Annotated in this window: 44 protein-coding genes and 7 tRNA genes; 26 read left to right on the forward strand and 25 right to left on the reverse strand. The window is 24.4% G+C overall.

The window, feature by feature from the left end; all coding sequences use genetic code 11:
- Positions 1-127: 127 nt before the first annotated feature.
- Positions 128-2020: a tRNA uridine-5-carboxymethylaminomethyl(34) synthesis enzyme MnmG gene (mnmG, locus tag BUCISPPA3004_RS00005; RefSeq protein WP_154048711.1), complete on the forward strand. Its 1893-nt coding sequence runs from the start codon at positions 128-130 to the stop codon at positions 2018-2020.
- 140 nt (positions 2021-2160) lie between these two features.
- On the opposite strand, the gene gyrB is transcribed toward mnmG, so the two are convergent.
- Genes gyrB through BUCISPPA3004_RS00020 form a run of 3 tightly spaced genes read right to left on the reverse strand, consistent with a single transcriptional unit; the run spans position 2161 to position 6773 of the window.
- On the reverse strand, positions 2161-4572 hold the full coding sequence (gene gyrB, locus BUCISPPA3004_RS00010) for a DNA topoisomerase (ATP-hydrolyzing) subunit B (protein WP_154048712.1): 2412 nt from the start codon (positions 4570-4572) through the stop codon (positions 2161-2163).
- A gap of 47 nt (positions 4573-4619) precedes the next feature.
- On the reverse strand, positions 4620-5726 hold the full coding sequence (gene dnaN, locus BUCISPPA3004_RS00015; RefSeq protein WP_154048713.1) for a DNA polymerase III subunit beta: 1107 nt from the start codon (positions 5724-5726) through the stop codon (positions 4620-4622).
- 3 nt (positions 5727-5729) lie between these two features.
- Positions 5730-6773, reverse strand: a complete 1044-nt coding sequence (locus BUCISPPA3004_RS00020) for a DnaA ATPase domain-containing protein (RefSeq protein ID WP_331866584.1) — start codon at positions 6771-6773, stop codon at positions 5730-5732.
- A gap of 613 nt (positions 6774-7386) precedes the next feature.
- On the opposite strand from BUCISPPA3004_RS00020, the gene rpmH reads away from it, so the two are divergent.
- The 5 genes from rpmH to mnmE all read left to right on the forward strand — a co-directional run bounded on the left by rpmH (position 7387) and on the right by mnmE (position 11011).
- Positions 7387-7521, forward strand: coding sequence for a 50S ribosomal protein L34 (gene rpmH, locus BUCISPPA3004_RS00025; RefSeq protein ID WP_154048715.1), 135 nt, complete (start codon positions 7387-7389; stop codon positions 7519-7521).
- Between the two features lie 24 nt (positions 7522-7545).
- The gene (gene rnpA, locus BUCISPPA3004_RS00030) at positions 7546-7917 is read left to right on the forward strand and encodes a ribonuclease P protein component (protein ID WP_172598682.1); all 372 of its coding nucleotides are present in this window, start codon (positions 7546-7548) and stop codon (positions 7915-7917) included.
- A 64-nt stretch (positions 7918-7981) separates the two neighbouring features.
- On the forward strand, positions 7982-8311 hold the full coding sequence (locus BUCISPPA3004_RS00035) for a hypothetical protein (RefSeq protein WP_154048717.1): 330 nt from the start codon (positions 7982-7984) through the stop codon (positions 8309-8311).
- A 396-nt stretch (positions 8312-8707) separates the two neighbouring features.
- Positions 8708-9571: a membrane protein insertase YidC gene (yidC, locus tag BUCISPPA3004_RS00040; RefSeq protein WP_154048718.1), complete on the forward strand. Its 864-nt coding sequence runs from the start codon at positions 8708-8710 to the stop codon at positions 9569-9571.
- Positions 9572-9646: 75 nt separating this feature from the next.
- A complete protein-coding gene (mnmE, locus tag BUCISPPA3004_RS00045) occupies positions 9647-11011 on the forward strand; it encodes a tRNA uridine-5-carboxymethylaminomethyl(34) synthesis GTPase MnmE (protein WP_154048719.1) in 1365 nt (454 codons plus the stop codon).
- Between the two features lie 34 nt (positions 11012-11045).
- On the opposite strand, the gene BUCISPPA3004_RS00050 is transcribed toward mnmE, so the two are convergent.
- A tRNA-Phe gene (locus tag BUCISPPA3004_RS00050) sits at positions 11046-11118 on the reverse strand.
- Between the two features lie 386 nt (positions 11119-11504).
- On the opposite strand from BUCISPPA3004_RS00050, the gene BUCISPPA3004_RS00055 reads away from it, so the two are divergent.
- From BUCISPPA3004_RS00055 to efp, 3 genes are all read left to right on the forward strand, one after another.
- Positions 11505-11798 (forward strand): co-chaperone GroES, encoded by a 294-nt coding sequence (locus BUCISPPA3004_RS00055; protein WP_154048720.1) that lies wholly within the window; start codon positions 11505-11507, stop codon positions 11796-11798.
- Between the two features lie 51 nt (positions 11799-11849).
- The gene (gene groL, locus BUCISPPA3004_RS00060; protein ID WP_154048721.1) at positions 11850-13502 is read left to right on the forward strand and encodes a chaperonin GroEL; all 1653 of its coding nucleotides are present in this window, start codon (positions 11850-11852) and stop codon (positions 13500-13502) included.
- Positions 13503-13654: 152 nt separating this feature from the next.
- Complete coding sequence (gene efp / locus BUCISPPA3004_RS00065) at positions 13655-14224, forward strand: elongation factor P (RefSeq protein ID WP_154048722.1); 570 nt, start codon at positions 13655-13657, stop codon at positions 14222-14224.
- Between the two features lie 30 nt (positions 14225-14254).
- On the opposite strand, the gene dnaC is transcribed toward efp, so the two are convergent.
- Both dnaC and rsmD read right to left on the reverse strand, forming a co-directional pair.
- Positions 14255-14989 carry a DNA replication protein DnaC gene (gene dnaC / locus BUCISPPA3004_RS00070; RefSeq protein WP_154048723.1) on the reverse strand — a complete coding sequence of 245 codons (735 nt, stop codon included), beginning with the start codon at positions 14987-14989 and terminating at the stop codon, positions 14255-14257.
- A gap of 237 nt (positions 14990-15226) precedes the next feature.
- Positions 15227-15805: a 16S rRNA (guanine(966)-N(2))-methyltransferase RsmD gene (gene rsmD, locus BUCISPPA3004_RS00075; protein ID WP_154048724.1), complete on the reverse strand. Its 579-nt coding sequence runs from the start codon at positions 15803-15805 to the stop codon at positions 15227-15229.
- Between the two features lie 260 nt (positions 15806-16065).
- On the opposite strand from rsmD, the gene ftsY reads away from it, so the two are divergent.
- From ftsY to metE, 3 genes are all read left to right on the forward strand, one after another.
- Positions 16066-16923 carry a signal recognition particle-docking protein FtsY gene (gene ftsY / locus BUCISPPA3004_RS00080; protein WP_269471934.1) on the forward strand — a complete coding sequence of 286 codons (858 nt, stop codon included), beginning with the start codon at positions 16066-16068 and terminating at the stop codon, positions 16921-16923.
- 88 nt (positions 16924-17011) lie between these two features.
- Positions 17012-17878 carry an RNA polymerase sigma factor RpoH gene (gene rpoH / locus BUCISPPA3004_RS00085; protein ID WP_172598694.1) on the forward strand — a complete coding sequence of 289 codons (867 nt, stop codon included), beginning with the start codon at positions 17012-17014 and terminating at the stop codon, positions 17876-17878.
- 614 nt (positions 17879-18492) lie between these two features.
- Positions 18493-20775: a 5-methyltetrahydropteroyltriglutamate--homocysteine S-methyltransferase gene (gene metE, locus BUCISPPA3004_RS00090; RefSeq protein WP_154048727.1), complete on the forward strand. Its 2283-nt coding sequence runs from the start codon at positions 18493-18495 to the stop codon at positions 20773-20775.
- Positions 20776-21025: 250 nt separating this feature from the next.
- Here metE and rpoC read toward each other — a convergent pair whose 3' ends face one another.
- The 12 genes from rpoC to BUCISPPA3004_RS00150 all read right to left on the reverse strand — a co-directional run bounded on the left by rpoC (position 21026) and on the right by BUCISPPA3004_RS00150 (position 33423).
- Entirely contained in the window at positions 21026-25258 is a 4233-nt protein-coding gene (gene rpoC / locus BUCISPPA3004_RS00095; RefSeq protein ID WP_154048728.1) for a DNA-directed RNA polymerase subunit beta', read from the reverse strand.
- A gap of 95 nt (positions 25259-25353) precedes the next feature.
- Complete coding sequence (gene rpoB, locus BUCISPPA3004_RS00100) at positions 25354-29385, reverse strand: DNA-directed RNA polymerase subunit beta (protein ID WP_154048729.1); 4032 nt, start codon at positions 29383-29385, stop codon at positions 25354-25356.
- Positions 29386-29620: 235 nt separating this feature from the next.
- Entirely contained in the window at positions 29621-29989 is a 369-nt protein-coding gene (rplL, locus tag BUCISPPA3004_RS00105; protein ID WP_154048730.1) for a 50S ribosomal protein L7/L12, read from the reverse strand.
- A 48-nt stretch (positions 29990-30037) separates the two neighbouring features.
- Complete coding sequence (rplJ, locus tag BUCISPPA3004_RS00110; RefSeq protein WP_154048731.1) at positions 30038-30529, reverse strand: 50S ribosomal protein L10; 492 nt, start codon at positions 30527-30529, stop codon at positions 30038-30040.
- Positions 30530-30700: 171 nt separating this feature from the next.
- Positions 30701-31390, reverse strand: coding sequence for a 50S ribosomal protein L1 (rplA, locus tag BUCISPPA3004_RS00115; RefSeq protein ID WP_154048732.1), 690 nt, complete (start codon positions 31388-31390; stop codon positions 30701-30703).
- Positions 31391-31392: 2 nt separating this feature from the next.
- Positions 31393-31824: a 50S ribosomal protein L11 gene (gene rplK / locus BUCISPPA3004_RS00120; RefSeq protein WP_154048733.1), complete on the reverse strand. Its 432-nt coding sequence runs from the start codon at positions 31822-31824 to the stop codon at positions 31393-31395.
- A 66-nt stretch (positions 31825-31890) separates the two neighbouring features.
- Complete coding sequence (gene nusG / locus BUCISPPA3004_RS00125; RefSeq protein ID WP_154048734.1) at positions 31891-32433, reverse strand: transcription termination/antitermination protein NusG; 543 nt, start codon at positions 32431-32433, stop codon at positions 31891-31893.
- A 12-nt stretch (positions 32434-32445) separates the two neighbouring features.
- Entirely contained in the window at positions 32446-32823 is a 378-nt protein-coding gene (gene secE / locus BUCISPPA3004_RS00130; RefSeq protein ID WP_154048735.1) for a preprotein translocase subunit SecE, read from the reverse strand.
- Between the two features lie 236 nt (positions 32824-33059).
- A tRNA-Thr gene (locus tag BUCISPPA3004_RS00135) sits at positions 33060-33133 on the reverse strand.
- Between the two features lie 52 nt (positions 33134-33185).
- Positions 33186-33259 (reverse strand) — tRNA-Gly (locus tag BUCISPPA3004_RS00140).
- A 2-nt stretch (positions 33260-33261) separates the two neighbouring features.
- Positions 33262-33343: transfer RNA gene (locus BUCISPPA3004_RS00145), tRNA-Tyr, on the reverse strand.
- A 7-nt stretch (positions 33344-33350) separates the two neighbouring features.
- Positions 33351-33423, reverse strand: a tRNA-Thr gene (locus tag BUCISPPA3004_RS00150).
- 751 nt (positions 33424-34174) lie between these two features.
- Here BUCISPPA3004_RS00150 and BUCISPPA3004_RS00155 point away from each other — a divergent pair.
- The 4 genes from BUCISPPA3004_RS00155 (at position 34175) to argH (ending at position 38751) form a co-directional block, all read left to right on the forward strand.
- Complete coding sequence (locus BUCISPPA3004_RS00155; RefSeq protein ID WP_154048736.1) at positions 34175-35056, forward strand: methylenetetrahydrofolate reductase; 882 nt, start codon at positions 34175-34177, stop codon at positions 35054-35056.
- A 239-nt stretch (positions 35057-35295) separates the two neighbouring features.
- Positions 35296-36090, forward strand: a complete 795-nt coding sequence (locus tag BUCISPPA3004_RS00160; protein ID WP_154048737.1) for a hypothetical protein — start codon at positions 35296-35298, stop codon at positions 36088-36090.
- A gap of 22 nt (positions 36091-36112) precedes the next feature.
- Complete coding sequence (locus tag BUCISPPA3004_RS00165) at positions 36113-37327, forward strand: argininosuccinate synthase (protein ID WP_154048738.1); 1215 nt, start codon at positions 36113-36115, stop codon at positions 37325-37327.
- Between the two features lie 41 nt (positions 37328-37368).
- Complete coding sequence (argH, locus tag BUCISPPA3004_RS00170; protein WP_154048739.1) at positions 37369-38751, forward strand: argininosuccinate lyase; 1383 nt, start codon at positions 37369-37371, stop codon at positions 38749-38751.
- Between the two features lie 820 nt (positions 38752-39571).
- Here argH and rpoD read toward each other — a convergent pair.
- From rpoD to rpsU, 3 genes are all read right to left on the reverse strand, one after another.
- The gene (gene rpoD / locus BUCISPPA3004_RS00175) at positions 39572-41413 is read right to left on the reverse strand and encodes an RNA polymerase sigma factor RpoD (protein ID WP_154048740.1); all 1842 of its coding nucleotides are present in this window, start codon (positions 41411-41413) and stop codon (positions 39572-39574) included.
- Positions 41414-41601: 188 nt separating this feature from the next.
- A complete protein-coding gene (gene dnaG, locus BUCISPPA3004_RS00180) occupies positions 41602-43371 on the reverse strand; it encodes a DNA primase (protein WP_154048741.1) in 1770 nt (589 codons plus the stop codon).
- An 84-nt stretch (positions 43372-43455) separates the two neighbouring features.
- Positions 43456-43671 (reverse strand): 30S ribosomal protein S21, encoded by a 216-nt coding sequence (gene rpsU, locus BUCISPPA3004_RS00185; RefSeq protein ID WP_154048742.1) that lies wholly within the window; start codon positions 43669-43671, stop codon positions 43456-43458.
- Between the two features lie 227 nt (positions 43672-43898).
- On the opposite strand from rpsU, the gene tsaD reads away from it, so the two are divergent.
- Positions 43899-44927, forward strand: coding sequence for a tRNA (adenosine(37)-N6)-threonylcarbamoyltransferase complex transferase subunit TsaD (tsaD, locus tag BUCISPPA3004_RS00190; RefSeq protein WP_154048743.1), 1029 nt, complete (start codon positions 43899-43901; stop codon positions 44925-44927).
- A 206-nt stretch (positions 44928-45133) separates the two neighbouring features.
- Complete coding sequence (locus BUCISPPA3004_RS00195) at positions 45134-46381, forward strand: multifunctional CCA addition/repair protein (RefSeq protein WP_154048744.1); 1248 nt, start codon at positions 45134-45136, stop codon at positions 46379-46381.
- Between the two features lie 154 nt (positions 46382-46535).
- Here BUCISPPA3004_RS00195 and BUCISPPA3004_RS00200 read toward each other — a convergent pair whose 3' ends face one another.
- Entirely contained in the window at positions 46536-46982 is a 447-nt protein-coding gene (locus BUCISPPA3004_RS00200; RefSeq protein WP_154048745.1) for a PTS glucose transporter subunit IIA, read from the reverse strand.
- A gap of 440 nt (positions 46983-47422) precedes the next feature.
- On the opposite strand from BUCISPPA3004_RS00200, the gene ligA reads away from it, so the two are divergent.
- A complete protein-coding gene (ligA, locus tag BUCISPPA3004_RS00205) occupies positions 47423-49195 on the forward strand; it encodes an NAD-dependent DNA ligase LigA (protein ID WP_154048746.1) in 1773 nt (590 codons plus the stop codon).
- Positions 49196-49232: 37 nt separating this feature from the next.
- Here ligA and BUCISPPA3004_RS00210 read toward each other — a convergent pair.
- Positions 49233-49305 (reverse strand) — tRNA-Lys (locus BUCISPPA3004_RS00210).
- Between the two features lie 5 nt (positions 49306-49310).
- Positions 49311-49383 (reverse strand) — tRNA-Val (locus BUCISPPA3004_RS00215).
- Positions 49384-49535: 152 nt separating this feature from the next.
- On the opposite strand from BUCISPPA3004_RS00215, the gene gltX reads away from it, so the two are divergent.
- Positions 49536-50951 carry a glutamate--tRNA ligase gene (gene gltX / locus BUCISPPA3004_RS00220; RefSeq protein ID WP_154048747.1) on the forward strand — a complete coding sequence of 472 codons (1416 nt, stop codon included), beginning with the start codon at positions 49536-49538 and terminating at the stop codon, positions 50949-50951.
- A 252-nt stretch (positions 50952-51203) separates the two neighbouring features.
- Here gltX and BUCISPPA3004_RS00225 read toward each other — a convergent pair whose 3' ends face one another.
- Positions 51204-51476 carry a flagellar hook-basal body complex protein FliE gene (locus BUCISPPA3004_RS00225; protein WP_172598683.1) on the reverse strand — a complete coding sequence of 91 codons (273 nt, stop codon included), beginning with the start codon at positions 51474-51476 and terminating at the stop codon, positions 51204-51206.
- A gap of 175 nt (positions 51477-51651) precedes the next feature.
- Between BUCISPPA3004_RS00225 and fliF the strand changes: the two genes are divergently transcribed.
- The 6 genes from fliF to BUCISPPA3004_RS00255 all read left to right on the forward strand — a co-directional run bounded on the left by fliF (position 51652) and on the right by BUCISPPA3004_RS00255 (position 57605).
- Complete coding sequence (fliF, locus tag BUCISPPA3004_RS00230) at positions 51652-53340, forward strand: flagellar basal-body MS-ring/collar protein FliF (RefSeq protein ID WP_154048749.1); 1689 nt, start codon at positions 51652-51654, stop codon at positions 53338-53340.
- Entirely contained in the window at positions 53337-54317 is a 981-nt protein-coding gene (locus tag BUCISPPA3004_RS00235; protein WP_154048750.1) for a FliG C-terminal domain-containing protein, read from the forward strand. The genes fliF and BUCISPPA3004_RS00235 overlap by 4 nt, the downstream gene beginning before the upstream one ends.
- A 9-nt stretch (positions 54318-54326) precedes the next feature.
- A complete protein-coding gene (locus BUCISPPA3004_RS00240) occupies positions 54327-55016 on the forward strand; it encodes a FliH/SctL family protein (protein WP_154048751.1) in 690 nt (229 codons plus the stop codon).
- A gap of 14 nt (positions 55017-55030) precedes the next feature.
- Entirely contained in the window at positions 55031-56395 is a 1365-nt protein-coding gene (locus BUCISPPA3004_RS00245; protein WP_172598684.1) for a FliI/YscN family ATPase, read from the forward strand.
- 237 nt (positions 56396-56632) lie between these two features.
- Entirely contained in the window at positions 56633-56857 is a 225-nt protein-coding gene (locus BUCISPPA3004_RS00250; protein WP_154048753.1) for a hypothetical protein, read from the forward strand.
- 115 nt (positions 56858-56972) lie between these two features.
- Positions 56973-57605, forward strand: coding sequence for a hypothetical protein (locus tag BUCISPPA3004_RS00255; RefSeq protein WP_154048754.1), 633 nt, complete (start codon positions 56973-56975; stop codon positions 57603-57605).
- Positions 57606-57671: the final 66 nt, after the last annotated feature.

The following is a 57671-nucleotide window of genomic DNA, read 5'->3' on the forward strand; positions in this document are numbered from 1 at the left end:
TTTATATATTTATATATTTATATATATTAATATATATAACTATATAGTTATATAGATATAAATTTATTAGATGTATAGATAAATATATAAATAAATAAATATTAATTAAGTATTTTAGGAAAAAGAAATGGTTTTTTATAAAAAATTTGATATTATTGTAATAGGAGCAGGACATGCTGGTACAGAAGCAGCTTCTGCTTCTTCAAGAATGGGTCATAAAACTTTGTTATTAACACATAAAATTAATACCATTGGTGCATTGTCATGTAATCCAGCTATTGGTGGTTTAGGTAAAAGTCAATTGGTAAAAGAAATTGATGCAATGGGTGGTTTGATGGCAAGAGTAACCGATTATGCAGGTATTCAATTTAGAATTTTAAATTCAAGAAAAGGATCTGCCGTACAATCTACACGAGCACAGACAGATAGACTTTTATATCAAAAAAAAATACAGTCTTTTTTAAAAAATCATGATAAATTAATAATTTTAGAAGCAGAGGTATCAGATTTAATTATTAAAAATTATCAAATATATGGTGTTTTGACTGTTGATGGTATTCGTTTTAAAAGTTCTGTTGTTATATTAACTGCTGGAACTTTTTTAAATGGAAAAATGTATATTGGTTCTAAAATTATTTCTGGAGGTAGAAGAGATGATTCAAATTCATCAATATTAGCTGAAAATTTAAAAAAATATTTTTTTAGAACTGGGCGATTAAAGACAGGTACACCACCACGTTTACATGCAAAAACGATTAATTTTAATAATTTAGAACAACAATGGGGGGATATTCCTACTCCTGTTTTTTCTTTTATGGGGTCTGTTTCACATCATCCAAAACAAGTACCGTGTTATATTACGTATACAAATGTGAATACGCATAATTTAATTAAAGATAATTTATGTTACAGTCCGATGTATAGTGGTTTTATTCATGGAGTTGGTCCTCGATATTGTCCATCTATTGAAGATAAAATAGTTCGATTTCCTGATAAATATCGTCATCAAATATTTTTAGAACCTGAAGGTATTGACAGTGAGATAATTTATCCAAACGGAATTTCTACAAGTCTTCCTTTTTCAATACAAAGAAAAATGATTCACTCAATTTCAGGATTAGAAAAATCAGAAATTATTCACCCTGGATATGCCGTAGAATATGACTATTTTGATCCTAGAGATTTGCATATGACACTAGAATCTAAAATTATCAAAAATTTTTTTTTAGCCGGTCAAATTAATGGAACTACTGGTTATGAAGAAGCTGGTGCTCAAGGTTTAATTGCAGGTATAAATGCCGCATTATTAGTTAAAAATGAAGATCCTTGGTTTCCTAAAAGGAATGAGGCATATATTGGTGTATTAATAGATGATTTATGTAATAAAGGTACTTCTGAACCTTATCGTATGTTTACTTCACGAGCAGAATATAGATTGTTATTACGAGAAAATAATGCTGATGATCGTTTAACAGAAATTGGTTATAAACTTGGTTTAGTTACTAACGCACAGTGGATGCTGTTTTCTAAAAAAAGAGATAAAATTTCGCAAGAATGTGAACGATTAAAAAATATTAAAATTACATCTAAATCTATTAATTCTTTTTTTAAAAATAAAAATTTTAATATTACTTTGAAAAAAGATTGTTCTGCTTTTGATTTTTTACGTCGACCACAAATTACATATAATGTTTTAATGGATTTTCTCAATCAGAATATAGTTGATAACTGTGTTGTTAAAAATAAAGCTGTTATACATGAAATTGAGACACGGAGTAAATATTACGGATATATTGAACGTCAAAAAAAAGAAGCTAAAAGAAGTATTCGATATGAAAATATAAAATTATCATTTATAAAAGATTATAAGGATATTACTGGTTTATCAAATGAAGTAATTATAAAATTAAATGAATATCGTCCTTGTTCTTTAGGGCAAGCTTCACGTATTTCTGGTATTACTCCAGTAGCAATTTCTATATTGCTTGTTTTTCTAAAAAAACACAATCTTGGTTTTTAGTTTTCTGAATTTAAAATTTTTCAATATATATTTTTGATGTATTTTGGCAGGTTTTATTTGATTTATTTCCTGCCGAAATTAACAAATATATGAATTTTAAAATTTATGTATGTTGTGTATGCGATGTATGTTATGTGTATTTACACATCAATATTTTTTGCATATAAAGCATTTTTTTTAATAAACTCTCTTCTGGGTTGTACTGTATCTCCCATTAAGGTACTAAATAGTTGATTAGCTATTTTGGCATCTTGTATAGTTATTTGTAACATCTGTCTAGTTTCAGGATTCATGGTAGTGGTCCATAATTGTTCAGGATTCATTTCCCCTAATCCTTTGTATCTTTGAATGCTAATGAATTTTTTTGTTTCTTGTATTAATATATTAATTGCATCATCTAAATTTTTAAATATAAAGGATTTTTTATGAAATTGTATATGTGCATAATTTTCATGCATATGATTAATTTTTTTTATGAACTTGATAAATTTTGTGTATTTTTTTGTTAAAAAAAAATCACTTTTTAAATGATAAGAATGAAAAATTTTTTTATTGCTAATGTTTAATATTGGTTCATATTTTTCTTGATTTTTTTTTATATAATAAGAATATATATTTTTATTATAAAAATATGTTTTTTTTTGTAGTTGTTTTGTTAATTTTTTAATCCATAGTTTTACATGTTTTTTTTTATTTAAATTTTTTAATGGAAAAATGTAAATCATAGCTTTATATATGAATAATGGTATTTCTTTATTTATAGAAAAAAAATTTTTATTGAATTGTTGATATTCATACATAATTTGAGAGAATTTTTCTTGATGATATTTTTTTTTGTTTTTTTGAGTATATATAATATAACTATTTTTTTGTATAAATTGATATTGATAAGTGTATAGTGCTTTTGAATTTTTTAAATATTTTTCTTTTTTTCCGGTTTTAACTTTATACAATGGTGGTTGAGCAATATAAATGTGTCCATTTTCTATTATTTCTGGCATTTGTCGAAAGAAAAATGTTAACAGTAATGTTCTAATATGTAATCCATCTACATCTGCATCTGTCATAATAATAATAGAATGATATCTTAATTTTTTAAGATTGTATTCTTCTTTCCCGAAACCACATCCTAAAGCAGTAATTAATGTAATCAATTCTGATGATGTTACTATTTTTTCAAAACGAGCTTTTTCTATATTTAAAATTTTACCTTTTAACGGTAAAATAGCTTGGTTTTTTCTATTTCTCCCCTGCTTTGCAGAACCTCCAGCAGAGTCACCTTCTACTAAATATATTTCTGATAAACAGGGATCTTTTTCTTGACAATCGGATAATTTTCCAGGTAAATGAGATGTTTCCAATGATCCTGTTCGACGAGTTATTTCTCGAGCTTTTTTTGCTGCTTCTCTAGATCGTGCTGACTGTATAATTTTAGTAACAATGATTTTTGCATCTTTAGGATTTTCTAATAAAAAATTCATCAAGTATTCGTTTAATAGTTTTTCTACTACAGATTTTACTTCTGAAGATACTAGTTTTTCTTTTGTTTGGGAAGAGAATTTTGGATTAAACATTTTAATTGCAATTAAAGCGGTTAATCCTTCTCTAGTGTCTTCTCCTGTAATTGTGACTTTATTTTTTCTGCTTGATTTTTCTTTCTCAGAAAAACAATTTAATGTACGTGTTAATGCAGCTCGAAATCCTGATAAATGGCTACCTCCATCTTGTTGTGGTACATTATTGGTAAAGCATAATATTTTTTCTTGAAATTTTGTATTCCATTGCATAGCGATATTTACTTCAATGTTTTTTCTTTGTTTTTTAAATATAAAAATTTTTTTATGTATTGGTTTTTTTTTATTATTGATTTTTTTTATAAATGATTTAATCCCTCCTTTGTGAAAATATTGAAATTTTTTTTGATTTCTAATATCTTTTAGTTTAATTAATAAATTAGCATTTAAAAATGATAATTCTTGCAATCTTTTTTGCAAAATTTCATATTGAAAAGTATTATGGTTAGTGAAGATATTTTTATTAGGCCAAAATCGAATTTTTGTTCCCTTTCTTTTTGTAATTCCTGCATATAATAATTTTTTTTTTGGATTTCCATTAAAATATTTTTGATAATATTTTTTTCCATCACGATAAATACACAATTCTAATTGTTCAGATAAGGCATTTACTACTGAAACACCTACACCATGTAAACCTCCAGAAACTTTATAAGAGTTATCATCAAACTTTCCACCAGCATGTAGCATAGTCATAATAACTTCAGCTGCAGATACTCCTACTTCTGGATGAATATCTACAGGTATGCCTCTTCCGTTGTCTCTTACAGAGACTGAGTTATCATAATGTATAATTACTTCAATTAAACTGCAATGTCCTGCTAAAGCCTCATCTATTGAGTTATCTACTACTTCAAATACCATGTGGTGTAATCCTGTACCATCATCAGTATCTCCAATATACATACCGGGGCGTTTTCTAACTGCATCTAATCCTTTTAATATTTTTATATTAGATGAAGTGTATAAATTTGACATATATTATCCTTTTTTTTGTATATGAAAAATTAATTTTAAATTGAAAATTATAGTTTTAAAGGCATAATTATATACTTGGTTTCTTTTTGCGTATCTGATTGAATTTGAATACTTGAAATTGGAGTGTCAAAAATAATATTAATTGTAGGAGTATTCAGAGCATTTAGAACATCTAATAAATAAAAAACATTTATAGAAAATGAAACATTTTTTTGCTGATATTTTATGTAAAAAGAATCACATGATTCTTCATCATCTTGATTGTTTGATGTTATTTTTAATAAATTTTCTGAAAAATTTAAAAAAACACCTTTAAAAGTAGTATTACATAAAATAGATGTTTTTAATAATGATTCTTTTAGTTGTTCTGTATGTAGTAAAATAGAGTGAGTATGTTTTTTTAAAATTACATCATGATAATTAGGAAAATTACCATTTAATAATTTTGTTATTAACAAATTTGTATCGAATTGAAATGAGACATAATTAGAATCAATAGTCATGGAAATTAAGTCGTTTACATAAGTTAATAATCTGTTTAATTCTAATACAGCTTGTTTATTAACGATTATAGAAAAAGAAGATATCTCAGCATTTAACATAACAGTATACATAGATAACCTATGTCCATCAGTTGTGACTGTGTATAAATAAGATTTTTTATATTCAATTAACATTCCGTTTAAAGAATTTCTGACATCATTATGTGCTATGGAAAAATAAATTGATGAAATGATTTTTTTTAATATTGTTTGTGAAATAAAAAATTTTTTTGTTTTTTGAATTTTTTTAAATTTTGGAAATTTTTTTTGTGATAAAGTATTTAATTTAAATAAACTGTTAAATATTTTTATATGCATTTTTTTGTTGATTAAATGAAAATGTAATTCTTCATTGCGTTTGATATTACGACAAATACTAAATATTTTTTTTCCAGATATTGTAACGCATCCTGAAGTATAGAAGATAAAGTATTTTTTGCGTATATATGTATGTAATTCAATTTCTAATGTAGAACTAGTTAATTGTAATATATTTTCATTAATTTTGATAATTACATTTTCTAATATTGGAAATACGGCATTTTTAGTAATGATTCTATTGATTTTTTTAAAAGAATTTAAAAAATCATTGTTTTTAATTTTGAATTCCATATTTTATATGTTTAATTGATTGAATAAGTATAAAAAGTCGTAATAAATTTTATTTTTTTTTTTTTTTAAATAATTGATTTTTTTACAAGCGTGTAATACAGTAGTATGATTTTTTTTGCCAAAAGCTTTTCCTATTTCGGAATAGTTATAGTCAGTTAACTTTTTTATTAAAAGCATAGCAATTTGTCTAGGCTCTACAATAGATTTTCTTCTCTTAGAAGAAATAATGTCTGATTTTTTAATATTAAAATAAGCAGCAACTTTTTTTTGAATTAAATATATATTCATGCTTTTTTTTTTGTTTTTTTTTAATTGATTTATTTGTTTTTTTATGAAAATTTTTGTCATTTTTTTTTTTTTAAGAATTAATTTTAAATGTATTTTTTTTAAAAAAAATATTAATTCTTTTATATTAGCACACATTTTTTGTGAAATATATTTTGCCATTTTATATGATAATTTAATATTATTATTATGAGCTTTATTTAATAAAATATGTATTTTAGTTATTAACTCCGGCGGATTAATTGATGTGATTAATCCTGATTTAAATTGAGATGGTAAATTTTGTGATATTTTTTTTATTTGATTTATACTAAAATTTGTCGTTAACACAATTTTTTGATTTTTTTGTAAGAATTTATTTAATATATTAAATATTTTTTTTTTTTTTTTATAAAAGAAATATTGAATATCATCTATTAATAAAGTTTCTATAGAACTATAGAAATTTTTAAAATGGATTATAGAATTGTTTTTTAATGAAAAAATCATATTACGAATAAAATTTTTTGCATGTATATAAATTATTTTATGATTATGATTTTCTGTTAAGATTTTATTGCCTATAGCATGAAGTAAATGTGTTTTTCCGCATCCAGCATTTCCACATAAAAATAATATGTTAAAAAAATTTTTTGATTTTTTAGAAAACATGTATGCTGCATAACGCGCTAATTGATTTGATGTACCTTCAATAAAATTATTAAACTGATAGTTAAGTTGAATGTCATTTTTTGAAAGTAGTTTTTTTTTGATAGTTTTAATATTATTTTAAATTTTTAATTTTTTAGTTTGTACTGATTTTTGTTTTTTAATATTAAAAATCTCATATAAAAATATGTTTTATGTTATAAAATGGTCATTATCTATATTATTTAATATGATGATTTTTAGATTTTTTGATATTTTACGTTACGATTAATATATATATAATTTTTTTAAATGTATATAATAATAATTATATTTTTGATTTTTTTTAAAAGTTTTGATGTGTTGAATTTTAGTAGTGAATGTTATTTTAAAAATTATATTAAATATATATTAATAATAGATATGTGATGTTGTTTTTTTATGATATTCTGTCAATTATTTAAATATTTTAATTTAATTAAAAATCAAGATAAATAATTATTATCTTAGTATTTTTATACTAATAATATATTTATTTTTTAGATTGTTATTTTTGTGTATTTTTGAAAAAATATTATTATAATAATATTTTATTTATATTAAAAATATTTTTTTAATAAATCTAATTTAATCAATTTAAACATGTTATTGTATATCATGATATAATTATCACATAATATACAGATATTTTATTGTTTAATCGATACATACTTGTGTATGTTGCTTGTATAAAAATAGGAATACTTATATGAAACGTACTTTTCAACCTTCTAATATTAAACGTAATCGTACACATGGTTTTCGTGCTCGTATGTCATCTAAAAGTGGCCGAGATATTTTATCGCATAGACGTTCAAAATTGCGTTCAGTATTATGTGTATAAAATAATTTTATAAAAGTAATGAATATGTCACGATTTTCTTTAAAAAAAAAATCACGTTTATTATTAAACGTTCAATTTCAAACAATTTATAATAAAAATTATAAAATTCATACAAAAAATTTTTTGATGTTTATGTATACAAATTATTTACAATTTCCTAGATTAGGAATTTCTATTTCTAAAAAAAATGTTGCACGGTCACATGATCGTAATCGAATTAAACGTCTTGTTAAAGAAAGTTTTCGATTAGTACAACATAATTTATTATTGATGGATTTTATAATAATTGTTAAAAAAAATATTCATTTATTAAAAAATAATAAAATATTTTTTTTTTTAAAAAAATTATGGTCTTACAAAAGCAAAAATAATGTCTTGAATATAAATAGATTATAACATAAATTTATATATCATTAATTTTATGATAATTTTTTTTAATTTTAAGTAGTGAGAAAATTTTATGATATATCTGAAACGTATTTTTTTTATAATATCTTGTATTGTTTTTTCTTTTTTGGTGTGGAACTTTTGGAATACACATGCTTCTATAAATCAAAATAATATAAAGATAAATAGTTTTGTACATAAAATTTATGACATTAAAAATAATAGTAATATTCAATTGAATAATATATTGAACGATTTAATTTTCTTGAATATTAATTTATTAAGAAATCTATCTGGATCTTTAAATACATTAAAAAATAGTGATTTTTTAAATAAAAAATATTTAGTAATTGATTTTACAATTATAAAAAATTTTTTTTATGAAATAACTAGTAAAACATGAAATAAAAATAATTTCAATATTACAAAAAATAAAATTATCGCACAGTGTAAAACATTTTACTTTATGTATATTGTTGTTTATTTTTTGAAAATAAAAATGTTAATACAACAAAATTTTATTTATAATTTTTTCAATAAAAATTAATTCTTTAGTACATTATTTGTATGGCATAAGAATAGATGGTATATTTTATACAATAATATACATTTAATATATAATTTTTTACGGGGTATATTATAAGAAATTTTTTAATTAATATTTTTTAAAAAGTTTTATATATAAAGAATTATCAAGTAACTGTTTTTAATACTTATAGATATTATTAAAATTTTATTTTTAGTAATATTTGGTATAAAAAATATACATATCATAATTAACATTAACTGGATAGTTATAATGCAAAGAAAATTTTTAACAATTTGGATTTCTCATATTTATAATCAATTTGTCATTTTTGTAAATAAAGTTAATAGTAGTATTACATTAATTAAATTATTGTCAAAAATATATCATTTTCAATTTTATTATCTTTATAAATTGTTTAGTAATGCGTGGTTAAGCACTATAGTAAAAAATGTTGTGTTATTTTTTTCAAAAAATTTGCAATTTATAACAAAATACGCAAAATTAAATATAATTTCCTACCCTATTTTCAGGTTGTTGGTCTTTTTTTATGGGTTTTTTCATAATTGGGGTATAACTATTATTTTTGTAACTATTTTAGTAAAGATAATTATGTATCCGTTAACTAGATTACAATATGTATCTACGTTACATATGAAAGCTTTACAACCAGAAATACAGAAAATAAAAAATCAATTTTGTAATGATTCAAGAGTAATAAATAAAAAAATTTTATCTTTATATAAATTTAAGAAAATTAATCCTTTTTTTAGTTTTTTATCTATAATGTTACAAATACCTATATTTTTATCATTTTACTATGTATTAGTTTCTTCAGTAGAATTAAAGAACGCGCCTTTTATTTTTTGGATTACAGATTTATCTAGTTACGATCCGTATTATGTATTACCGATTTGTGTGATTTTGAGTATTTTATTAACTCAATATCATGAATTAAGTTATAATAATATTATCAAAAAGAAAAATTTTTTATGTATCATGCCATTTTTATGTACTTTTTTTTTATTTTGGCTTCCATCTGGTTTGATCTTGTATTATATAACGAGTAATTTAATGACTTTTTTGCAGCAATGGATTATACGTAGAAATTTTTTTAAAAATAATAAATATAATTAATAATATTTATATAAATAAAAATTAATTATTATATTAAGCAAATAATTTTTTATATTTTTAGAGTATGAATAAAGTATGATATTTAATGAAACTATTGTAGCTCCAGCTACGGCTTTTGGTCGATCAGGTATTGGAATTATAAGAATTTCTGGTTCTTCTGTTTTAAAAATAATGAAAAAATTTTTAAATATCTCCATGAAAGAACGTTTTGCACATAACGTATCGTTTTTAGATTTTCAAGGAAATATTATTGATCATGGCATTGCATTGTTTTTTCCTGCCCCTAAGTCATTTACTGGAGAGGATATTTTAGAGTTTCAAGGTCATGGAAATCCATTTTTATTAGATATAATTATAGAAAATATAGTACGTATGAATGACGTTCGCTTAGCACGTCCGGGTGAATTTTCGGAAAGAGCTTTTTTAAATAAAAAAATAGATTTAATTCAAGCTGAAGCAATTAGTGATTTAATTAATGCACAATCTAGATTATCAATACAAGCTTCTTTACTTTCTTTATCTGGTAGCTTCTCAAAAAAAATATGTTTAATTATTGACTTATTAAAAGTTTTTTATTCGCAAATAGAAGCTATTATTAATTTTCCCGATGAGATGGATGCTCCTTGTGATCGCTTAGATTTCATGCCTAATTTGACTAAAATTATTGTATTATTACAAAAGCTGACAGATACAGCGCGAAAAAGTCATGCTTTACAAAAAAGTATAAAGATTGTAATTGCTGGACTACCTAATGTAGGTAAATCTAGTTTATTTAATTATTTATCTGATCAACAAATTTCTATTGTTACGGATATTCCGGGTACTACACGTGATTTAATGTGCAAAGAGGTATGGTCAAATGGTATATGTTATGAACTTATAGATACTGCAGGTTTACGTAAAAGTCAAGATGTTATTGAAAATATAGGTATCCAGTTAGCAGAAAAAAGTATTTGTAGCTGTGATCATATTTTTTTTGTTTTGGATACTTTGCATAATCAGAAAGAAAATAACAAAATTATATTAAAGAGTATTAAAAATTTACGTATTAATCAAACTATTACATTTATTTTCAATAAAATAGATCTTACTGAACAAAAACCACGTTTAGAAACTATATATCAGAAGTTTCAATGTATTTATCTTTCAGTTAAAAAAAAATTAGGGTTAAATAAATTAAAAAAAGTAATTAATACAATTTTACATACTAACAATAATGTTGAAAGTGTTTTCTTGGCAAGACGTAGACATGTTTTGGAGTTAGAAAAATCGTTAAAATATTTAATGCAAGGAAAAAAAGATTGGTATAGAAGTAATAATATTGAATTATTGTCAGAAAATATACGTTTGTCGATGAATTGTTTGTTGGGGATTACAGGTCATTTTAGTAATGATGATTTATTAAATAAAATTTTTTCTGATTTTTGTATTGGAAAATAAAAAATTTTTATGAATGAATATGTTTATATAAATATGCCCGGAGGCGGAATTGAACCACCGACACGGGGATTTTCAGTCCCCTGCTCTACCGACTGAGCTATCCGGGCATTAAAATGATTAAACATTAAAATGTTTGTTTTGTCAATATTTTTATGAAATAAAATTTTTAAAGTCGTACCATGAAACCCTGTTTACAGTAATGTGCTGATTAAATTGTTAGTAGAATTTTATGTGATATAAAATCTATTTTTTTTTAATATATGCATTATGTGGTTATATTTGAAAATATAGTTGATATATGTAAACATATCATTAATTTTTTTTAATTTTCTGATGGTTTTTTTAAAAAATTAAATAAAAATTAAATATACCCTTGAAATTCTTAATATAGGTCCATATATTCTTAAAATACAAGAGTATATTAACAAAAATATTGGTTTACTCACTGATTACGTAACACGACAACGCGTATTTTACTAGAGAGGATCATATTATGAAGCTTCGTCCATTGCATGACAGAGTAATTGTTAAACGTAATGAAGCTGAATCAAAATCTGCTGGTGGTATTGTTTTAACTGGATCTGCAGCTGGAAAATCTACTCGAGGAGTAGTTTTATCAGTAGGTAAAGGTCGAATTTTAGATAGTGGAATTATTAAAAAATTAGATGTAAAAATCGGTGATGTTGTTATATTTAATGAAGGTTATGGTGCAAAAACTGAAACTATTGATAATGAAGAAATATTAATTCTGACTGAAAGTGATATTTTAGCAATTGTAGAAGAATAATAATTTCATAATCATATTAACTAAAAATTTTAAATTTTGAGGACATTTCAAATGGCAGCAAAAGACGTAAAATTTGGTAATGAAGCTCGAATTAAAATGCTTCGAGGTGTTAATGTTTTAGCTGATGCAGTAAAAGTTACACTAGGTCCTAAAGGTAGAAATGTTGTATTGGATAAATCTTTTGGTCCACCAAGTATAACTAAAGATGGTGTATCTGTAGCACGAGAAATTGAATTAGAAGATAAGTTTGAAAATATGGGTGCTCAGATGGTTAAAGAAGTTGCTTCTAAAGCAAATGATGCAGCTGGTGATGGAACTACTACTGCAACTTTATTAGCTCAGTCTATAGTAAATGAAGGTTTAAAAGCAGTAGCTGCAGGAATGAATCCTATGGATTTAAAACGAGGTATTGATAAAGCAGTAATTCATGCTGTTGATGAATTAAAAAAAATATCAGTTCCGTGTTCTGATTCAAAAGCGATTACACAAGTAGGTACTATATCTGCTAATGCAGATGAAAAAGTTGGTAGTTTAATTGCTGAAGCTATGGAAAAAGTTGGGAATGATGGAGTAATTACTGTTGAAGAAGGTACCGGTTTACAAAATGAGTTAGAAGTAGTAAAAGGTATGCAATTTGATAGAGGATACTTGTCCCCTTATTTTATTAATAAACCCGATACTGGGTTGGTAGAATTAGATAATCCATATATTTTAATGGCAGATAAAAAAATTTCTAATATTCGTGAGTTATTACCGATTCTAGAATCAGTAGCTAAATCTAGTAAACCATTATTAATTATTGCAGAGGATTTAGAAGGAGAAGCTTTAGCAACTTTAGTAGTAAATTCTATGAGAGGAATTGTTAAGGTTTCTGCAGTTAAAGCGCCTGGTTTTGGTGATCGTAGAAAAGCAATGTTACAAGATATTTCTATTCTTACAGGAGGTTCGGTTATATCAGAAGAATTAGCTATGGAATTAGAAAAATCTTCTTTAGAAGATCTCGGTCAAGCAAAACGTGTAGTAATTAGTAAAGATGCAACTACTATAATTGATGGTAATGGTGACAAAAATAGTATTAAAGATCGTATTCATCAAATTCGACAAGAAATACATGAAGCTACCTCTGATTATGATAAAGAAAAATTAAATGAACGTTTAGCAAAATTGTCTGGTGGTGTAGCGGTATTAAAAGTTGGTGCTGCAACTGAAGTAGAAATGAAAGAGAAAAAAGCTCGTGTAGAGGATGCTTTACATGCAACTCGAGCAGCAGTAGAAGAAGGAGTAGTACCTGGAGGAGGTGTTGCTTTAGTAAGAGTAGCAGAAAAAATTTCTCGTATTAATGGTCAAAATGAAGATCAAAATGTAGGGATACGAGTTGCTTTGCGCGCTATGGAAGCTCCTTTACGTCAAATTGTTGCGAATTCTGGTGAAGAACCGTCAGTTGTAACTAATAATGTAAAAGATGGACGTGGTAATTATGGTTATAATGCAGCGACTGATGAGTATGGTGATATGATAATATTCGGTATTTTAGATCCTACAAAAGTTACTAGATCTGCATTACAATATGCAGCTTCAGTTGCTGGATTAATGATTACTACAGAATGTATGGTTACAGATCTTCCTAAAGATGAAAAATCTTCGTCTGATTTAAGTACTCCACCAGGTGGTGGTATGGGCGGCGGTATGGGCGGTATGATGTAGGTTTTTTAATTTTAAATGAATTAAAAATTTTACTACAGTAAAAATAGAAATAATGTAATTACACTATTTTATATATACTGATAGTCTCCTTGTTCTCTGTAATAAATAAATATGAGAACAAGGGATTATATTTATATTGTGAGATATATGTTATGACAACTTATAGCGGTACTTCTTTAAAGTCGGGTTTAAAAATTTTAATAAAAAATCAACCATATGAAATTCAATATAGTGAATTTATAAAACCAGGAAAAGGACAAGCATTTGTTAGAATTAAATTAAGACAATTATTGACTGGAAAGATATTTAGTAAAACTGTTAAAGCAACAGATGTTTTTTATTCTACTGATATTACAGAAATTACTGCAATTTATTTATATAATAATGGATTTATTTGGGTATTTATGAACAAGAAAAATTTTGAACACGTCCATGTTTTAAAAAAGTTTTTATATGGGTGTGAAAAATGGTTAATAAATTCTTCTAGTTGTAAAATTATTTTATGGAATAATTCTCCTATTTCTGTTCATACCAATACATTTATAAATTTAAAAGTTCAAGATATTGATATTACAGTAAAAGGAGATACTATGAATTCTACTAGCAAATTAGTTTTTGTAGAAACAGGCGCTTCTATTCGTGTTCCTTTATTTATTAAAAAAGGTGATTTTATTAAAATAGATACTCGTCTTGGAAAATATATATCTCGTATAAATCATTAATGCAATGGTTATAATATTTATTATTAATAATTAATGTTGGTTTATTTGTACATTTTTTCTATAACTCTCCCATTCAAATGTTAACCATAAACTATTTCCTAAACTCATTCTATCGAGAACTCTTTCCCCCAATAGACTATTTAATTTTTTATGGTTTAAATTAGACAAAATACCAGTAGGTTTTTGAGAAGATGATCTTCTATCTATAATCTGGTTAATAATCATTTTTTCATATCTAGATTCTATTTGCATTCCAATTTCATCGATTATAAGTAAGTCTACTGTGCTAAAGTTATGCAATAATTTTTCTTCAGTTATCTTTGAAGACGTCTGATTAAAAGTACTTTTAAGGGTTGACATAAGATCTGCAACTGTGATGATTAATATATTATTTCCTCGTAAAATTAAATAATTTCCAATAGCTGAAGCTAAATGATTTTTTCCTGTTCCAGGTCGACCTGAAAATATAAAACTAGAAATACTATTTTTAAAATTTTCAGCATATCTTCGGGCAGCACACAGAACTGTTTTATGTCCTTCATGATTTATTTTATAGTTTTCGAAAGAACAATTTTTATATAATTCTCGTATTCCAGATCGACCTAAAATTCTTTGTATTTTTGTAGCTTTATTTTTTTGAATAACAGATTCAGAATATTTTTTTCCTTGTTCTTGGTTCCAAGATAATAACTCCTTATCATTAAAAAATTTTGGTTCTATATAGGAAGGCATGATTTTTTTTAGTTTTTTTAAAAAATTATTCATTTATAGTATTTATTTCTCCATGTTTTATTAGTGCTAATATTTATAGTAATTTTTAAAAATTTTTTTTATTTCTTCTTTAAAACATAATTTTAACTATAACTTTTATGATATAATAATTTTTAATTGACGATTGTTTTATGTGAATGTTATTAATTATATGTTATTATAATCATAAACATAAGATTTTATTAAATGTATAGTATATGTAATTTTATAGATTATATTTGATGTACTTTATTAAATTATATAATTTTTTATATAAAACAATGAAAATGATACTATTCCTATTTTTTTATTTTTTATTAATTTCCATGTTTTAGGTATATAAATATTATTATCTATGTGTTCAATATATATGATGGAATCTTTATTAATCCAATTATATTGTTCTAAATACTGAATAGATTTATTAAGCAATATTTTATTGTAGAAAGGTGGATCCAAATAAATAATATCATATGGTGTACCATTTTTCTTTAACCACCATAAAGTATTAGTATGAAAAACTGATATATTGGTAATAGAAAAAATTTTTAGTGTTTTTTTTAGTTTATTAACTAGAATATACTTTTTTTCTAAAGCTGTAACTGATGTAGCTAATCGAGATACTGATTCTATACTTAAGTTCCCGCTTCCAGAAAAACAATCTAAACATATGGAGTTTTTTATATATTGCTGTAACCAATTAAATAATACTTGTTTAATACGATTTCTAGTTGGTCTTACATTTATTTTATTAACTGAATGTAATACTCTATTTTTTAAAAATCCACCAGTAATACGAATTTTTTTTTGTCTTTTTTTTTGTTTTTTCATTTTTGTAATTTTTTGTAGAATTTTTTAAATAAAATATTGTAAATATTATAATAATAAAAAATTGAGGTTTATATGTGTAATAAAAAAAAAATTTTTTTTCTAGTTTAAAATCTTTTTTTAAAAAAAAAAATCAGAATAATACTTCTGAAAATAAAAAAAAAACCTGTTTAAAAGATTCTTCTTCAAATTCATCTAATTATAAAATTAGTTCTTTTTTTAATAGTTATGTACATAGTACCAAAAATTTTTTTATTAATAAAATAAATAGTATTTTTTATGCACCAAAATTAGATGAACAGATGCTTAAAGAATTAAAAAATTTATTATTGTCATCTGATTTTGGAATAACTGCTACTGAAAAAATTTTGCATATATTCAAAAAACATATTAAAAGAAAAAATTTAATAAATTCTAAAAAAGCTATTATATATTTTAAAAATTTGTTATTAAATATGTTAGTTGTATCTAAAGATAAACGTTGTAGTATTTCTGAAGCTAAAATGCCATTTATAATTTTAATTATTGGAGTTAATGGTGTAGGAAAAACTACTGTTGCTACAAAATTAGCATATTATTATAAAAAACTTGGTTATTCTACTATGGTTGCTGCAGGTGATACTTATAGATCTGCTGCAATTGATCAATTAATGGATTTAGGTGCATTACATGGAATTCCAGTTTTTTCTAAACCTCTAGGTTCAGATCCTGCTTCAGTTGTATTTGACGCAATTAAAGAATCCATAAAACAAAAAAAGAATATTTTGATTATTGATACTGCTGGTCGTTTACATAATAAAAATCATTTAATTCAGGAATTACAAAAAATTAATCGAGTAATTAATAAATGTCATCCTACAGCGCCTCATGAAATATTTTTAGTACTAGATTCTGGAATTGGTCAAAATTCTATAGAACAGGCTAGAGTTTTTTCTTCCAATCTTCCTGTTACAGGGTCGATTATTACTAAATTAGATGGTACAGCTAAAGGTGGAATTATTTTTTCAATTGCTCATGAGCTAACAATTCCTATTTGTTTTGTTGGTACAGGAGACAAAATAACAGATTTTTCATCTTTTGATAGTACAAAATTTGTTGATAGTTTTTTTAATATTAGTTAAATCATATTAATTTGTTAATTTGTTAGTGGATTCATGGTTTAATCAGAATGCACAGTTTATATTGTACTTTTAGGATAAAATGAAAAAAATAAAACATCAAGTTCAAACAATCAGTTTTTTAAATATTGGCAGTTTAGATGCCTATATTCGTATGGCAAATTCTTTTTCTATATTATCGTCTAAAAAAGAAAAATTACTTGCAGAAAAATTGTTTTTTTACAGAGATATAGAGTCAGCAAAATTATTAATTTTATCAAATTTGAGATTTGTAATTCATGTTGCTAAAAATTATTCAGGATATGGTTTGCCACAAGCTGATTTAATTCAAGAAGGAAATATTGGTTTAATGAAAGCTATTAGGCGTTTTAACCCTAATATTAATGTTCGCCTAGTTTCATTTGCTGTACATTGGATAAAATCTGAAATTCATGAATATGTTTTAAAAAATTGGCGAATAGTAAAGGTTGCTACCACTAAAGCACAACGAAAATTGTTTTTTAATTTAAGGAAATCTAAGAAAAGATTAGGCTGGTTTAATCTTCATGAAATAGATGTTGTTGCACGTGAATTAGGTGTTAGTAGACAAGAAGTAAAAGAAATGGAAGCAAGAATGTCTGCTCAAGATATAACTTTAGATATTACACCCTCAGATTCTCAATCCGATTATTCTACAAATAACACACGCTCTTCTCTTTACTTAGAAGATAAAAAATCAAATTTTGCGATGAAAGTTGAACAAGATAACTGGGCCTTACATGCTTCTAATAAATTAAGTAATGCGTTACTAATATTAGATGAAAGAAGCCAACAAATTATTAAAAGACGTTGGTTAAATAAAAATAGTTCTAAAATTACATTACAGGCTATTGCTCAAGATTACGGAATTTCAGCTGAAAGAGTTCGTCAGTTAGAAAAAAATGCTATGAAAAAATTAAAAATAGCAATTGAAGCATAATTATTATTAATAACGTATTTTTTTGGATTGTTAGTATTTATTCTTGAATTTCTATTTCTTTTTTAAAAATAGTTAATCTATAAACATATTTCTTTAATATATGTATTTATATAAAGATTTTAACAATTTTTTTTCTTTTGATTTTTTATCATATTATAGCAAAGTATTGATTGCTGATTTTAGTAAAATCAATATATTTTTTACTATCAGTATGTTTATAATTTTATATTATTTAGAATAATATATTTTTTATAATATTAAATATTTTTTAAGTATTATAATATTTATAATGGTTTATTATAAATATTTACATAATAAATTAAATTTTGAGAGATTATATTAACAAGTAATCTTGTTTTTTTTAAATAAATAATTAATATTTTTTAAGTATTAATGAATATTAGGCGATAAAAGTACATATTATATATTTTAATATGTATTAATAATATTAATTGAAAAATATTTGATATCGATAAATTATATTAGAAATTTTTTATAATAATATTTTTTATGTATGTATGAAACTAATAGTTATCCATTTTAGATAACTTAAATAGTTAATTATTTTGGTGTTTGTTGTTTTTTGCATGAATATTAAAACAGGAAAAACATGTATGGCTATAAAAAATCATGTACTAGGATTTCCCAGAATTGGTACGCATCGTGAATTAAAATTTGCTTTAGAAAATTATTGGTCAAAAAAAATTACTTTACATGATTTATTAACAGTAGGTAAAACTATTAGACATAGCAACTGGAAATACCAAGCTGATTGTGGTTTAGATTGTGTAACTGTAGGTGATTTTGCATGGTATGATCATGTTTTAAACGTTAGTATGATGATTAATAATGTTCCTAAAAGACATCAAATAGATAAGTCTAAGTTAGACTTAGATACTTTATTTAGAATTGCTAGAGGGTCAAAAGTAATTGATAAAAATTGTTCTGCTTCTGAGATGACTAAGTGGTTCGATACAAATTATCATTTTATTGTACCTGAATTATCTTGTAATCAAAATTTTTATTTTGCCTGGAAACAGATTTTAGAAGAAACCGATGAAGCATTGTCATTAGGATATACAGTAAAACCAGTTTTATTAGGACCGCTTACATATTTATGGTTAGGTAAAGTTAAAGGAACTAACTTCTCTAAGTTAGACCTTTTAGAGAAAATATTACCTGTTTATAAAGAAGTATTAATGGAATTATCTAATAGAAATATTGAGTGGATCCAAATTGATGAACCTATTTTAGTTTTAGATATTCCTATAAAATGGAAGAAAGCTTTTATTGATGTTTATAAAGTATTAAAAAATAATAAAATAAAAATTATGTTATCTACATATTTTGGTGATATACATAATAATATAGATATAATTAATAAGTTATCAATTGATGGTTTACATATTGATTTAGTTGCAGGAAGATATGACATATGTCAATTACACAATTATTTTAACAAAAAATTCTTGTTATCATTAGGAATAATTAACGGACGTAACATTTGGAAAACAGATTTATTAAAATGGTATACGAAATTAAATTTATTTAAAAAAGTTAAACGCATCTTTTGGATTAGCACATCTTGTTCACTTCTACACGTTCCTTTAGATATATCACTAGAAGATAATTTAACAGATTTTGTGAAATCCTGGTTTGCATTTGGAATGCAAAAGTGTTTAGAAATATCTATTTTGTCTCGCGTACTAAATAAAAATTTAGATATAGAAGAAATACATCGTTGGATTGAACCTATTAATGCATATAAATCATCTAATATAGTTAATAATGTTGTAGTGCAAAAACGCGTATTGCAAATTTCTTCTGATCAAATGAAAAGAGAGCATGATTTTACTGCACGTTCGATTATTCAAAAGAAAAAATTAAATTTATCAATTTTACCTACTACTACAATTGGTTCTTTTCCGCAAACTACAGACATTAGAAAGTTAAGATTAGATTATAAAAATAAGAAGATTAGCCAATCAGATTATGAGAATAGTTTAAAAATACATATTAAAAATAATATTATTCAACAGGAAAAACTAGGATTAGATGTTTTAGTACACGGTGAACCAGAAAGAAATGATATGGTTGAATATTTTAGTGAGTATTTAGAAGGTTTTGTTTTTACTCAATACGGTTGGGTACAAAGTTATGGTTCGCGATGCGTTAAACCTCCTGTTATTGTAGGAGATATTAGTCGGATTACTCCTATTACGGTTATGTGGTCAAAATTTGCTCAATCATTAACTAATAAACCAGTTAAAGCTATGTTAACAGGACCAGTTACAATTTTATGTTGGTCTTTTCCTCGCGAAGATATTTCTAAAGAGTGCATAGCTCAGCAAATTGCTTTAGCCTTGAGAGATGAAGTATTAGATCTAGAAAATGCTGGTATTAATATTATTCAAATTGATGAGCCTGCTTTACGAGAAGGATTACCTTTAAGAAAATGTTACTGGGATTATTATTTATCATGGGCAGTTAAAGCATTTAAGTTATGTTCATCCGGAGTAAAAGATAGTACACAAATTCATACACATATGTGTTACTGTGATTTTCATGATATTATGCCTGCAATAGTAGATTTAGATGCTGATGTGATTACTATTGAAACATCTCGTTCAGATATGGATTTATTAGAATTTTTTAAAACATTTAAATACCCTAATGATATTGGTCCAGGAGTATATGATATTCATTCTCCAAACATTCCTACGGTTGATTGGATTGAAAAATTATTAATTAAAGCAGTAGAATATATTCCTATACAACAGTTATGGGTAAATCCAGATTGTGGTTTAAAAACTCGTAATTGGATGGAAACATTATTAGCTTTACAAAATATGATACAAGCTACTAAAAATGTTCGAAAAAAATTTTCAAAAGAATAAGTTGTAACATACATTCCACTTAATGCGATTTGATAAAATGTTAATTGTGTTTAGTGGTTTGTTTATAGTTTTTGTATATAACATATTTACTGAAGATTGCTGATTGTTTTTTATCTCATTAAACATATAATATATATTATATTTTTTATTTATTTTTATTTTTTATCTTTAGTAATATAAATATTATTTATATATTTTAATATAATATAAAATATCGAGCTGTTCATACAATCAGCTCGAATTTATATAATTATAAATTATTATTGATTTTTTCAGTAGCATTTAATAATTCGGATAAATTTGCTGCTGCTTCTTCAGGACTAATAGACGTAGTATTTTTTTTTCGTTGTGAGGAATTTTTGATTTTTGTTTTTAATCTTTTTTTATGATATTTATATCCTGTTCCAGCTGGAATTAATCTACCAACAATTACATTTTCTTTTAATCCGCGTAATTTGTCTTTTTTTCCAGCTACAGCAGATTCTGTTAACACACGTGTAGTTTCCTGAAATGATGCTGCCGAAATAAATGATTCAGTAGCTAAAGATGCCTTTGTAATACCAAGTAAATCACGAGAAAACCTTGCTATTTTTTTCTTTTTAGTTATGAGTTTTTTGTTTTCTAACATAATACTAGAATACTCTGTTTGTTCACCTGGTAAAAAATTAGAATCACCAGAATTTGTTATCGTAGCTTTTCGCAACATTTGTCTAATTATGACTTCAATATGTTTATTATTTATTTTTACACCTTGCAATCGATATACTTCTTGTACTTCGTTTACTATATAGTTAGTAACAGCTTGTATACCTCTTAATCTTAAGATATCATGTGGAGATTCTGGTCCATCGGAAATAGTATCTCCTTTTTCGACTCTTTCCCCTTCAAAAACATTTAATTGTCTCCATTTTGGTATCATTTCTTCATAAACGTTATTTCCGTTAAGAGGAGTTATAATTAATCTTCTTTTTCCTTTGGTTTCTTTTCCAAAAGAAATAATTCCATTAATTTCAGCTAAAATGGCTAATTCTTTAGGTTTTCTAGCTTCAAATAAATCTGCTACTCGGGGCAAACCTCCTGTAATATCTTTTGTTCCTGCTGATTCTTGAGGAACTCGAGCTAATGTATCTCCTGAAGATATTTTCATTCCATTATCTAACTGTACAATTGATTTTCCAGGTAAAAAATATTGAGCCGGCATATCAGTACCGGGTATAAATATATCAGAACCTGTTTTGTTAATAATTTTTAAAGAAGGTTTTAAATCTTTTCCTTGTACATTTCTTTCTGATGTGTCAAGTATGACAATAGAAGATAAACCTGTTAATTCATCGGTTTGTTTTGTAACACTTTGTCCATCAATTATATCAATAAATTGAATATATCCGCTTACTTCAGTAATTACGGGAATGGTGTGTGGATCCCATCGTGCAATTATTTCTCCGGATTTAACTTCTTCACCTTCTCCTTTTGTTAATATTGATCCATATGGTATTTTGTAACTTTCCTGTGTTTTTCCTGCTTCATCTATCATTTTTAATTCAACATTTCTTGAAATTATGACGATTTTTCCATCTGAGTTTATTACGGATTTTGCTCGATTTAAATGAATTAATCCATTTTTACGAATTTGAATACTAGATTCAGCAGCTACTTTGGAAGCAGCTCCCCCAATGTGAAATGTACGCATAGTTAATTGTGTTCCAGGTTCACCAATAGACTGAGCAGCAATAACACCTATTGCTTCCCCTTTATGAACTAATTTTCCTCTAGCTAAATCACGTCCATAGCAATGTGAGCATACTCCAAAATTTGTTTCACAGTGTACCACTGACCTTACCTTGATTGTTTCTATGTGATTTTTTTCTAAAATATTACACCATGTTTCATTTAATAATGTATTTTGTGGTATTAAAATTTTTTTGGAATCTGTATAATGAATGTCTTCTACAGTTATACGTCCTAAAACTCTTTCTCTAAGGGGTTCTTTAACATCGCCTCCTTCAATTAAAGGACTCATTAAAATTCCTTCGCGAGTTTTACAATCAGTTTCTGTAACTACTAAATCTTGTGCTACATCGACCAGTCTTCTAGTTAAATAGCCTGAGTTAGCAGTTTTTAAGGCAGTATCAGCTAATCCTTTTCTTGCTCCATGAGTAGAAATAAAATATTGTAGTACGTTTAATCCTTCTCTAAAATTTGCTGTTATTGGTGTTTCTATGATAGACCCATCAGGTTTTGCCATTAGTCCACGCATTCCAGCTAATTGTCTAATTTGAGCAGCAGAACCTCTTGCTCCAGAATCAGCCATAATGAAAATATTGTTAAAGGATTTTTGTTTTATTTCTTTTTGATTTTTGTCATAAAAAATATCATGTGATAAATTTTTCATCATAGCTGTTGCAATATTTTCATTTGCATCAGCCCATATATCTATTATTTTGTTATATCGTTCGCTCGAAGTCACCAATCCAGTCTGAAATTGTTTATGTATTTCAGAAACTTCTTTTTCTGCTTCTAATAAAATATTCTTTTTGTTTTTTGGTATAATAATATCGTTAATTCCAACAGAAACACCAGATTTTGCTGCATATGAAAATCCAGTGTACATAATTTGATCAGCTAAATTAACTGTTTCTTTTAATCCTAAAACTCGATAACAAATATTCAAAATATTAGATATATCTATTTTTTTTAATGTTTTATTTATTATTTTAAATGGTAATCCTTGAGGTATAATAGTCCAAAAAATAGCTCTACCTATAGTAGTTTTGACGATTTTTTTTTGTTCTATTAGATTATTGTCATTATTTTTAATATACTCGGATATACGAATATTAACGATAGAATGTAAATCGACTGATCCTAAAGCATACATACGCTCAGCTTCCTTAGAAGAAGAGAGTAACATACCAGATCCTTTTCCGTTGATTTTTTTTCGTGTCATATAATATATACCTAGAATTACATCTTGAGATGGAACAATTATAGGTTCTCCATTAGCTGGAGATAATATATTTTTGGTCGACATCATTAGTGATCGTGCTTCTTTTTGAGCTGATTTTGTTAATGGAATATGAATAGCCATTTGATCTCCATCAAAATCAGCATTATATGCAGCACACACTAATGGGTGTAACTGTATTGCTTTTCCTTCTATTAAAATAGGTTCAAAAGCTTGTATTCCTAATCGATGTAACGTAGGTGCGCGATTAAGTAAAATAGGATGTTTACGAATAATCTCTTCTAATATATCCCAAACAACAGGTTCTTCTTGTTCTACCATTTTTTTTGCAGATTTAATCGTTGTAGCAAGATTTCTTTGTTCTAGTTTTCCGTATATAAATGGTTTAAATAATTCTAAAGCCATTTTTTTAGGTATTCCACATTGATTTAAATGTAAATATGGACCTACGGTAATTACTGAACGACCGGAATAATCTACTCTTTTTCCTAATAAATTCTGTCGAAATCTACCTTGTTTTCCTTTAATCATATCAGCTAAAGATTTTAGAGGTCTTTTATTTGAACCTGTAATAGATCGACCGCGTCTTCCATTATCTAATAGTGCGTCAATTGCTTCTTGTAGCATTCTTTTTTCATTTTTTATTATTATATCTGGAGCTGATAATTCTAATAATCTTTTCAATCTATTATTTCGATTAATTACTCTTCTATATAAATCATTTAAATCAGAAGTTGCAAATCTACCGCCATCTAGGGGAACTAAAGGTCTTAGATCTGGGGGCAAGATAGGTAATACAGTTAAAATCATCCATTCTGGTTTATTTTTAGAAATTAGTAAAGATTCAATAAGTTTTATTCTTTTAGTAACTTTTTTTCTTTTTGTTTCGGAATTAGTTTTAAGTAGTTCTTTTTTTAATTTTAAGCAAATGTTTTTTAAATTCATTTTTTTTAAAATCTTTTGTATAGCTTCTGCACCCATTTTTGCTTCAAAATCATCCCCAAATTCGTCTATTGCTTGTATATACTGGTCTTCAGTTAGTACTTGATATTTTTCTAAACTAGTCATTCCGGAATTTATTACAATATATGATTCAAAATACAATACTCTTTCTATGTCTCGCAAGGGTATGTCTATTAGTAGACCTATTCTAGAAGGTAAAGATTTTAAAAACCATATATGTGCAATAGGAGCAGCTAATTCAATATGCCCCATTCTTTCTCGACGAACTGTACTTTTTGTAACTTCAACACCGCATTTTTCACACACTACACCTCTGTGTTTTAAACGTTTATATTTTCCGCATAAACACTCATAATCTTTTATAGGTCCAAAAATACGTGAACAAAATAATCCATCACGTTCAGGTTTAAAAGTTCGATAGTTTATTGTTTCAGGTTTCTTGACCTCTCCAAAAGACCAAGATCGTATAATTTCTGGGGATGCTAATGAAATTTGAATGGAATCAAATTCTTCGATTTTGTTTTTTTTTTTAAAGATTTTTAATATGTCTTTCATGGATTATTTCTTATAAAATATATAAATAGTTAGTAAAATAGGATGATAATAAAAATTTATATCTATGATTGAGTATTAAAAATAAATTTTTTATATTAATCATTGTTTAAGTCAATATTAATTCCTAAGGAACGTATTTCTTTTATGAGAACATTGAATGATTCTGGCATTCCTGGTTCCATTTTATATTTTCCGCTAACTATATTTTTATACATTTTAGTTCTTCCAGATACGTCATCAGATTTTACTGTTAACATTTCCTGTAATGTATGTGATGCACCATATGCTTCTAAAGCCCATACTTCCATTTCTCCAAATCTTTGTCCTCCAAATTGTGCTTTTCCACCTAAAGGTTGTTGTGTAATCAAGCTATACGAACCGGTTGATCTTGCATGCATTTTGTCATCTACTAAATGATTTAGTTTTAACATATACATGTACCCTACAGTTACTTTTCGCTCAAATTTTTCTCCTGTACGTCCGTCAAATAAAGTAATTTGTCCCGAGGTAGAAAAATTTCCCATTTTTAATAATTCTTTTATTTCATTTTCTTTTGCTCCATCAAATACTGGAGTAGCCATCGGCATGCCATTACTTAAATTTCGTGCTAATTTTAATATTTCTTTATCTGAAAATTCATGTAAATTAATTTTTTGATATGTATCATTTCCAAGATCATATGCTTTTTGTAAAAATTGACGAATGTTTGAAATTTTTTTATTTTTTTGGATCATATTATTTATAATATTCCCGATTCCTTTTGCAGCTAGACCTAAGTGTGTTTCAAGAATTTGACCTAAATTCATACGTGATGGAACACCTAATGGATTTAAAACTATATCTATTGGTATACCATCTTTATCATAAGGCATATCTTCAACAGGATTAATTTTTGAAACAACTCCTTTATTACCGTGTCGTCCCGCCATTTTATCTCCGGGTTGTATTTTTCTCTTTACCGCTAAATAAATTTTTACAATTTTTAAAATTCCTGGTGACAATTCATCACCTTGTTTTATTTTTTTGGTTTTTTCGTTAATTTTTTTAGCGAAATTTTTTTTTAATTTTTGATATTGATTTTTTAATGTATTTATTTCTTTTTCTATATGATTTGTGTATTGTATTTTTTTTTTGAAATAATCGTCTAATGATATGGTATTAAAATTATTTATAGATATGTTTGAATTAATTAATATATTTTTTATTCGAGTAATAATATTTATTTCAAAAATTTTTAATTCTTCATGAAAATCTTTTTTTGCTGTTTCTAAAAGCATCTCTTCTATTTCTAGTGTTCGTAGATCTTTTTTTATTCCATCACGAGTAAATATTTGTACATCAATAACTGTTCCGTTGACTCCGTTAGGTACTCGTAATGATGAATCTTTTACATCTGAAGCTTTTTCACCGAAAATAGCTCTTAATAATTTTTCTTCTGGTGTTAATTGAGTTTCTCCTTTAGGGGTAACTTTTCCTACTAATACATCTCCACTTGACACATCAGCGCCCACATAAATAATTCCTGAAGCATCTAATTTTAGTAAAGCAGTTTCACTTACATTTGGTATATCAGCAGTTATTTCTTCAATTCCTAGTTTAGTATCACGACATATACAGGATAATTCTTGAATATGAATAGAAGTAAATCGATCTTCTTTTACTACTTTTTCAGAAATAAGAATAGAATCTTCAAAATTATATCCATTCCAAGGCATAAAAGCTACACGCATATTTTGTCCAAGAGCCAATTCCCCTAAATCAGTAGATGGTCCGTCAGCAAGAACATCACCTTTTTTTATAGTATCGTTAATATTTACACATGGTATTTGATTAATACAGGTATTTTGATTAGATCTAATATATTTAGTTAATTTATATATATCTATTCCTGATTGATTTGCAGTAATATCTGTATGATTAACATTTATAATAATTTTTGAAGCATCTACATACTGAACAAAACCGCTTCTTTTAGCAATTACGGTAACTCCTGAATCTATAGCTACTGATCTTTCCATGCCTGTGCCTACTAACGGTTTTTCTGATTTTATTACAGGGACAGCTTGTCTTTGCATGTTTGCACCCATCAGTGCTCGATTAGCATCATCATGCTCTAGAAAAGGTATTAGTGATGCTCCTACAGAAACTATTTGCTGGGTAGATACATCCATATATTGTGCTTGTTTTTTGTGGAATAAACCAAATTCTCCTTTATGACGACATGTTACAAAATTTGTACAAAATTTACCTTTTTTATTGATTTTTGTATTGGCTTGTGCAATAATATAATTACCTTCTTCTATGGCAGATAGATACTTTATTTCATATGTAACTACTCCGTTTTTTATGATCCTATATGGTGTTTCTAGAAATCCATATTGATTAGTTCTAGCATATATAGATAAAGAATTAATTAATCCTATATTCGGTCCTTCTGGTGTTTCTACTGGACATACTCTTCCATAATGGGTTGGATGTACATCTCTTACTTCAAAACCAGCTCGTTCTCTTGTTAGTCCTCCAACTCCTAAAGCAGAAATTCTACGTTTGTGTGTAATTTCAGCTAATGGATTGTTTTGATCCATAAATTGAGATAACTGACTAGATCCAAAAAACTCTTTAATTGCAGAAGAAATAGGTTTAGCATTAATAATATCTTGTGGCATCAATGTTTCTAAGTCACTTGATGATAATCTCTCTCGCACTGCTCTTTCAACTCGAATTAATCCTATTCTAAATTGATTTTCTACCATTTCTCCAACAGATCGAACACGGCGATTTCCTAAATGATCAATGTCATCAATTTCTCCTTTTCCATTGCGTATATTTATTAATTTTTTTACTACATCTACTATATCTTTTTTGTCTAAGGTTCCAGATCCATATGTAGTATTACGACAAAGTGATTTATTAAACTTCATCCTACCTACTGGCGATAGATCATATTTTTCTTTAGAAAAAAATAAATTATTAAATAAATTTTCTGTAGCTTCTTTAGTTGGTGGTTCTCCCGGTCTCATCATTCTATATATTTCAATTAAAGCTGTATGTCTATCCTTGGTAGAGTCAATTTGTAGTGTATCTGAAATATATGATCCATGATCACGATCATTAGTAAATAAAATGTGTATTTTCTTATAGTTAAATTTTTTTATTTTTTTAAAATCTTCTTTGGTTAATTTAGTATTCGCGGAAATAAAGATTAATCCTGTATTCGGATCTATGTAGTTTTTGCTAACTGTTTTTCCGTAAATATATTCTTTTGGAACGTGAAGAGAAGTAATGTTGTTTTTTTTAAATTCTTGAATATGTTGATTAGTTATACGAGTACCTTTTTTAAAATATTTTTTTTTGTTTTTTATAACATCAAATGGTATTATTTGTCCTAACAATCTTTCTGGAACTAAGTCTATAGTGATTTTATTTTTTTTTATGTGACAAATATCGTGTTTAAAAAATTTTTCAAGAATTTTTTCAGTACTAAGATTTAAAGCATGTAATATAACTGTGATTGGTATTTTTCTACGACGATCTATTCTCGCAAACAAATGGTCTTTAGGGTCAAATTCAAAATCTAGCCAAGATCCTCTATATGGTATAATTCTTGCGTTATATAATACTTTTCCTGATGAATGTGATTTTCCTTTATCACTATCAAAAAAAACACCAGGACTTCTATGCAACTGAGAGACTACTACTCTTTCTGTTCCATTAACAATGAATGTTCCGTTTTTAGTCATTATCGGTAATTCACCCATATATACTTCCTGTTCTTTAATATATTTAACTATGGTATTTTTTGAATCTTTTTCGTAAACAATTAATCTTAGTTTCACTCTTAACGGAACGGAGTATGTTGTACCTTTAATCTGTGACTCTTGCATATCAAATATTTTTTTTCCCAGTGTATAAGATACATATTGTAATTCAGCACATCCGTTATAGCTTCGAATTGGAAAAATAGATTGAAAGGCAGATTCTAATCCTTGATGTTCTTTCGATTTAGACTGAATAAATTTTTTAAATGAATTAATTTGAATAGATAAAAGATATGGAATTTCTAAAATTTTTTTTTGTTTACCAAAATTTTTTCGTATACGTTGTTTTTCAGTGTGAGAGTAAACCATTATTTTCCCAGTGTATATGTTATAATGAAAATAAAAAATCTTTATTATATTTAATGTGTTTAAAATATAAATTTTAATGAAAATTAAAAATTGATTTTTAATTTTTATGATATTTTATACAAATAAATAATATTATTAATAGATTATATGTGTGTAAGGTAACGAACTGGTGACTTAATAATCACCAGTCACTGGTATATTGTATACTTTAATAAATTTAAACATTAATTGTATTTTAATTAATTTCTGCTGTAGCGCCAGATTCTATTAACATTTTACATATATTTTCTGCACTTTCTTTAGTTATATTTTCTTTAATAATTGTAGGAGCAGATTCTACTAAATCTTTAGATTCTTTTAATCCTAATCCTGTAGTACTACGTATTATTTTTATAATCGAAACTTTATTAGAACCTATGGTTTTTAACTTAACATTAAAAGAAACTTTTTCTTCTTTGGTTGATTCAACAGAATTATTGGCAGTGTTTAAAGGAATATTAGATGATATGTTAAATTTTTTTTCTATCATGGAAATTAATTCCATAATTTCTTTTACTGGCATTTCAGAAATTGTATGTAAAATTTCTTCTTTATTAATTGACATTAGTGTTATTCCTAAAATAGTCAAAAATATGTGAAAAAGTGTTGATTCTTATTTTAATTTACATGTAATTTGGTGGAGTAATCGTAGAAATTTTCCTAATGATATCTCTTTTAATAATAATACAAATTTTGTAATAGCTTCTGTGTGTGTTGGAAGCAAAGCTAAATCATTTATTTCTTTTAAATTAAGTATTTTATTTTCACAAATTGCATTTTTTATTTTAAAATGAGGATTTTTTTTATTAAATTTTATGAACAATCGACTAGCACTACCTGGATGTTGTAGAGAAAAAGCTACTAAAGTTGGTCCATTTAATGCACTAATAAGTTTAGAAAAATTTGTTTTTATTAAAGATTTTTGCAGAAGCGTATTTTTTACTACATATATTTTTACATTTAATAGTATGGATTTTTTTCGTAGTTTATTAATTTTATTTACTTCTATTTTGGATGGATTAGCTGTAATTATAGATAATGATTTTTTTGCAATATTATTAATTTTTTTAATTATTTCTCTTTTTTTATTTCTATTTAATGCCATTTTTTTATCCTATTTTATTATAATGTTTATAAATAATTATAAATAATTTATGTTATAAATGTAAGAATAGGAATATTTTATTGTTTATGATTATAGTTATACATTATAGTTAATTGTAAATGAGTTTTTTTATATAATAATATTAGTAATGATTACATACAATTGTATATTTTACAGAGTTAAACAATTAATAGAAATACCTGGACTCATAGTAGTAGATACACTGATTTTTTTATATAAAAATCCTTTTAATTGATTAGGTTTAGATTGTTTAATATTATTGTATAATGTTAAAAAGTTTTCATACAAATGAATTTCAGAGAAATTTATTTTTCCAAAGTTACTGTGTATAACACCGTTTTTATCGTTTCGGTAGTTTACTTTTCCTTGTCGTGCTTCTTGTATTGATTGTTTTATGTTTTCTGTTACTGTTCCGAATTTTGGGTTAGGCATAATACCTTTAGGTCCTAATATAGGTCCTAATTTTCCTACTATTTCCATAGTTTCTGGTGATGCAATTATTAAATCAAATATAATTGTTTGTTTTTTTATAATACTGGCTAGATCTTCCATTCCTACAAAATCAGCTCCATATTTTTTTGCTATTTCTACATTCTTTCCTGTAGCGAATACACCTATTTTTATTTTTTTTCCAGTTCCGTGAGGGAGTAATATAGATCCACGAATATTTTGTTCAGATTTTTTAGGATTAATATTTAAATGAAATGCAGCGTCAACGCTTTCTACAAAATTAGCAGATTTCATTGTTTTTAATATTTTTATTGCGGATTGAATAGTATAAGTTTTTTTTTGGTTTCTTAGTTTTTGATTGAATTTTTTTTTTTTTGATATTTTTGTCATAATTATTCCTGTATTACGGTAATTCCCATTGATGTAGCGGTCCCTTCAATAGTTTTTGCTATTTTATCAATATTTGATCCAGTCATATCTATCATTTTTTTTTTTGCAATTTCATATATTTGTTTTTTTGTAATTTTTCCTACAAATTCATGCTTAGGTGTTTTTGATCCATTTTTAATAGATAAACATTTTTTTAATAAAATAGAAGTAGGTGGTGTTTTAATAATAAAAGTAAATGTTTTATCGGAATATACAGTAATAACGACAGGAGTAAGAATTCCTTTTTCTAGTTTAGAAGTTTGTGAATTAAAATTTTTACAAAATTCCATTATATTAATTCCTTTTTGTCCTAATGCAGGACCTACTGGAGGACTAGGATTTGCCATTCCAGATAATACTTGTAATTTGATATAGGATGTGATTTTTTTTTTCATTATTATATTCTTTATTTGAAATGTGTATGATTTTTATTAACTAGCTTTATAAGTTTGTTTTTTTATTTAATATTTTTCAACTTGTCTAAAATCTAATTCTACAGGAGTAGAACGTCCGAATATTGATACAGATACTGTTAATCGATTTTTTTCATAATCTACAGTTTCAACGGTTCCATTGAAATCTGAAAAAGGTCCATCATTAACACGAATGTTTTCTCCTGGTTCAAATATTTTTTTTGGTCTAGGTTTATTACCAATTTTTTTTAATTTTTTAAAAATAATCTGGATTTCATGATTACTCATAGGAGTCGGTTTTTCAGAAGTACTACCTACAAAACCTAATACTTTCGGTAAACTTTTAATTAAATGCCAACTGTAATTATTCATAATCATTTCAATTAAAATATATCCTGGAAAAAATTTATAATCACTTTTTTTTCTTTTTCCTTTTCTTATTTCGATAACCTCTTCAGAAGGAACAATTATTTTTCCGAATATATTTTTCATTTTTTTTATTTTTTCGTTACTCAGTATTGACTGAGCTACTCTATTTTCAAATCCTGAAAAAGCTTGTAAAACATACCATTTTTTTTTATCTACACACAATTTTTATAACCTCTATGTTAGTATCCAAGATATAGCATGAAGTATGATTCCATCTAACATCCATAAAAATATAGATGTTAATGTTATTAACAATAACACCATTCCAGTTGTTTTACATGTTTCTTTATAAGAAGGCCATATTATTTTTGATAATTCTATGTTTACATCTTTGGTAAAAATAATTATTTGTTTTCCAGTGAATGTACTTAAAAATATACTAAGTAATAGTATGCTGTATATAATAAAAAATATAATTTTTATATTTTTAGAATACTGATGAATAAAAAAAATATAATTTAATATCATGCAACTAATAATTATTGTTATACATAACCACTTGATTCTTTCTGTATATTTAGTGTATATGTTATATAATTTATGAATATGCATAATTATAGTGCTCGAGTAAGTATATTTATATAAATATATTGTATTGAATATAATGATTTATTTTATTATTAATAATTTTATATTTAATAAAAATTAAACCTTTTTAATATATTAGTATTGATTTATTCATCATACAAACATATTGGATACTTAAACATAAGTAAGGAATTAAAGGACGTATTTTTTGTGTTTGATTTGTAAAAAATTTTATAAAGAATATGATAAATATTTATTTTTGCTGATACCTAGATTTGAACTAGGGACCTCATCCATACCAAGGATGTGCTCTATCCAGCTAAGCTATATCAGCATGATCTTTATTTATTATATAGAAAATTTCTATTTATAATAGATTTTTTATATAGCGGTCAGCGGGAATTGAACCCGCATCATCAGCTTGGAAGGCTGAGGTAATGTCCTTTATACGATGCCCGCTTTTGGTGGGAGTAGGATTCGAACCTACGAAGTCAATGACGTCAGATTTACAGTCTGCTCCCTTTAACCGCTCGGGAATCCCACCTTTATTATGCCGGCTACCGGAATTGAACTGGTGACCTACTGATTACAAGTCAGTTGCTCTACCTGCTGAGCTAAGCCGGCTTGAAAATTAGTTCATCACGTAAATTAATAATTATTATTATAAATAAATTGATGTAACTTAATATTGATTTTAGTTTATATTAATAAAAATAACAAGTTTTATTAAAAAAAAATTTAAATTTAATTATTTCCTAAAAAAATTTTCTTAATTATAACATATTTTTTGTAAAAACATAATTATTTTAGATTATGATAATATTTATAAACTCAAGAAATTTTTAAGTTAGCTTTATAATAATAAAATTATGTTTTAGAAGATTTATTTATTTTAAATAAAAAAATATATATGTATATTAAATTAAAAAAATTTTTTATATTGAATATGTAAATATATTTCGAGTATTTAAATAGTTCAATAAATGTTATAATTGTTAATGGAAATGATCTAATTTTTTTTTATTTTTTAATCAATAAAGAGTATTTTAAAATTTAAATAAATATATTATTTTTATTCTTAAATATATGACAGGAATATTTATTAATAGATATTATTAGTGGATGAAATAACAATAAACATTGTATTTGTATATAAATACAAGATTTTTTATGACATTATATATATTTTTTTTAAAATTTTATTTTAATTAAATTATTATCTTATACAGTTTGTAACTGTTATTACAGTTATTTTGAGTAAGTTTTTTTATGCGTAGTTTTATACACTATATTTTTGTAGTTATTATTACAAATAATAATAGTTCTTTATTGTTTATAATAATATTGATTTTAAATAATTATAATTAGGGTATATATGATATATATAATTAAAGATAGTAATAAGCCATATAATTATGAATCATATCATTTAAAAAATAAAATTAGAGTTTCCTTTGAAGTTTTTCCACCACAAAACAGTAAATTAGAAGAAAAATTATTACGTTCAATATGTGTATTAAATCAAATTCATCCAGATTTTTTTTCAGTTACAAATAGTATACACGCAAAAAATCGAGATAAAACATTTTTTGTTGTACAAAAAATTCGCGCTTTAACTAAAGTGAATGTATTTGCACATTTTACAACTATTGGTTTAAATAAGTCAGAAATACAGAATATTGCTCGTAAGTATTGGGATTACGGTATTAAACACATCATCGCTCTTCGTGGCGATTTACCAGATCAATATTCTCAAAAAATAATATATGCTAATGATTTAATTAAATTACTACAGTCGATACATGATTTTGAAATATTAGTAGCAGCATATCCTGAATTACATCCTGAATCTTGTAATATACAAGAGGATTTAATTAATTTAAAAAATAAAGCAGATTTAGGTATAAAAAAAGCTATTACACAGTTTTTTTTTAGTGTAGAAAAATTTTTAAGATTTCGTGATAATTGTATTAATATGGGTTTACCAATTACTATAATTCCCGGAATATTACCAATTTTAAATATTAATCAATTGAAAAGATTTTCTTGTCTGACTAATGTTTATATACCTAAATGGATTTTTAGTGCTTTTGACGAATATAAAGATGACTTGAATCAATGTATGGATTTAAGTGTTAGAATTGCTGTTAATTTAATTATTAGTTTATATAACGAAGGTGTTACAAATTTTCATTTATATACATTAAATCAATCTACTTTAAGTTTTAAAATTTGTCATCAATTAGGTCTAATCTAGTTAACGAATAATTTAATTGTGTTAATTAACATATAATATTTAACGTTTTTTTAAATAAATTGTTGTTAATATCAATTAAATTATATTTATTATTCAGATATTAAATATAATTGTATATATAGCATTTTTTAAGTTAGATACAATAGATTTTTATTTTTAATAATATTCATATTAATGAACAATATTTTTAATAAATTTTATAAACTTTAATATTAAGTATTAAATATAAGGTTTTAATAATGGACGGTCCTTTAGTAGTTAAAATAGGTGGTATATTATTACATAGCAATAATGCTATTCAACGTTTATTTAAAGAATTAAATATATACAGTATATCAACTAATACCAATATAATATTAGTTAATGGTAGCGGAATGTGTAGTAATTTTATTTTTTCTAAATCTGATTTATATATGCGGAATAATGATTTTTTTTCTTTTAAACAATTAAATACTAAAAATTTACTGCATTCTATAATACCAAATATAGTTAATGTACGTTTGTTAGCCTGGTCTAAAAAATATGGTATTGCAGGATATAGTATGTTTTTGCCAGATTTTTTTAGTTATTTAAGAACTTTAAGTAATGAGTATTCAGTTATTAAAAAATTTTTAAATCAAAATAAAAAAGAAGTATTAAAATATATAAAAATTATTTCTTTTTTTTTAAGTCAGTGTTTTATTCCTTTTATTTTTTCTTCTGGATTAGATTTAGAAGGTAATTTTTTTAACATTAATTCTGATGTAGTTGCTATGATATTAACTATTATATTTAATGGTCGTTTAGTTATATTAACTGATGTACGCGCTGTTTTAAATGGTAAAGGACAACGAATTCCCACTATTTTTTGTGAAGAAGTATATAGTTTGTGTAATGCAGGTATAGTTACTGATGGTATGATCATTAAATTACAGTCTGCTATGATAGTATCTAAATATTTAAAAAAATCAGTCGAGATAGCTAGTTGGCATAATCCAAATGATTTATTGAATTTATTTGAAGGACAATCAATTGGAACCAGAATCATAGAATAACACAAACAGGTTAATAAACTATATGAAGAAAAATAATATTCAAAGAACAGTGGTGTTAGCTTATTCTGGGGGATTAGATACCTCTGCTATCATACCATGGATAAAAGATCATTATAATTTTAATGTAATTGCATTTGTTGCAGATATCGGTCAATCTCGTCAAGATTTATATAATATTAAAGAAAAGGCTATTAGCTCTGGCGCATCTGATTGTTACATAGCCGACTTGAAAAATGAATTTGTAGAGCAATATGTATTTCCTATGTTAAAGATGGGTTCTATTTATGAAGGACAATATTTTTTAGGTACTGCTATTGCAAGACCTTTAATTGCTAAAGCTCAAGTAGATTTTGCTAATAAAATTAATGCAATTGGATTAAGTCATGGCGCTACTGGAAAAGGAAATGATCAAGTTCGTTTTGAATTAACATATTCCGCACTTAATCCTAGTTTAATTGTTATAGCTCCGTGGAGAGAATGGGAATTTAAATCTAGAGAAGATGTTTTACAATATGTACTTGAAAAAAATGTTATTACTAGTGTAACTAAAGAAAAAATTTATAGTCGTGATGAAAATATATTTCATGTATCTACTGAAGGAGGAATTTTAGAAAATCCCTGGAATGCTCCTGATGATAGTTGTTGGGTATGGACTCGGAATCCTAGTGATGCACCTGATAAACCAGAAAAAATACATTTGTTGGTTGAGAAAGGTTGTGTTAAACAAGTTAACTACGAATCTTTAAATGCATACAAATGTTTAAAAAAACTTAATAAAATAGGAAGTAAGCATTCTATTGGACGAGTTGACATGATAGAAAATCGTCTTATCGGAATAAAATCTAGGGGTTGCTATGAAACTCCTGGTGGTACAATTATATACTGTGCTTTAAGAGGTTTAGAACAATTAATATTAGACCGAGATAGTATGTATTGGAAAAACAAAATATCTTTAGATATGTCTTCAGTAATATATGACGGAAAATGGTTTACTCCGATTCGAGAATCGCTTCAACAATCTTCTGAAGTTTTATCAAATAGTATTTCAGGTGAAGTAATAATAGAGTTATATAAAGGATCTGTAACAGTTTTACAAAGAAAATCACAAAATACATTATATTCTAAGGAATATGCTACTTTTAGTCAAGATGACGTTTATAGTCAATTAGATGCGCAGGGTTTTATTCGTTTATTCTCTTTGCCGTCACGTATTCGAGCTTTAAATAGTAGAAAATAGCATATTATGTATTAATTTTATATTTTGAATGAGGTAAATATATGTCTTTGTGGGGTGGAAGATTTACTGAAGCATCTAATGTAAAATTTAAAAAATTTAATAATTCTTTACGTATTGATTATCGTTTAATACAAGATGATATAAAGTCTTCTATAGCATGGTCAAAAATATTATTGGATGTCGAAATATTAACTAATCAAGAACAACAGTTGATAGAAAAAACATTATGTTGGATTTTAAATAAATACATTAATAATGTTGAAAAAATAGTAATATCAGATGCAGAAGATATACATAGTTGGATAGAAAAATTATTGATTGATAAAATTGGTTCTATTGGAAAAAAATTATATACAGGTAGAAGTCGTAATGATCAAATTGCTACAAATTTAAAATTATGGTGTAAAAGAAAATCAAAGATTATTTTAAAAAAAATTGTTAAGTTGCAGCGTATTTTTTTAAATCAAGCATATTTACATCAAAATACTATCATTCCTGGTTATACACATTTACAAAGAGCTCAACCAATTACATTTTCATATTGGTGTTTAGCATACATTGAGATGTTAGAAAGAGATCGACTACGAATTTTACATGTAATTCAAAATTTGAATCTTTCTCCTTTGGGATGTGGAGCTATAGCTGGAACTTCCTGGGATATTAATAGAAAAAAATTAGCTTTGCTTATGGATTTTTCTGATTGTACAAAAAATGCTTTAGATAGTGTATCTGATCGAGATTTTATTATAGAGATTTTATCTGCAGCAGCGATTAGCATGATGCATTTGTCTCGTTTTTCAGAAGATTTAATATTTTATAATTCTGGTGAAGCTAATTTTATTGAATTATCCGATTCTATAACTTCTGGTTCTTCTTTGATGCCACAAAAAAAAAATCCAGATGTTTTAGAGTTAATACGAGGTAAGTGTAGTGGTGTGTATGGTTCTTTATTTTCTATTTTAGTCTTGTTAAAAGGATTACCATTATCTTATAATAAAGATTTTCAAGAAGATAAAAGATATCTATTCCAAGGAATAGACAGCTGGATAACATGTTTAGATATGAGTTGTATTGTATTAAATAATTTAAAATTAAATAAACTACGTTCTGAAAAATTAGCACAAGAAGGGTATAGTAATGCTACTGAGTTAGCCGACTATCTTGTGGTTAAAGGACTCTCTTTTAGAGATGCCCATCATATTGTCGGAAAAATTGTTGTAGAAGCTATTCGTCAAAATAAATATTTAGAAGAATTAGATTTATTATTTTTTAAAAAATATTGCGTGACTATAGAACAAGATGTATATAAATATTTAACTTTAAAGTCATGTTTAAAAAGAAAAAATGCAATTGGTGGAGTATCTCCGAAACAAATTAAACATTCATTAGATGCAGTAAAAAAGCGCTTGCTTCATCTTTCATAAATAAAGAATATTTTTTATAATATATGTTATGATAAAAATATTTTGTTAGTATCACGCGATATTTTAAATATCGCGTGATGTTATTAAAAATTATGTTAGATATATAGAAATTTTTGAACATAATTTAATTTTATTTTAATAAAATTTTTATAAATATATATGATATATATGCATAATATATAAAATCTTTTACATCATTTACGATGTATAATGATGAAGTAGGATTTTTTTGATACTATTATATAGTTTTTGATTATATAAATATTATTTATATAAATAAAAAATATTATTTTAAGATTTTTATAAATAATTAAATATTGAGTATATATGGTTTTTAAAATATCATTATTAATTTAAAATAAATTTTATGTAAAATATAAAGACAATTATTTTTGTTGTTTTTGGACATTTTTTAAAGTTATTTATTTTATTATAAATAATATTTTTAATTTATTAAATAAAATTGTTTAATATATTTTAATAATTTTAGATGGTTTTTTAGATATTTTATTATTATTAATAATAAATGAAATATTTTTTGTGTAATTTTTTATTTATATACATGCATCAAATAGATATAAAATATATAAAAATATTTATTATACATGTTGTTTGTAAATGTTATTTTATTAACGCATTATCACTTTGATGAATGTATTTTTTTAGGATTAAATACTGGTTAAATTATGATATATATATAACTTGTGTGTTTATTTTTTTTAAAATAAAATAGTATTTTTGTTTTTATGTATATATTGATATACGTCTAATTTTATTAGATTTTTATTTTTTTTATTAATTTTTATGTATAAACATACACTTAAGAATTATCTAAGAAACTTTTTAATATTTCCGACCTACTAGGATGACGTAGTTTTCTAAGTGCTTTTGCTTCAATTTGACGAATTCTTTCACGGGTTACATCGAATTGTTTTCCAACTTCTTCTAATGTATGATCAGTATTCATATCAATTCCAAATCTCATTCTTAATACTTTTGCTTCTCTCTCTGTTAATCCGGATAAAACATCATTAGTAATTGTTTTTAAGCTTTCTGACGTAGCTGATTCTAAAGGTAATTTTTGGTTAGTATCTTCGATAAAATCGCCTAAATGTGCATCATCATCTTCTCCTACAGGTGTTTCCATAGAAATAGGTTCTTTTGCAATTTTTAATACTTTTCTTATTTTTTCTTCTGGAATTAACATTTTTTCCGATAACTCTTCTGGCGTAGGTTCTCTTCCCGTTTCTTGCAATATTTGTCTAGAAATTCTGTTTAACTTGTTAATTGTTTCAATCATATGTACAGGAATACGAATAGTTCTCGCTTGATCAGCTATAGATCTGGTAATAGCTTGTCGTATCCACCATGTTGCGTAAGTAGAAAATTTATAACCTCGACGATATTCAAATTTATCAACTGCTTTCATTAATCCAATATTACCTTCTTGAATGAGATCTAAAAATTGTAATCCTCTGTTAGTATATTTTTTTGCAATAGAAATTACTAATCTTAAATTTGCTTCTACCATTTCTTTTTTCGCTCTTCTAGCCATTTCCTCCCCTAGAGAGATTTTTTTATTTATATCTTTTACTTGTTTAATAGTCAATCCTGTTTTTTTTTCTAGCTTCAGTAGTTTTTTTATACTATGATATATTTCTTTTTGTGCTATATATAGATTATCAGACCATGGTTTTTTTTTTTGAATAGCTATATTATACCATGAGTTACTAGTTTCTTGTCCTTTAAATAGTTGTATAAAATTTTTTTTAGGCATTTTACATTTTCTTATGCATAATTTCATGACTTTTCTTTCATGTATTCGAACTTTTTTAATCATTTTCCTCATACTTCTTACTAAATAATTAAATTGTTTTGGAACTAGTCTAAATTGTTTAAATATTTCGGATAATTCATGAATTGCAGTAATGGAATCTTTATGATTTCTGTTTTTTTTTTTTATAGTTTTATGGACAGTATGATATTGTTTTTTTAATTGCAAAAATTTTCTTTGTGCTAATTTAGGATCAATATGGTTATAATCATCCACTGCTTCTTCTATTGATGTAGTTTGCTTTTTTTTTTCATTTTTATTTTGGGATACATTAGTTAATGGAGTATCTCTAGTATTAGAGATGGTTTTTTTTATACTTAAATCTATAAAACCTGTAATTAATTCGGATAATCTGATGTCTCCTGATTCTACTCGAGTATATTGCTTTAGCAAATATAAAATTGCTTCAGGATATTCAGATATAGAGGATTGTACTTGATGAATTCCTTCTTCAATTCTTTTAGCGATATCTATTTCTCCTTTTCGAGTCAAGAGTTCTACGGAACCCATTTCTCGCATGTACATTCGTACAGGGTCAGTTGTTCTTCCAATTTCTGTTTCAACATTTGATAATACTTGAGCAGTTGCTTCTGCCGTTTCTTCATCGGTATCAGTAGGCGCTGTATTAATAATAATTTCTTCTATCTCGCGTGCTTCTTCCACTACATGAATTCCGAGATCTTTTATCATTTGGATGATGTTTTTTATTTGATCGGAATCAGTGATTTCATTTGGAAGATGATCGTGTACTTCTGAATATGTTAAATATCCTTGTTCTTTTCCATGAGAAACTAACATTTTTAATTGTGATTTTGGTTTTTTCTTCATAGGATGACATCCATTTATGTTGCTTAATTTGTTTAATAAGTAAATAATATATATTTTTTAAGTATAAAATTAACTGTATTTTATAATATTAATATATATGTTATTGTATATTAATAAATTACGATTTATCTTATAATATAAATTATTTGATATTTTTGAATATCAGATAAATTTTTTTAACTAGATGATTATTTATTGTATTTAATTTTTATTATTTTTTTATTTATATGCCATAATTTATTTTTTTCTATAAGATTTAAGCCGTATTTTCTCTCTAAAGCAATTAATTGATTATATTGATATTCTAAATGTTGTATTTTTAAATTACGTACTAACTCTTGTATTAAAGAGTCTATTTTATTTTTTTTAACCATGTATTCCCATGTACTTAAGTATTTAAAAATTTTTTCTAATGGAGTATATCTATAAAATTCGAGTAAATGTCCTGTTTTAAGTATTTTTTTTTTACAAATTAATTGTATTAATTCTATTAAAATTTTTTTTCCAATTATATTAAATTTTTTAATTTTTTCTATTTTTTCAATTGTTTGAGCTAATTTTGGATTTTGAAGGATTAGACTAATTAATAATCTCATGGTAGTAATTTTGAATGGTTTGTGTATTTTTTGATCTTTTTTGTTGTATGGTACAGTAACCAGTTTTTTTAATTGATAAGTATCCAGTATTCCAATTTTATTTCCTAATAATTTTCTTAAAAAAATTCTTACTGTTCGACTAGGTATTTTTTTTATTAAAGGAATAGTTATTTGACTCAATTTTATACAGTCATTAATACAGCTTAAATTCATGTTACTAGAAATATTTTTAAATAAATATGAATATAATGTTTTAGAATCTTTAATTCTATTTTCAAATTTTTCTTTGCCATCTTTAATAATAAGACTGCTAGGATCCTCATTTTTTGGTAGTAACATAAAATTTATTGTATAGTTATCATATAAAAAATTTAATGATAAATTTAATGCAATCCAGCTAGCTTGTTTACCAGCATGATCACCATCAAAACAAAAGATAATATTTTTACTGATTTTAAACAACATTCTTAATTGATATTGTGTAATTGTTGTTCCTAACAACGCTATTGAATAATTAATATTAAATTGTGCCAAAGAAATAACATCCAAATATCCTTCTACAACTAATAATTTTTCGGGTTTAGGATTATAACAATTTAATTCATATATTCCATAAAGATTTTTTTTTTTTTGAAATGTTATTGTTTCTGGTGAATTTAAGTATTTTGGATGATTATATTTAGCTAATACTCTAGCTCCGAAACCTTGAATATAACCATATTTATTTTTTATTGGAAAAATAATTCTTTCTTTAAATCGATCACATAATTTTTGTTTTTTATCTTGAATAGTTACACCGCAATCCATTATAATAGATCTATTAGTGTATTTTTTTTGTATATAATGTGTAATTTGATAATTATGTGAGGTAGCAAAACCTAAAGAAAATTTTTTTATCGTGGTTATGTTGATTCCTCTTTTTATCAAATATTGGTATGCTTTGTTCGGTAAATTAAATAAATTTTTTATATAAATTTTAGATATCTGACATAGTATATGATGAATCTTATTTTTATAAGAATGTTTTTTTATTAATTCACATTTATTTCGAAGAAATGAAATATTAATACCGTTTAAAGTAGTTAATTCAATAATACTATTTAAAAAATCTAATTTTTCATATTTCATTAAAAAATCTATTACATTTCCATGTATTCCACATCCAAAACAATAAAAAAATTGTTTTTGTGGACTGACAACAAATGAAGGTGTTTTTTCATTGTGAAAAGGGCATAATGTTTTATAATTGTTTCCAGATTTTTTCAGAGTAATATATTTATTAATCAATTCTATTATATCAGTACGTTCTATTAATTCATGAATAAATGTTTGAGGAATTTTTCCGTATATTTTTTTAATCATTGTATATTTTATTGAATTTTTTTGACCGTTATTATTTATAATAGACGGTCTGAATATTTTTAGGATATAAAAAAGTAATAATTTTTAGTACATTCTGATACGTTTAGCATTTTCTCGAGCTATTTTTTTAGCTAATCTTTTTATTGCTGATGATCTTGCTCGCTTTCTTTTTGTTGTAGGTTTTTCATAAAATTCTCTACGGCGTATTTCAGCTAAAATACCGGCTTTTTCACAGGATCGTTTAAATCTTCTTAAAGCAACATCAAAGGGTTCGTTGTCTCTTATTTTAATAATTGGCATGGTATTTTCCATAATATTTATTTAATTAATTTATCATAAATATGATAGTGATAGTATTTTTCGGATATAGTTTTATATAAATTTTTACTAGATATTATAGTTTAATATCTAGATAATAGTTTTTATATGTATGATATAAAATTATATCATACATATAGTACATGATTAGATAGATAATATATATTTAATAAACTTTGATAAAATTAATTACGTTAATGGATGAATATATGTGGATATTAGGAATTGAAACATCTTGTGATGATACTTCCGTGGCTATATATGATCAAAAATTAGGTTTAATATTTCATTCTACTTTGCATCAAAATAATGTGCATGAAAAATTTCATGGTATTGTTCCTGAGTTGGCCGCACGGGCTCATTTAGATAATTTATTTTTTTTGATTAAAAAAGTTTGTGAAAAATATTTATTTGATGATAAGTTTAATATTAAAAAAAATGTTTTTTGTGCGATTGCATATACAGTAGGGCCGGGCTTAGTGGGTTCACTTTTAGTAGGAGCTACAATTGCACATACTTTATCTTTAGCTTTAGATATTCCATGTATTGCTGTCAATCATCTAGAAGGACATTTATTTTCAGCAATGTTAACTGAAACAAACTGTTCTTTTCCTTTTTTAGCTCTATTGGTATCTGGAGCGAATACACAAATAATTAAAGTTGATAATTTAGGTCAATATACGGTATTAGGTAAAACATTAGATGATGCTGTTGGTCATGTTTTTGATTATATAGCAAAGTTGTTGGGTTTAGGATATGGAGGAGGGAAAAAAATATCTTATCTGGCAATACGCGGTCAAACTGGAAAATACTTTTTTCCTAGGCCTATGATCAAGCAGTCTAATTTGAATTTTAGTTTTTCTGGATTAAAAACACATGTTAAAAATGTTATCTTAAAATGTTCTAATTTATCATATGAAAAATATAACATAGCTGCTTCTTTTGAAGAAGCTGTAGTAGATACATTAATAATAAAATGTAATATTGCTATTCAACAAAATAATTTAAAAAATTTTTTGGTGTGTGGTGGTTTTAGTGCAAATAATTTATTAAGAAAAAAGATGAAAATTTTATTAAAAAAAAATAATATAAAAGGTTTTTTTTCTAAAGAAATCTTTTGTACTGATAATGCTGCTATGATTGCATATGTAGGTTTTTTGAGATATAGCTCAAATTTAATTTCTTGTGATAAATCCATAAAAGTATATCCTGCTCTATTGATTAATGATAGCATTTAATTAATTTTTCTTTATGTGAACTTTTTTTGATTAATTTTTAAAAATTAAATATAGAAAAACAAGATAGTTATTTTTTCTATTTTAAAATATATATTTATTTATATAAATAAATATTACTTTATTTTATAAAGTTACAAATTTTAGATTTTTATAATTTTATTATCAATATATTTTAATGTACTTATGTTATTTTTATAGGCGGTATTTTGAAAATTTATTTAGTTGGTGGGGCTATTCGAGATCGTTTATTAGGTTTTCCCGTGCATGATCGGGATTGGGTAGTTGTAGGAAGTACATCTGAAAAAATGTTAAAAAAAAGATATTTACAAGTAGGAAAAGATTTTCCAGTTTTTATACATCCAAAAACACGTGAAGAATATGCTCTAGCTAGAACAGAAAAAAAAAGTGGTTTTGGATATTCTGGATTTTTATTTGATTTTTCTTCAAAAATTACTCTACAAGAAGATTTAATTAGACGTGATTTGACGATAAATGCAATTGCTCAAGATAAAAAAGGAAACATCATTGATTTATTTAACGGTCAAAAAGATATTAAAAAAAGAATTTTACGGCACGTCTCTTCTTCTTTTGTCGAAGATCCTGTAAGAGTACTACGTGTAGCGAGATTTGCTGCAACATTGTCACATTTAGGTTTTTATATTGCATCAGAAACTTTGACATTAATGAAATTGATTTGCCAAAAAAAAGAATTATTATATTTAACTCCTGAACGAATTTGGAAGGAAACGTATAAAGGATTATGTACACGTAATCCTCACGTTTATTTTAAAATTTTACATCGTTGTAATGCTTTGTTTTATTTATTTCCAGAAATTAATTTTTTTTACAGAAAAACTAGTTTTTTTGATTTTCATTGTAATTATGTCAATATTTTACAATTAAGTTTAATGGAACTATCTAGAATTTCTAAATGTACTGCTGATGTTGACATTAGGTTTTCTTATTTTTTACAATTTATAAGTTATATTTATTCTGTTTCAGAAATTGATATTAAACATTATTTTTTTTATAAAAAACCTATTTTTTTAATAAAAAGTTTGTGTATGCGATTAAAAATTCCTAAAGAGACACAAAAAATTTTAATTATTGTATGCGGTTTTCATAAATTTTTACAAACTATTAAAATTCAAAATTCTACATTAATTGTTGATTTTTTTGATATTGTTGATGTATGGAGAAAACCTGATAGATTAAAAAAATTGATGTATTTAGATTTTTATGATTTTACTACTTATAATATTAAAAATAATTCTTTTGTTTTGGGAAAATTGTTAATATCTATGTTTTCGGTGATTAAAGATATTTCGGTTCAAGCGTGTATAGATACAAAATTATTTCGGGGAATTGCTATTAAACATGAATTATATCGTTTGCGAGTAGATAGTTTAAATAAATGGAGAAAAAATAACAAAAATTTTAAAATATTTTTATAATTTATGACCGCTTAAGAATAAATGTTATTTTTTTATATTTAAATATATTTAATATTTTTATAAATTTTATAAAAAAAACATATTAATTAATTTTATTAAAAAATATATTTTGTATGTTTATTGTACATAATAGTATATAGATAAAATTTATATTTTATATAAAAGCTAATACTGTTATTCCTGCTTGTATTTTATGTGATTTTTTTTTTAAATTATTAATTTTCTGTTTGCATATAATGTTAACTGTTGTTTCGAGATATATAGATTGATCATGCAAATTAGTATTATTTATTAAAAATAAAATTTTTCCTGCATAAATGTTTATAGATTCTTTATTAATTGGAATATAAGCATATTTTTGATTTTTTTTCTTAAAAATTTTATTTTTTATTACAATTTGTGCACCGTATTCAGATTGAATTATAAATTTTATTTTTTTAGGATAATAATTTTTTATTTGTCCATTGCATGGAGATACAATTATTTTTTTATTAGAATGAATTATTATTTTTTTTTGATTTATGATAGTATTTTTTATGTCAAAAATATTTTGAATAATTCCAGTAATTGGTGATAAAATATATCTTTTTTTTTTATTCATATATTATTTTTGTTGATTTATTATTTTAATGTATAATTATGGTTAATTTTTTTGATGATAGTAATTTCATTTATTTAAATGTAATTGATTATTTTAGTTTTTTATCTATGCATTTTTATGTATATTTTAGTATAAATATATATTATATAGAGAATTTTATGTAAGGAATTATAATTTTTTATAATAATTACTAATATAGGTATATGTATTATTAATTTTTTTAAGAGTTTTTTTAAAAAAACAGAACGTATAATCAAAGATTTCTTGATATTAATAATATTTTTCAATTATATTGATGTGTACAAAGATCAAATTATAACAATATTTTCATAATTATACCACGTTAAAACAATAAATTCACTTTTATATATTTTGTAAAACAAGTATTTTATATATTATGATTTATTATAATTTTATAGTTATTTATACAGGTGTATATGATGAAATCAATATATGATAAAATTATAAATTTGCGATTACAGTTAAAATATCATAATTACATGTACTATACGCTAGATACTTCAGAAATATCGGATTATATGTATGATAAATTACGTAATCAGTTAGTTAAATTAGAAAAAAAGTACGGAAAAAATAATTTGCTAAAAGTAGAACATCCTATATTAAAACAAATAGGAAGTAAAAAACTGCATATTTTTTCTGAATGTATACATAAAACTCCTATGTTATCATTGAAAAGTACTAATGAAATATCTGAAATTATATGTTTTGATGAAAAAATAAAAAAATATTTTAATTCTATTAATAATATAAAATATTATTGTGATCTTAAAATAGATGGTTTAGCTGTTAATTTATTATATAAAAATGGTATATTAATTTCTGCATCTACGAGAGGAGATGGCTGGATTGGAGAAAATATTAAAAATAATATTTATACTATTACTTCGATACCAAAAAACATAGTAGGTAATAATATTCCTGAAATTTTAGAAATACGCGGAGAAGTATTTATTAAAAAATCTGATTTTTTAGTTTTAAATCAATTTTCTATGTTAAATAAAAAAAAAGTATTTTCTAATCCACGTAATGCTGCTGCTGGTTCGTTGCGTCAATTAGATCCTCGTATTGCTAAAAAAAGGAAATTGATGTTTTTTGTATATGGATATGGTGTTTTTGCATCCAATGAAAGGATTAATAGTCATTATGATCGGTTAATGCAACTTCAAAAATGGGGATTTCCTATAAATAAAAATTATTCCTTATGTAATACCAGTGTGGATATTATTAATTTTTACAATAAAATATGTATTAAAAGATCAAAATTAGATTTTGAGATAGACGGTATAGTTATAAAAGTAGATTCGATTGTTTTACAAAAAAAATTAGGTTATACAGAGAAATATCCTAAATGGGCTATTGCTTTAAAATTTTTTTCTCAAGATGTAGAAACAAAAATTACAAATGTAACATTTCAAATTGGTAGAACAGGAATGATTACTCCTGTAGCCCATTTTTTACCAGTAAATATTTCGGGAGTAACAGTATGTAAAGCGTCTGTATATAATTTCAGAATACTAAAAAAGTTAAAGATTTGTATTCATGATTATATAAAAGTTTATCGTGCAGGAGATGTTATTCCTAAAATTAGGACTGTTTTAATTAATAAAAGAGATAAATTTGCCAAAAAAATTATTTTTCCAAAATATTGTATGTCATGTGGTTCAAAATTATTACATTCTTTTAATTTCACTAGATACTATTGTCCTTCTAATTTTTTATGCCCGGCACAAAAATTACAGAGATTGATATATTTTTCTTCAAAATCTGGCATATATATTAAAGGTTTAGGTCAAAAAAACATTATTAAATTAATAAATTATGGATATTTACATACTCCTGTTGATTTTTTTGTTTTGACTTATGATAAACTACGCATGGTACCAGGTATAGGAAAAAAGTTATCAAGTAAAATTATTAATAACATTAATTTTTCTAAAAACGTTCGTTTAGAAAAGTTTATTTGTGCTTTAGGTATTCTAGATGTTGGTGTTTCTATTGCAAAAATTTTATCTAAATACTATAAATCAGCTATCAAATTTATTAATACTGATTTTAAAACAGTATCAAATATTAAAGGTATTGGTATAAATATATCTAAATCAATTATTACATTTTTAAAAAATGAAAATAATTTATTTATTACACTAAAATTGATAGATGAATTAAATGTTTTTTTTGTTTCTGATTGATATTTAAGTGTGTTTTTTAGTTATTTAGCAGATAATATGGGTCGTGCAGGATTTGAACCTGCGACCAATTGATTAAAAGTCAACTGCTCTACCAACTGAGCTAACGACCCTTTTATGGGTGATGACGGTTTTGAACCGCCGACCCTCTCCGTGTAAAGGAGAAGCTCTACCAACTGAGCTAATCACCCGTATATATAACTATATTGTAGAACAGATATATTATGAGTCAATATATATTTTATATATATTTGTTTATTTGATTAAAAAATATACAATATTATATATATATATTATGTTTATAAATATTTTTGACTATTTTGATTAATAATTTGAGTACTTTATGAAAATTAAAACTAGATTTTCTCCTAGTCCTACAGGATTTTTACATATAGGTGGTGTACGAACAGCTTTATATGCATGGCTTTTTGCTCGTAAAAACCATGGTTCATTTGTTTTGCGAATTGAGGATACTGATTCAAAAAGAGTAAGTAGTGATTTTGTTTCAGATGTTTTGAATAGTTTAACGTATTTAGGGTTATTGTGGGATGAGGGGCCTATTTATCAAAGTCATCGTTTAGAAATATATCAAGATATAATATTATTTATGTTAAAAAAAGGTCTTGCATATAAATGTTATTGTTCACCAGAACGATTAGATACGTTAAGAAAAATTCAAATTCTGAATAGACAAAAGCCAAAGTATGATCAAAAATGTTTAAATAATAATTGTATTTTTAAAAAATCTAATATTCCTTTTGTAGTACGTTTTAAAAATCCTTCTGAAGGGGTAGTAAAATTTACTGATATGATTAGAGGTGATATATCTATATCTAACTATGAATTAGATGATTTGATTATTCAGCGATCTAATGGTATGCCAACATACAATTTTTGTGTTGTAATTGATGATTGGAAAATGAATATTACTCATGTAATTCGAGGTGAAGATCATATTAATAATACTCCTAGACAAATTAATTTATTGAATGCATTAAATGCTCCTATTCCAAAATATGCACATGCATCAATGATTTTAGATTCTAACGGAGCTAAATTATCAAAGAGAAATACTTCAATGAGTATTTCTAGTTATATTAATGCAGGATTTATTCCTGAAGCAATTTTAAACTATGTATTGCGTTTAGGTTGGTCTTATAAAAATCAAGAAATTTTTTCTGTTAAAGACATGAAAAATTATTTTAATTTACAAAATATAAGTCAGTCACCAAGTATTGTAAATGATAAAAAACTTTTATGGTTGAATCATTATTATTTAAGTAAATTACCAATTGAGACTACATACAATTACTTAGTTTCTTACATGAATAAGAAAAAAATTTTTTTGGATAATAAAATTGATATTCGTGGTTTATTAAAAGAATTTTTAAAACATCATAATACTTTAAAAGAATTTATATCTTCATATGTTTACTTTTATAAAGATATTAATTTGTTTGACGTTAATAATATTGAAATATATTGTAGTATTATTAATATTAAGATATTAAAATTTTTACATAAAAATTTTTGTTTATTAACTGATTGGAATAAATCAAATATTTTATTTTTAATTAAACAATCTGTATCAAAATTTAATGTATTTTTTAAAGATGTAGCGACTTTAATTAGAATCGGTATTTCTGGACGAGCTCATACACCTAATATTTCTACCATAGTTTTTTATTTAGGAAAAAATACATTTTTATTACGAATACATAATTTTATTAAGTATATACAATTAAAAATGTATAAGTAAATATATACAATTATATATTTTGAGTGTGATTTTTGTTTCTATTAGATATAGAAAATATAATTAAATTAAATAAAGTAGATACATATTATATATTTATATATAACACGATAGTAGTATTTTACTATGTATATTTAGTTGTACTAAACATATAATATGTACATATAATAAACATGTAATTATATTACGTGATATTAATCGAATTAATAAAGAAAATTTTTGCCGCATTTTTAATAAAAATAGCTTTTTTATGGTTTAAATTTGCATATTCATTATTTCTTCGTATAAACTAATTAATTTATTTTGTATTTTTAATAACATATTTATTTTATATTCTTGATTATTTTGTTTTATTTTTGTTTTTTTTAAGTTAATTTTTTCTATGTTATTTTTTGTTTTTTTGGTATCTAATAATTCAGGTAGTGTATTTTTCCATATTTTTAAAAAATTTTTATTTTTTATATTTTTTGGGTGTGATGCAGAAGCTATTGTTTTGATTAATTGTGGTTGTATTGCATTTATTTTCATAAAATATGTCCTATTTTGCATATTATTTTTATAATATAATTTTTATATTAACATATAAATATAGTATATTATTACATATTTAAACATTTTTTAAGTTATTATATATGTTTATTGTTATGATTGTTAGTTCGTACATTTTCATATTTATATAACAATTATTTTTTAGGAAAAAAGTATGGATTTTATAAATATGTTGTATTCAAAAATACAAAAAAAATGGAAGTATTTTTTGTTTTTTATATCACATAAAACAAAATTTGTTATCACTAGCTTTTTAGTAGTGATTTTTTTTCTATGTGCAGTTTTATTCTGGATGAATAAAGTTAATTATGTAGTATTGTACAATAATTTGTCTGATATTGATGGAAAATGGGTGATATCTAAATTAAAAGACATGAATGTTTCATATCAGTTCCATCATTCTTCTAAAAAATTATTAGTTCCTGAAGATAAAATTGATGAATTACGTTTTTCTTTAATGAATAAAAAAGATGTAATAAAAAAAAATGATGGTTTTGAGTTACTCGATAAGGAAAAATTTAGTATTAGTCAATTTCATGAACATGTTAATTATCATCGAGGATTAGAAGGAGAATTATCACAAACATTAGAGTGCATATTTCCAATTCAGCATGCTCGAGTACATTTGGTGTGTAAAAAAGATACTGATTTTTTTAGAGATGATCAGGTACCATCAGCTTCAGTAGTTGTTACTGTTTTTCCAGATACACAATTAACTGAAGAACAAATAGATGCTATTGCTCTACTAATATCAGGCAGTGTACCAAATTTATCTGCTGATAATATTATTGTAGTTAATCAATTTGGAAATATTTTAAATAAATTTACTTTAAATTATTCTAGATTTTTTAATAATAATAAATATAAAAAAATTAATATTTTAGAACAATATTATTGTGACCATATTAATAATTTATTAACATCTATGTATGGATCAAAAAATTTTATTGTACATGTGCGCGCCAAAATAAAAAAAAATAATACTATTATTAATAATGTTAAAATAGAAAAAAATAGTACTAACGGTCAATCTAAAAAACTATTAGATGATATGTCAGATGTTTTTTTAAATAATAAAAAGAATATGTTCTCCAGTAGTATTGTACATAAGTTATTTTTGATGAAAAAAATAAGTACATTAATTACCAAAAAAATTTTAATGAACAATATTAGTCAAATTAATTCAACTATTAAAAAAAAAATCATCAATATAAATAATTATATGTTGTCTAGTAACATGAATACAATTCATAATGTTAATGACAAATTAATAAATCCTAATAAGATAGATAATCGTGCTGATGATTTGTTTTCTGATTTAAGTAAATTAGATATTCAATGTTTAAATATTACAGTATTGATAAATTATAAAAAAAATGATGCAGGGATATATGTTCCTTGTTCTTTTCAAGAATTACAAGATTTAGAAAAATTAATTAAATCAGTAATAGATTTTTCTGATCACCGAGGTGATTGCATTAATATAATTAATTATAGATTTTTTTCTTCACATATTATTTCGAATCATGATATTTTTTCTGTATATAATTATTTAAATATGAATCATTTATTGTTTTTTTGTATCATTTTTTTTTTTATTTTTTTGTTTATTTTTATATTATTGAAAATTATTATGATAGATAATCAGAAAAAAAATTCCCTAACAACAGTTAGTAAGATTAGTAAAAATTCAAAAAATTATAATTGTGCAAGTATTGATGAATTAAATTATAAAAAAAACGATTGTGCTGATAAAGATCATTGTCTCGTTAAGCATGATTTTTTAGATAAACATCCAAAAATTATTGAACAAGTGATACGTTATTGGATAAATAAAAAATGATTTGTTTAAACGGTATACAGAAAAGTGCTTTATTATTAATATCTATGGACAAAAAAACTTCGGCGGCAGTTTTAAAAAATTTTACTAATTCAGAAATTAGTAGTTTTATTGATGCAATTTTAGCTTTAGATGCTAATGTTTTAAAATATACCGATACAGTACTTTATGAATTTTATGATTTATTAAAAAAAAATAAAATTGTTAATTTTGATATTAAAAATCATATATCACAAATTATAGATCATACCTTAGGTTTAGATTTATCTCGCAAGTTATTTAAAAAAAGTTTAATAAAAAACGATTTTATTCATAATATTACTATGTTAGAAAAATTAGGAGCAAAAAATATTTTTTTATTAATTAAAAATGAGAATTTAAATATTGTAACAGCATTGTTAATGCATATGAATAAAAAGCTAACAACTGATATTTTGTCTTTTTTTAATACACAGAACAGATTAAACATTTTAAATCATATGGTAAATTTTACTGGTTTACATTCTTCTGGTTTTTTAGAATTAAATAAAATTATTTGTATGTTTTTATACACACAAAAATCTTCTTTAGTAGAAAAAGAAAGAATCAATAAAATTATATATATATTATCTTATTTTGTACAAGATAGCATTGTTCAGTTTATTTGTAAAATTAATACTCAAGATAAAAATATTTTAAATAAACTAATAAGTAAATATTTTAATTTTAACGATATAATATATATTGAAGATAGTAGTATAAAATATATCATAGATAATACAGATATAGATCATTTATGCGTTTTCTTGTGTAATATCGATGAATCTGTTCAAAAAAAATTTCTTTATAATATGTCATATAAGAAATGTCAGTATTTTAAAAAAACAATGTTATTAAATAAATCAATTGCTTATAATATTATTTATTTTAAAAAAAAATTATTACTTAAAAATATTAAAAGATTTATACGGAATAATAAGATTATCATAAAATCAGAGTAGGCATAGTATATGAAAGTTTTTACTAATAATAATTTATGGAAAACATGGCGTTTTAAAAAATCTAAAAAAATATTTCATGTGATAGGTACTCAAAACGTTGAAAAAGATAAAACTTTAAAGCGATCTGATTTTATTAAGAATAAAAATAATTCTTCATATTCTGATATATATCAGAAAGGGTATCAAAAAGGTTTATTAGACGGGTACCGAAAAGGATATTATATTGGCTGGATGCAAGGATTTAATTATTCTTGTGATGCTGTTTTAAAAAATACCGAACAGTGTATTCAAGTACAGCTTTCAAATCTTCTTAGACAATTTAGAACTGCTATTGAGAAATTTAATTGTAATTTTTCGAAACGTTTGATCAATATCGTATTACGTATCTCAAAAATTTTTTTGGATGATGTATTATCAGTTAATAAGCAGTATTTGATTAAAAGAATAAAAAAGCTCATTAAACAATCAAGATATATATTTCAGAAATTACAATTACATGTTCACCCTGATCATTATCGAACTATAATAAATAAATTTGGATTTTTAATGAGTAAATATAAATGGACTGTTATTAGCGATAAAAAAATAGATATTTACAGTTATCGTATTATTACTGCTAAAGAAGAAATAGATGCTTCTTTGTCATCTTTTTGGTTTAGAATTAATGATGCAGCTAATTCATTAGATAAAGATATATAAATGGTGTATTAAATATGTGGTTTCATCGAATCAACAAGTTTGAAAAAAAAATATCATTTATTACTCGTGATTTTTCATATGGTCGAGTATTAAGTGTTAATAATTTAATTATTGAAGCAACAGGAATATATTTACCCGTAGGATATTTTTGTTTTGTAGAACGTATGTATCGTGAAAAATTGTCTAAAGTAGTGTGTAAAATTATAGGTTTTAAAGAAAAAATTATTTTTTTAATACCTATTACAAGTTTAGATGGTATTTTTCCGGGATCTAAAGTTTTTGCAGGATATCATGTCAATCGTAATATTTCTACATATACTAAATTTCCATTTGGAAAGCAGTTGTTAGGTCGCATATTAGATGGTTTTGGTCATCCCTTAGATGATTTTGGAGAGATTAAATCAAAAAAAAAATCTTTTAGTTTTTTTAAATCATTTACTAATCCTTTGCAAAGAATTCCTATTACTAAAATTTTAGATACTGGTGTAAGAGCGATTAATAGTTTATTAACAGTTGGACGAGGTCAGAGAATGGGTATATTTTCTCAACCTGGTTTAGGAAAGAGTATGTTGCTCGGGATGATGTCTAGATATACTGATGCAGATGTAATTGTGGTTTCTTTAGTAGGTGAACGAGGCAGAGAAGTTAAGGAATTTATTGATAATGTTTTAGGTTTTAATAGTTTAAAAAAATCTGTTGTAATTGTTTCTCCAGCAGATGTTTCTCCTATATTTAAAATTCAGTCAGTTCAATATGCAACATCAATTGCAGAATATTTTTGTAAAAAAAATAATCATGTATTGTTAATAGTTGATTCGTTGACACGATATGCTATGGCATATCGAGAAATATCAAATGCAATGTATGAAGTTCCTGTTTTAAAAGGATATCCTGCTTCTATTTTTTCTAATATTCCTTATTTAATTGAACGAACAGGTAATGTAAATAGTAATGGTCGTGGTTCTGTTACTTCTTTTTATACCGTTCTAACTGAAGGAGATGAATATAATGATCCTATTTTAGATATAGCTAAATCTGTATTAGATGGACATGTAGTATTATCACATATTTTATCAGAAGAAGGACATTATCCAGCAATTGATATTGAAAAGTCTATTAGTAGATCTATGCATTCAATTGTAAATTACGATCATTACAAAAAATCTATATATTTAAAAAAATTAATTTCATGTTATCATCATCACAGTGACTTAATTAATTTAGGTGTTTATGCTTCCGGTAATAATAAATTATTAGATGAAGCAATAAGTATATGGCCGATTTTGAAAAAATTTTTACAACAGAATTTTTTAGAATGTTGCACTTATACTCAATCAATTATTGAATTGTCAAAATTATTAAAAAATTTTAATATATAAAATGGTGATATATATGATATATAATATTTCTCGTATCTATATGTTTAAAAAAAAACAAAAATAGATATTAAAAAAAATATTCATTATGTAAAATTTTATAAAAATAAAGAAAAACAAATACAGCAATATTTATCACAATTATATAAATATTATGACCAATATAATGTATATTTATATGAAAAATTTTTCCTTGGAGGTTCGCAATATATAATTAAGGTCTATATACAGTTTTTGCTGATGTTAAAAAAATTTATTTTTCAGCAACATATTTTTTTAAACTATTTTAAAAAAAAAGTTAAAAATAGATTATTTATACATCATAAATTATATTTAAAATTAGAAACTTGGAAGAAATTAGAACTACGTATCAAGAATCGTATTGTACAAAAAAAAATATTAACAAATCAGCGTGAAGATAGTTTAACATGTTCAAATATTTATGATTTTTTACATCGAACATGAATAAAATTATTAATTTTTTTAGTTCTTTCAAATATAAATTATGATATTATATATAAAATAATTTTTTTATTAGGAATAATTATTTCATATTTTATAAACAAAAAAGTTATATATTATGTCTAGACAATCTAAATTTTTATATAAAAAATCTATAATGCATGTTTTACACCGTAAACATTTTATTAACTTTTTTTTAAAAAAACAAAAATTATTTTTTAAAGAATTATTTTTTGATTTTTGTTTTTTATTAAAAAAAAAATTTAATAAATGGTTTTATCATGATGTAAACATAGATTTTTATACTAGTAGTGTAGAATATAATCATGTATGTTTACATCAGATGTATTTAAAATTTATTGGTAAAAATTTTTTTTTAAATGTTCATTCCAATGAATGTTTGATATTAATTTCACGAGTTTTTGCTTCTATGTTTATAGGAAATATATTTGGAAATTATAATATGTGTGTAAACATAAAATGTAGTAATTTAAAATTAACTAAAAATGAAATGACTGTTCTAGATGTATTGCTAGAAAAAATTTTTTTTATTTGTAATACAACTTTTTTAAAAAAAATTTCTTCTTCTATCATTAATACAGGTAAGTATATTACACAGGATTATTTATTATCAAGTAATTTTATATCTAGTTCTTATGTGTGTTTTACTTTTCTAATTTATGTTAATAATCATCAGAATAGATTAAAAATATATTTTCCTAAATATATTTTGGGGGATTTACAAAAATAAATTTTTTAATTTATATAATTTTTTAAGCATATTTATTTTTAATAGAATTTATTTTAAATGTAGATA

This window comes from Buchnera aphidicola (Cinara splendens), assembly GCF_900698975.1.
Taxonomy (GTDB): Bacteria; Pseudomonadota; Gammaproteobacteria; order Enterobacterales; family Enterobacteriaceae; genus Buchnera_F; species Buchnera_F aphidicola_AI.

Bases quoted from the DNA above. Each gene is read 5' to 3' on its own strand.
- mnmG (WP_154048711.1), top strand. From the start codon at position 128: ATGGTTTTTTATAAAAAATTTGATATTATTGTAATAGGAGCAGGACAT.
- gyrB (WP_154048712.1), bottom strand. From the start codon at position 4,572: ATGTCAAATTTATACACTTCATCTAATATAAAAATATTAAAAGGATTA.
- dnaN (WP_154048713.1), bottom strand. From the start codon at position 5,726: ATGGAATTCAAAATTAAAAACAATGATTTTTTAAATTCTTTTAAAAAA.
- rpmH (WP_154048715.1), top strand. From the start codon at position 7,387: ATGAAACGTACTTTTCAACCTTCTAATATTAAACGTAATCGTACACAT.
- rnpA (WP_172598682.1), top strand. From the start codon at position 7,546: ATGTCACGATTTTCTTTAAAAAAAAAATCACGTTTATTATTAAACGTT.
- BUCISPPA3004_RS00035 (WP_154048717.1), top strand. From the start codon at position 7,982: ATGATATATCTGAAACGTATTTTTTTTATAATATCTTGTATTGTTTTT.
- yidC (WP_154048718.1), top strand. From the start codon at position 8,708: ATGCAAAGAAAATTTTTAACAATTTGGATTTCTCATATTTATAATCAA.
- mnmE (WP_154048719.1), top strand. From the start codon at position 9,647: ATGATATTTAATGAAACTATTGTAGCTCCAGCTACGGCTTTTGGTCGA.
- BUCISPPA3004_RS00055 (WP_154048720.1), top strand. From the start codon at position 11,505: ATGAAGCTTCGTCCATTGCATGACAGAGTAATTGTTAAACGTAATGAA.
- groL (WP_154048721.1), top strand. From the start codon at position 11,850: ATGGCAGCAAAAGACGTAAAATTTGGTAATGAAGCTCGAATTAAAATG.
- efp (WP_154048722.1), top strand. From the start codon at position 13,655: ATGACAACTTATAGCGGTACTTCTTTAAAGTCGGGTTTAAAAATTTTA.
- dnaC (WP_154048723.1), bottom strand. From the start codon at position 14,989: ATGAATAATTTTTTAAAAAAACTAAAAAAAATCATGCCTTCCTATATA.
- rsmD (WP_154048724.1), bottom strand. From the start codon at position 15,805: ATGAAAAAACAAAAAAAAAGACAAAAAAAAATTCGTATTACTGGTGGA.
- metE (WP_154048727.1), top strand. From the start codon at position 18,493: ATGGCTATAAAAAATCATGTACTAGGATTTCCCAGAATTGGTACGCAT.
- rpoC (WP_154048728.1), bottom strand. From the start codon at position 25,258: ATGAAAGACATATTAAAAATCTTTAAAAAAAAAAACAAAATCGAAGAA.
- rpoB (WP_154048729.1), bottom strand. From the start codon at position 29,385: ATGGTTTACTCTCACACTGAAAAACAACGTATACGAAAAAATTTTGGT.
- rplL (WP_154048730.1), bottom strand. From the start codon at position 29,989: ATGTCAATTAATAAAGAAGAAATTTTACATACAATTTCTGAAATGCCA.
- rplJ (WP_154048731.1), bottom strand. From the start codon at position 30,529: ATGGCATTAAATAGAAATAAAAAAAGAGAAATAATTAAAAAAATTAAT.
- rplA (WP_154048732.1), bottom strand. From the start codon at position 31,390: ATGACAAAAATATCAAAAAAAAAAAAATTCAATCAAAAACTAAGAAAC.
- rplK (WP_154048733.1), bottom strand. From the start codon at position 31,824: ATGAAAAAAAAAATCACATCCTATATCAAATTACAAGTATTATCTGGA.
- secE (WP_154048735.1), bottom strand. From the start codon at position 32,823: ATGCATATTCATAAATTATATAACATATACACTAAATATACAGAAAGA.
- BUCISPPA3004_RS00155 (WP_154048736.1), top strand. From the start codon at position 34,175: ATGATATATATAATTAAAGATAGTAATAAGCCATATAATTATGAATCA.
- BUCISPPA3004_RS00160 (WP_154048737.1), top strand. From the start codon at position 35,296: ATGGACGGTCCTTTAGTAGTTAAAATAGGTGGTATATTATTACATAGC.
- BUCISPPA3004_RS00165 (WP_154048738.1), top strand. From the start codon at position 36,113: ATGAAGAAAAATAATATTCAAAGAACAGTGGTGTTAGCTTATTCTGGG.
- argH (WP_154048739.1), top strand. From the start codon at position 37,369: ATGTCTTTGTGGGGTGGAAGATTTACTGAAGCATCTAATGTAAAATTT.
- rpoD (WP_154048740.1), bottom strand. From the start codon at position 41,413: ATGAAGAAAAAACCAAAATCACAATTAAAAATGTTAGTTTCTCATGGA.
- dnaG (WP_154048741.1), bottom strand. From the start codon at position 43,371: ATGATTAAAAAAATATACGGAAAAATTCCTCAAACATTTATTCATGAA.
- rpsU (WP_154048742.1), bottom strand. From the start codon at position 43,671: ATGCCAATTATTAAAATAAGAGACAACGAACCCTTTGATGTTGCTTTA.
- tsaD (WP_154048743.1), top strand. From the start codon at position 43,899: ATGTGGATATTAGGAATTGAAACATCTTGTGATGATACTTCCGTGGCT.
- BUCISPPA3004_RS00200 (WP_154048745.1), bottom strand. From the start codon at position 46,982: ATGAATAAAAAAAAAAGATATATTTTATCACCAATTACTGGAATTATT.
- ligA (WP_154048746.1), top strand. From the start codon at position 47,423: ATGAAATCAATATATGATAAAATTATAAATTTGCGATTACAGTTAAAA.
- gltX (WP_154048747.1), top strand. From the start codon at position 49,536: ATGAAAATTAAAACTAGATTTTCTCCTAGTCCTACAGGATTTTTACAT.
- BUCISPPA3004_RS00225 (WP_172598683.1), bottom strand. From the start codon at position 51,476: ATGAAAATAAATGCAATACAACCACAATTAATCAAAACAATAGCTTCT.
- fliF (WP_154048749.1), top strand. From the start codon at position 51,652: ATGGATTTTATAAATATGTTGTATTCAAAAATACAAAAAAAATGGAAG.
- BUCISPPA3004_RS00235 (WP_154048750.1), top strand. From the start codon at position 53,337: ATGATTTGTTTAAACGGTATACAGAAAAGTGCTTTATTATTAATATCT.
- BUCISPPA3004_RS00240 (WP_154048751.1), top strand. From the start codon at position 54,327: ATGAAAGTTTTTACTAATAATAATTTATGGAAAACATGGCGTTTTAAA.
- BUCISPPA3004_RS00245 (WP_172598684.1), top strand. From the start codon at position 55,031: ATGTGGTTTCATCGAATCAACAAGTTTGAAAAAAAAATATCATTTATT.
- BUCISPPA3004_RS00250 (WP_154048753.1), top strand. From the start codon at position 56,633: ATGTTAAAAAAATTTATTTTTCAGCAACATATTTTTTTAAACTATTTT.
- BUCISPPA3004_RS00255 (WP_154048754.1), top strand. From the start codon at position 56,973: ATGTCTAGACAATCTAAATTTTTATATAAAAAATCTATAATGCATGTT.